This is a genomic window from Neorhizobium sp. T6_25, assembly GCF_002968555.1.
GTDB lineage: Bacteria > Pseudomonadota > Alphaproteobacteria > Rhizobiales > Rhizobiaceae > Neorhizobium.
In genome coordinates, this window is the sequence record NZ_PVBL01000019.1 from 1 (window position 1) to 57,671 (window position 57,671).

Sequence of the window (57,671 nt, forward strand, 5' to 3'; positions counted from 1 at the left end):
CGCGGAACGAAGCGCCATCAACGCGCGACGCCTGCTGCTCTACCTGAGAGCGCCGGCTGCCGCCGTCAAACAACGTTTGAGTAATCGTCAGGCTCGCATCGGAGCCTTTGAAGTTTTCGTAATCGCGTGTCAGCGTGCCAGTACTGCTGTTTGACAGTCTACGGCGGCTTGCGCCTGCCTGCAAATCTATCGAAGGAAGATAAAGACCCCGTGCCTGCCGCAGCTCGAACTCGACCGCTTCACGGTTTTCTACCGCCTGCATGATTTGCGGGTTGGTCTTGAGAGTCTTTGCTACCGCCTCATCGAGCGTCATCGCGTTGGCAGGTGCGCTAAACACAACCCCCAAGGCTACAGTCGCCAAAAGCGTCGCTAAAATTCTTGTGCTCTTAAACAATCGGAAGCCCCTCGCCGATTAAAATCCCATCTCGGCATTCATATACTGCGGCGATTTCGTTGGGAAGTATTATCATTTCTAATTCAGCGGCCCAAGCCTGCTTCCGATATTCATCGTTCTAGGGTTAATTACCAAATGGAAACCATCCATCCATTTGTTTTTTAACAAAAAATTTAGAAAGCCCACTGATTGGACGCAAAAGTAGATAACCCCGTCCGTTTCCACAGGCGTATACATTTACCTCTTGTGTAGCCGCCGGGACACATGGAGAACTGCTTTCCCCGGGGCGAGGATACACGCGCTCCACGCCTGCCAATTGTATAAATCTAGAACAGTCGCTTGCCGTTCAAATTGTTTAGCAAGACATTACTTAAACAAGAAAAGGCGCTTGCGCGCCTTTTCTCTGGCTTCCGACTTGCAACACCCTTCACTTTATACGTGCGAGATGTTGGCCGAGTGCTTGTCGTCGTCGAAGAGGATCTTGACGGATTCCGTGTGGTTCTGAAGCACGGCGACATCCTTCCAGCTGTCGGTCGCGACCTGGACGCTGACGGTCGTGTCGTTGCCGGCAATCGTGGTGCGAACGTTCGCGGCAGCCTCTTCACCGGTTGCCTGATGACCAAGCAGAGTGTCGAGAAGCTTCGAAACATCGACCGCATCACCTTCGTTCGACTTGTAGTCGGTGATGATGTCGGCCATGTCCAGTTCGTGCAGGGCCGAAGGATCGAGCACGAACGTATCCGCGCCGGCACCGCCGGTCATCTGCGTCAGGCCCGGCATGGCGGCGAGGATATCGTCGCCATCCGTTCCGACCAGCACGTGGTCGGGCGCATCGCTGAACAGAGTGTCGAACCCGACCTCCACGAACGAGCCGGTCGAACCGTCTGCGTAGGTGAACGAACCTTCTGCGAACAGAGCCTGGCCGTCGATATAACCTTCCGCGCTCTCGGCATCGAGCGAAATACCGGTGATGCCGTAGTCGTTCAGGCCCTTCAGCTCGCCCTCGTCGCTGACACCGTTGCCGTTGGCATCCTGCCAGACCAGCAGCTTGTCGAAGCCGGTATCGGAAGCATCGATCTTGCCGTCATGGTTGACGTCAAGGGTCGAAAGCGCCGCCACACCGCCGGCATGGGTGCCACCGGCAAAGTTCGGGGTGAAGATTTCCGAACCGTTGTCGATCTTGCCATTGCCGTCGACATCATAGGCAAGGATGCCATCGGTCTTGGTCCAGGCCACCTGATCAAGCTTGCCGTCGGCATTGATGTCGAACTTCACGCCGTCTTCGAGGGATGTGAAGGCGAAGCCGTTGCGGTCGAGATCGAGGATGATGGGGTCCTGACCCGGCGCCTTGATGGAAACCTGGAGCTCGTAATCGGTTGAGCTGTTGAAGGTCGAGAATTGCCAACCGGACTGCAGGCTGAATCTCGCCCTGCCAACTTCAAGGTAATAGGTTCCCGCGTTCAACGTTGCTGACAGGTAGGAATCATTGTCCGAGGCACTTCCGCTGTCGACTGTGGGGCTCTGATCATTTTCCGCGATCGTCGTGTTGTTTGCCGAATTGCGGATGCGTATCCAGGTGTCCGCGCCCGCCTGGTCGATATCGAAGGTGACGATCGTCCCATTTTGGCCGACCGTGAACTTGTAAAAATCCGTCTGACCGTTCTGCCCTTCTGCCTGAATGGTAATCGAAGGACTGTGAGTGGCATCCGTAATGTCGGGATCGTTAGACTTCACGAAGACAGCGGAGGAGCCGGTGCCGTTGAGGATATAGGCACTTCCCGGCGTATTCCCCGCACCACTCGTGCCGATGGTGTAGACATTTGCCGAGGCCGGCAGCGACGGATCGGTTTTGCCATTGATCGTCACCGTCACCAGCTGCGACGTACCATCCGTCGTCGAAACCGTGAAGGTATCGGTGAGGGTCTGGTTGTTGTTGAGGCCGCTGACGGTCGCATTGGTGTTGTCGAGCACATAGGTCCAGTGCCCGGTCGAGTCGATCGCATAGGTACCGTAGCCGTTGGATGTCGCCGTGGTGGCCACAGCCGTCCAGCTGTCGGCGGTCCCGTCGACATCCGTCGCGTTCAGGTCACCCGTAGCGGTCGGCGTGCCCGCGGCACCGCCGGTGACGGCCTCGGTGACGGAGCCCGTGATCGGGCCGGTGATGACCGCGGCGTCGTTGACACCGTTGATGGTGATCGTCGCCGTGGCCGTCGACGATCCCCCGTGACCATCGCTGATCGTGTAGGAGAAGGTGTCGGTGCGGACGTCGCCGGCGTGGAGCGCCTGCAGCGTGGCGGACGAGGAAGCGTTGTAGCTGATCGTACCGTCAACGTTCAAGGTGACGGTAGCACCGGCGGCACTGTTGGTGACCGAAGTCACCGTCAGCGTGTCGCCATCGACGTCCGTATCATTGGCGGTCAGCATCGTGGCCGCGAACGTTTTGGTTACATCTTCGGTTATGCCGCCATTGCCGATGGCGCCACCGACTTCGATCACATAGCCACCAGATCCGCTGCTCGAGCCCGTGCCGTCGTTCCACCAGCCGTCCTTGCGGGCCAGAAGGTAGTCTTCACCGACGCCCCAATTGTCGTTGGGCTCATAAACATAACCAGGGACGGCGGCGAGAGGCCAGGAGTTGAAGCCCGAGGCGGTGCCCTGAACGCCATTGCCGTCGACATTCGTAGTCGTCCAGAAGGTCGTGCCGGCTTCCGGGCCAGTGACCCATTTCCAAACGCCTTCCGTTCCCGCATCAGACGCGCCAAGCCAGTAAAATTTGTTGGCTCCCATCAGCGACTGAATAAAGGCGTTCTCTCCGGCACTGGTAACCGTCGCCAGATAACCACCGGCACTTTCCGCGTTATTCACGGCCGTCGACCAGCTTACCTGCGAATTGACGACCTTGTAATAGTGGCCGTTATCCGCGTTGAGCGACCAGCCCGTGCCACTTGGAGCCGGGGTCGCGCCGCCATCGAACGACAGCGTATCGTTTAAGGCAACCGGCGCATGGTTGTTGGTGATGACGGTTGCCGTTGCACCACTGGTGACCGTTTCATTGAAGTTCTGGCCATCGGTATAGGTGGTGCGGACCGAAATCTGGTGCCCAACATCGGCGGCTGTAAGGGTATAATCCGCCGTGGTTGCGCCGAAAGCAGTGCCGTCACGCAGCCACGTGTGGACGACGTTGCTCGCCGCGCCGTCCGGGTCGGAACCCAGCGTGGCATGCAGAACGTCGCCGACCGTCGGCGGGGTCGCCGGAGTGCTGTCGGAAATTGAGACCGTTGCCTGGCCGTCGTTCACCGGCGTGATGGTGACTCCGATCGAACCGCTTGAAAACCCGGTATGCGTGTGCAGACCATCGGTGAGAGTGGCACTGTCAACAACCGTTGCCGTAACACCCAGATTGAAGTTACCGGCGAAATCATGCGGAGCAGTCATCGTCAGGTCGCTGGTATTGACCCCCGCGGCATCCTCGATGACCCAGACCCCGTTCACCAGCGAACCTTGGTTGAAGGTCGCACCGTTCGGGAAGCCGGACAGTTCGATCTTCGTGACCTTTTCGGAACCGTCGGTGTCGCCGAGGGCGATGTTGAGCCCGATGGCGGCCGCAGCGTCTTCGCTGCCGGATCCGGAGCCGGAGATGGTGGCGGCGTCCGCGATCGGACGGATATTGACGGTGATCGTCGCCTGGCTCGTGAGATTGCCGTCGGAAACGGTGTAGCCGATGACCGAATAACCGCTCTCGTTTACCCCCGCGTGATAGGTAAACGCGCCACCTGACCCCAGCGATGCGGATGCAGTAGGTTGCCCCCCAACCGTTATGTTGCCAACCCTGATGAGGGTATCGCCTTCGGCATCCGTGTCGTTCGTCAACACGTTGGCGCCCGAGAGGGTGGTGTCCTCGTCGACGAAGTAGACGTCATCGACGGCCACCGGCGCATCGTTGACCGGCGTCACCGTCAAGTTGAAGGTGCTGGTGCCGGGTGCCGAGTTGTCCTCGTTGCCGTCTTCTGCCTTGACCGAGAAGGATGCGGCCGGGCCTTCCGAACCGTCGTGGGTGTAGCTGATCAGTCCGCCCTTGAGTTCGGCCGCGGTGAACGAGGTTGCCGGGGCTCCGCCATTGGTGATGACCCCGTGCAGTACGTTGGAGACCTGGAAGACCACGCCGCCATCGACATCGTCGGGATCGGTGTAGCCGAGCTCGGCGAACGTGAGGACATGGCTGCCGCCCTCGGCAACCGTCGCCGTCAGCGTTCCCGCCAATACCGGCGCGTCGTTGATGGCGATCATATGAATGGTCGCAATCTGCGGCGCGCTATCGGAAACCCCATCATTGACCACGACGGTCAGGGTGCGGTCCACAGAGGTATCCGGGTTGTCGCTGTTGTTCTGGTAGACGATGTTCTTGAGGATCGTCTCATAGGTGGCGATCGATGCCGCACCGGTGATCGACAGCACGCCAGTGGTTGAATTGTAACCCACGTTCAAGCCCGCGGCAGCGGCGGTTGCCGTCGCGTTGAGGAAGAGCGTCTCGCTTGCCCCGTCGAGATTGTTGGCAAGCGTCACCGTCAACGACTGCAGCGTCGAAGAGTCGACATCCGCAAGGCTTGCCTGCCAGGCGAACTGCTGCGGCGTCTGTTCCGTGGCATTGGTCGCCGTATCGTTTCCGGCAGCAGCGCCGTTCAGGTCGACAACCGTTGCATCGCCGCTGCCGGTGATGGCGATCGTCAGCGAGGCCGTCGAAGTCAGGCCGTGAGCGTCCTTCATGCCGTAGGTGAAGACTTCGCTGACGTTGGCGTTCTGGGCAAGGGCCTGGGTGTCGGCATCATTGTTGTCGAGCGCGTAGGCATAGCTGCCGTCCGCATGGATGGTGAGCGTGCCGTAGGTGCCGGCAACCATGACGTCGCCATTGTTGCTGGGAACGGCCATCACCGCGCCGCCGTCGAACTGGACCGAGGTAACGATCTTGGTGTCGAAGATATCGGCGTCGCTGTCGTTGGCCAGCACATTGCCGGTTGCCGAGGCGTCGCCGGCCGTGCCGTTGGCGATGCCGCCGGCCTCGATTACGGTGTCGCTGTCAGCGGCGGCAATCGGCGCATCGTTGACGAGATCGAAAGCAGGGATGGTGCCGCCGAGACCGCCGTTCTCACCCATGAAGGTGAACTGCTCGATATTCTTCGCCGTCGCCACGACGTTGCCGCCAAGGCTGAAGCTGAAGGTGCCATCGGGTGCGCGCGTGATGGTGTAATCAGCCCACTTGCCGGCCAGTTTCACCGTATCCACGTCGCCGCCCGTGGTGTCGTCGACGTCGTTGATCTCGACCTTGGTGCCGACCAGACCGGTCAGGTCGATGGTGTCGTTGCGGATGCCACCGTTGATCGCCACTGTCGTCGGCGCGATTGCCGTGCCGCTCAAGTCGCCGACAGAGATGCTGTCGCCGGCGCTTCCCAGAGTGACTTCGATACGCTCGATCTCATCGGCGCGGACAGTTGCACCGTTGGCACCGGTATAGCTGACCAGGATGTCGGTGGCGTTGACGCCCGCGACGATATCGGTACCGCTGGTGGCCTTGGCGATGTTGAAGCTGCGCTGAACCGCATCACCGGCGATCTTGAGCACGTCGTAGTCCGGGTTGCTTGCCCCGGTTTCCGAGCCGCCATTGATGGTGTCGGCGCCGGCGCCGACCTTGTAGAGGACCGTATCGTTACCTTCGCCGCCGAGGATCGTGTCTGCGCCGGCCGAGCCGGTGATGGTGTCGTTGCCGGCACCGCCATCCAGGGTGAGGGCGACCGGCGGCAGCGCAACGGTGTTGAGGCTGCTGGCATTGATGGCGTCATTGCCGCCCTTGCCTTCGATGGTCAGTTCGGACGTGCTGATCCCGGAAATGGAGGGTATGCCGTTGCCGAAGACCTGCAAGAGATTGGAGTTGCCTGAGATCGTGATCGTCTCGGCTGCATCCTGGCCACGTACCGTGATCTTGTCGGCACCCTCGGCCTGATAGAGCACCACCGATTCGATGTTGGTGGCGTTGACGTCGACAATGCCATCACCGTCGACATCCAGGGTGAAGCCAGTCGAGGTGACAGTCAGAATTGCCGATTCCGCCGTAGCGTTTCCGGACGTGAGGAGAACGTCAGGGTCCGCACCGCCATCGATGGCGTCTACGCCTTCGCCGATGGCATAGTTGAAGGTGTCGCCACCAGTCCCGCCATCGATCGTGTCGTTGCCGAGACCGCCGGTGATGTTATCAATGCCGCTGCCGCCGTTGATCTGGTCGTTGCCGGCGCCGCCCCAGACTTCGTCGCTGCCGGCGCCGCCTTCGAGGATGTCGTTACCGCCAAGCCCGGAGATCAGGTCGTTGCCGTCGCCGCCATTGATGATATCGGCGGAATTCGAACCGCCGAGGATGTCGTTGCCGGCACCGCCTTCAATGGTGATCGGTCCGCCATCCGCCGTGGAACCTGCAGCCAGTAGAATGACGTCGTTGCCATCGGTACCGACGATCTTTTCGATGCCGGAAAGATAATCCGGAGCCGTGCTGTAATCTGCCACGAAACCCGATTTGCCGTTCCGCTCGAGGACGATCGTGTCGTTTCCGACACCACCGATAACCTTGTCGGCCGTGCCGGCAAGACCGGCGATATTGACCGCCAGGAGGCTGCCGTCACCCAGCTGAATGTTGCGGGTACCGGAACCGGTCACATCCGCGCCAAGGACGAAGTGGTCGTTGCCGGCACCGCCGTCGAGGACATCGGCTCCGAGGCCGCCGTCCAGATGGTCACTGCCGCCATTGCCGGTGAGTTTGTTGGCTTCGTCGCCACCGATCAACACATCGTTGGCGGCACCACCCAGGGCATCGACGATGCCCGAGACGCTGTCGATACCGATGACCTTGTCGATCACGGTGGCACCGTCGGTGGCAGTGTCGGCAGCCACCGTCTGGCCGCCGATCATGTGGGCGGCATCGTCAAGGTTGACGAAGACGCTGGTGGAGAGATTGGAATAGTTGATCGAGCCGATCGTTCCGGCGGCATCGACGCGAACAGTGACCGTCGAGGTGGCGGCGTCGCCGTCCGCGTCGGTTGCGGTGAAGCTGAGCGCCAGGTCGAGATACTGGCTCGTCGCATTCGGCGCCGTATGATCGAGCGGCTGAATCAGCGAGAAGCTGTAGGCGCCGGTGGCCACATTGAGCGATGCCGTAAAGACGATATCGCCTGGCGCCGGCGGGTTGGCAGAGCCGACGAACCCGGTCAGCACGCCATTGATGACGTCGATCGTCACCGGTCGGCCGCTCGAGCTGAGCCCCGCCACCGGAGCACCGTTTTGATCCGTTGTCGCGACACTTCCTGTGAAGGAAAGCGTGCGCGCGCTGCCCGCATCCGCACCCCAGGCAAGGCCCGTCAGGGCGGCGGTGATGGTTTCCGTGCCGCCTTCCTCAACCGTTCCGGAGGCATTGGGGCCGGCCGTCGGCACGCTATCGGTGACCGTCACGATCAGCTGGCCGTTGAGCGCCACGCTGTCACCGTCACCGTCAGTCACCGTGACCGCGGAGGAAAGGTCAAGCGCCAGCGCGCTATCGCCGCCGATGACGACGATCGGCTGATGACCGTTGTTGACCGTCGTATTCTGTGATGAGCCGTCACCGATAAGATCGAATTTCGTTTGATTGGTGACATTGCCGACATTCACATACCAGGTGGTGTGGGCCGGGATTTCGAGTGAATAATCTGTGCCGCCGTTGTTATTATTCAGTGTCCATGTGACAGCGCTATTCCCGTCATTGCTGACGCGGATGATCGCGTCGCCGTCCGGCATGCGCCCCACGAAGGCAAGATCGTTGCCGCCGACATCGGGCACTGCGGCGTGACTGCCGACAGCGCCGAGAGCGGCAGCCGGGATCGATGCGCCGTCGATGACCACCGTCTGGGTGTGGTCGAGAGGACCGGTCTGCGCAAAGGCGTAATGGCCGGTGGCCGGATCAACGGTGAAGGTGAAGATCGTCACCGCGCCGGCTTTCGCCACAAGCGCGTTGCCGACCACAGAATAGGTAAGGGCGACACCGCCGGAAGTCAGGGAAGTCAGACTGGAGGACAGACCGGTGGTTTCAACCGAGTAGCGACCGATGCCATCGGCGCCCGGCGATACCAGGGCGGAAAGCTCGCCTGCAATCGAACCGCCTGCGGCGCTTTCGGTAATTGCACCGGTGCCGATTACACCGTTGGAGATCGGCGTGTCGTCGTCGGCATTGATCGTCAACGTGCCATCGACACGATCGCCGTCGCCGTCGGTCACGGTGTAGGTCAGGTCGAACGCCACGTCGTTTTCGTTGTTTCCGGCTGGGTGGTCGATCGCCGCATTCTGGGTAACCGAATAAGCCCCGGTCGCCGTGTCGAGCGTGATCGTCATGACAGTGGTCGCACCCTGCTTGACCAGCAGGGCATCGCCGTCACGCACATAGGTGAAACCGGTGGGCGCACCCGTCGTCTTCCAGGCGATCGACCCTCCGTCAGCGCCGAAATCGTGGGAAAGTTCGCCGGTGGTGTTTGCCAGGGCGTGGTCTCCCGTGCCGCCGTTATTTCCCTGGGCACCGACGACATTGTCGTCGTCCACCCATACGGCACTGTTTCCGCCAACACTCGGGCCGTCGTCCTCGAAGGCGATCTTGTCGCCGATCGAAACCGACTTGGTGACAACGTCACCATCGTAGTCGGTAGCGGTCAGAACGGCCGAAATCTTCCCGGAAAGATTGATGCCCTCATCCGAGGAGGCATTGCTCGGATGCTTCAGCGACAGATATTCTGCCACGCTGACGCGGCCGTCGCCGTCGATGGCGATCGCGAAGGCCGCCAAACCATTGGCGCCGCCAACACGGCCGACCACGACTTCTCCCTCCAGGTACAGATAGATGTGTGCGCCGCTGGTGGTCATCAGGCCGGAATCGATGCCGTTTCCACCGTCGATCCGTAAGGTCAGTGCAGTGGAGACATTGTCGTCCGCACCATTCTCGACTGAGATATCGATTACGTCGTCGCGGGCATAGATCGGCCCGCCGAGATCGGCGTCCACGCCACGGTTGCCAACGCCGGCGAACAGGCTGCCAATGCTGCCCGCGCCGCTGTCGTCGTTCTGGAAGCCGGACGTTTCGTCGATCGTCACCGTCTCATCGGTGAAGATCGCGATTTCCGGCACGTCGTCGGTGATGGTGATCGAGAACTTGCCGTCGAGGCCGATTTGGTCGCCGTCGCCGTCGGTCGCCTGGATCACCGCGCCGAAGTCGATGGCGGCGATCGAACCCGATCCGCTCTTGAGGGCGGTGTTCTCGCCATTGCCGGCGACGTGGTCGAGCTGGTCGTATTGCTGGTAGGTAAATGCGCCGGTAGCGTGATCGAGGGTCAGGGAGAAGACCGGCCGGTCGGTGAACAAATCGAAGCCGGCGCCGCCGGCGAAATTCACATAGGCCACCAGGGCATCGCCGACCATCGCATAGGAGAGCGTGCCGCCCTTTGAGGTCAGGGCCAGCGCCTGCATCTTGGCCGCTGCATCGGCGACAAAACCGAAACCGCCGCCGGCTGCCGCGCCGTCAGCGCCGAAGGCGACGACCGAGGCGATCGAGCCGGACACGGTCGCCGCCTTGCCCAGACCGAGCAACGAAGGTGTCGAAGTGGAACCGTCGGCGGTTCCGTCATCCGGATGCGTGCCGGACGAAAGCAAGTTGGAGATGTCGTCTTCGTCGGCAGTGGCCGATACCTTCGCGCCGGATGCCAGCGGCCCGTCGTCGGCAAAGCGGATATGGCTGCCGATCGAGACCGTGTCCCGCACGACGTCGCCGTCGTAATCGGTGGCGGTGACCGCCGCCGAGATCTTGCTGCCGAGATTGACAGTCTCGTTGGACGTCGTCGTATCGCCCTGGCGCAGCGATACATATTGCGCGACGCTGACGTGACCGGTCTGGTCGATGGCGACCGCAAACGCTGCAGTGTCCGGGCTCCCGTTGCCGTCTGAGTCGAAGCGGCCGACAATCAACCCGCCCTCCTGGAACAGGAAGATCGGTTTGTCGCCGGTCGTCGCCAGCCCGGAATCAACCCCGGCGCCGGCGATCTCCAGCGATAGAACCTTGGTCGTCGTCTCGTCGGCGCCGGGCGCCGAGAAGAACGTCGAGACCAGAGCGTCGCCGTTACGTGCAAAAATCGGCGCGTTGTTCATGTCGGCGTCGTGGCCAACATTGGCAACTGCCGCAAACAGCGATTTTACCGCCTGGTTGCCGGTATCGTTTGATTGATTTTGATTATTGACCGTCTCATCGATCGTGGTTGAACGCCCGGTGGCGGTGATCGACGGAACCGGAATATCGTCGGTGATGGTGATCGAGAACTTGCCGCCGAGGCCGACATGGTCGCCGTCGCCGTCGGTCGCCTGGATCACCGCGCCGAAGTCGATGGCGGCGATCGAGCCCGATCCGCTCTTGAGGGCGGTGTTCTCGCCATTGCCGGCGACGTGGTCGAGCTGGTCGTATTGCTGGTAGGTAAATGCGCCGGTGGTATGATCGAGGGTCAGGGAGAAGACCGGGCGGTCGCCCAAACCGAAGCCGGCACCGCCGGCGAAATTCACATAGGCCACCAGGGCATCGCCGACCATCGCATAGGAGAGCGTGCCGCCCTTCGAGGTCAGGGCCAGCGCCTGCATCTTGGCCGCTGCATCGGTGACAAAACCGAAACCGCCGCCGGCTGCTGCGCCGTCAGCGCCGAAGGCAACGACCGAGGCGATCGAGCCCGACACAGTCGCCGCATCGCCCACACCGATCCACGAGAAGTCCGAGGTGGAACCGTCGGCGGCACCGTCGTTTGGATGGGTGCCCGACGAAAGAAAATTGGAGATGTCGTCCTCGTCCGACCTGACCTCGACAGCATTGCCGTTGGCGACCGGAACGTCGTCCTTGACATCGACCGTGAAGGTGCTCTCGGCGACGTCACCGTCGCCGTCACGCACGGTATAGGTGAATTCGAAGGTCAGGATGTCGGTCTCGCTGCCGGTTTCGCCATGGCCGGGATGGTCGAGAACGCCCTGAAGGTCGAAGGTGTAGCCGCCGGCGCCGGTATCGGAGAGGGTCACGGTGAAGACCGGTCCACCCTCCTGGTCGGCCGCCGTCAGAACCGTGCCGTCCGGCGACAGCGTGTAGACGAGCGGCTGGCCACCTGAGGTCAGGTTCCCAAGTGCGATCTCGGTCTCGCCACTCCATACCTGCATGAATGCCGAAACGGCAGCCGTCGAAAGTGCCGGGCTACCGACCTTCAGCGCAGGCATGTCATCGCCGTCTGCGGGCGGCAGGTCAGAGAACTCGCCCGGGGTGAAGACCACGGACCGGTCTCCGGCGTCCTGGGTGCCGTCGTAGCCGCCGTCCTCGCTCGTATTGCCGTCGTCCGCTCCCCAGGAAATGCCAAGCGAACCTTGGGCGGTATTGCCGCCACCTTCGTCGACCTTGCCTTCGCCGCCTTCGCCGGCCGCGCCGATCACCGGCGCGTCGTCAGCGATGGTGATCAAAGCCGTGCCGGACGCTGCGGCATCACCGTCGGCATCGACACCCTGGAACTGGAACGAGATCGTCAACGCATCCGAGTCCGAGCTGTGATCCAGTTCCTGGAAGATCTCGACCGTGTAAGACCCATTTGCAGAGGTCGGATCCAGCGAGATCTCGAATACCTTCGCTGCCGGTTCCGAGCCGTCGACATAAGCCGTCAGCGTCTGGCCACCATTCCCAAGGTCGGTGATCACGTAATAAAGCTCGCTGCCACCCGAGGTCAGAGCCCCGCCAGTGACGGAGAGACCGACATCTGCGGCATCTGTGTAAACGCCCCCGGCATTGGTCGGAACCGCGCCTGCAGCGTTTGCAAAACCGACCGAGCGGCCGAAGGTATCGCCTTCGCCATTGCGTGTATCGGCATCCGCACCCCAGGAAATGCCGAGCGAGATATCGCCGGTTTTTTTGGCAGCGTCACTGCCATCCGTGGCAGGATAAGTCGAAACATCGTCTTCGTTCAGCGAGGCGCTGCCCGCCTCGCGCTGTACCGGCCCGTCGTCACCGATCTCGATCGAGAACGAACCGGTATCGGAATCGCCATCCTTGTCTGTGACCGTGAACGTAAAGTTCAGTCGCAGGGCGTCATCGGCACCGACCTCACCGAGATCCGGATGGTCGAGAGGCTGGGACTGCGTGTAGGTGAAGGCGCCGGTGGTCGGATTGGTGACCGTCAGCGTGAAAACGGTGACCGTGGTCTCGCCGACGGTGATCGTGCCGGTGACCGTCAGGCCGTCAGCCGAGGTCGACACCGTAACGGCCTGACCGCCGGACGTGAGCGGCGCAGCAACACCGCTGCCGGTCCCTTCCGCCATGTCGGAAGTGCTCTGGTAATTCACCGAGGAGACAATGCCGAAATCGTCACCGCCGTCGAAACCGAGCGTGCCCGTGATCGTCTCGTTGCCGATGACGTCATCGGCAAGAACCGCTTCGGAGAAGATGAACGGCGAACCCATGTCGAAGGCGTCCGGCTGATCGTCCGCCGCCGTCCGGTCGTCAAGCCCTCCGCCATCGCCAAATTCCGTATCGCCGAGCAGCGAAGCCAGCTGAATGGGGTCGTTCTGGCTCGCCTGGATCGAGTCGTCGAATTCAGCACCGGAACTGTCCGGGCGTCCGCTGGCGCTGAAGGATCCGTCCGGGCCGGCTGCGACGTTGATGCCGCTGTCTTCCAGGGCGGCGAAGAGCACCTGCTGGGGCACCTCCACCTCGCCGATCAGCATCGTCGGGATCTTGGCCGCGCCGTTGACGATGACGATCTCGGTTCCGTCCGCCTGCACCAGGATCAGGTTTGCGCCGTCGACCCGGATATCGTCGATCGACACACTCGTCGCCAGATGAACGATGTTGTTGACGTCCGGGGTCACTTCCGCCGCCGGAGCTGCTGGAGCAGCGGCCGGCACGTTCGGATCCGTCGGGACGCGGCCCGTCGTCGGGGTGCGGCCATCACCGGCCTGCGCCACCTGGATCTCATGCTCGATCGGAGAAGGCGTAGAAGAGGCTGCGATCTCTTCCTGGATTTCCGACGAGAAATTCTCAGTCAGATTTTCTTCCGAGATGTTCGACAGGCGCGGATCTTCAACGGACATGACTCTAACCCCCAATAAAAACTGTGCCGCAATCAACTCCGCCACCAAATATAAAGCAAGACTTCCTTAACCTTCGCGATATAGCCGGTTATGTGTCGGGAAGGGAATTATTGACAGAAGGTTAACTGGGGCGGCGGAAGACGTATTAAAGCCACACATCTTGCCCCGATCGGCCGCAAAACATGGTTTCCAAAGAGTTATCTGGGACGGTTGTTACGACAAGGGATACGCCTTGACCGAATGACCTTGCGCCTTGGGCGATCGATTCGTCTGTGACGAGGAACCTGATTCGGTTCTCAACCCTGCCCCGGCCATGAGGGCTGCACACTCGACATGGACGCCAAATAGGCCGGCCAAGCTATAACCGGAGATTCAACGGAGCCAGAAAGCTTTGATTTGCTTTTCAAAAGGCCTACAAAGCGGTGGAAGGAATTGCGAATAGCTTTCGGCACAAGGAATTACTGCCGCAACAGAGAAGTGCCACCCATATATACTGTATAAATTTAATAAAATTTTCACGACTTGCCACAGAACGCGGTGATGTTGGCGAGCCGGTCGGGCAGGTGCCGCCCGAGGTCTCCACATGAGAATATTCAGTCGGACAGCCGCATCGCCGATACGGGAGGGCCTACGCCTTTTGTGCATGATGCTGGACAGGATCCCCGGCGTTTATGCTCCCAGGCCGTATTTCCGTCCGCCAAAGTTGTTCTCGCGCTCATTCAAGGTGGAACTGTTATGACAGCGATGCGTACCGTCATCTTGTCCCTGGCATCACTATTGTCCGGCGTGGCGTCTTCGCAGGAAATCCCACCGGGCGATGCCCCACTGAACTCCGCGCAGGTTCTTTTCACCGGACATAGCTTGATCGACAACCCTCTGGCCAACTGGGTCGAGATGATTGCCAAAAGCCGCGGCAAAAATATTGCCTGGGAGCAGCAGATCGTCATCGGATCCCCGCTGAGGTATCGGACACGAGGTGAGTACGACCAGGATTTCAGCTGGGTCGGATATAGGTACGGGAAGAACCGCAACGGCGACCAGATGGATGTCATCGAGGAACTGCTTCGCCCGCGGCGCATCGCCACGGGGCGCCCTTACGACACTGTTGTCGCAGCGGAAAACCACAATTTGCTAAACATGATCGTATGGGAAAACGCGATTGCCTATCTGCGCCATTTTCACGACCGCCTTCTCGACGGCAACCCGAAAGGCCGAACCCTCTATGTCCACACCTGGCTTGGCGTCGACAAGGACAATCCGCAGCCCTGGTTGGAACACGAGACAAACGCTTCCGTCGTATGGCAATGCATAGCGGAGAAAGTGAAGCTGACACTGCAGGCTGAAAAGCGCCCCGCCAATCTTTCCGTCGTGCCTGCTGGAACGGCTCTCGTGGAATTGGTGAAAAGGACACTTGGCGGGAAGGTTGTCGGCCTCACCGGAAGCACCAGGGAAAAACTCGATCGGATATTCCGTGACGAGGTCCATCTGACCGATACAGGCGTCTATTTTGTAGCTGCGGTCCACTACGCCTCAATCTATCGCCAGTCGCCCGAAGGCGCTGCAGCGCCGCCGACCGTGCCCCGGGACCTTGCCAAGGAGCTGCAGAAGATTGCATGGGCGGTCACCCGAGATTTTCTGCAGCAGGAACGCTTGCACCCGCCGAGCATGGCAGAATGCCGGCGCGTCCTCGTCGAAAAAGTCTGCCGAAGCTTCTGGGTGCATGCCGGCGAACCGAACGAGGCGGCTGGCTGCCAGAGCTATTTTGCCGAAACCCGTCCGGCCCCCGGGGGCAACCCCTTCGTCTGGCCGGATCCGAATTGGAAGGCTCTGCCAAAGCCAGCGCCTTAGCTGCTTCGTCCATCCCACGATGCGAATACCTGTCCGAGCGTGAATGATCGAACCCTGATTTGCCGGGACACGAGGGAGCGATCTCACAGTCGCGGCACACCGGACCCCTTTCCGGTATCACTCGACTGTCAGATGGAAGATGAACAGATAGACTATCAATGTTCGGAACCTGCGCGCTGCGCCGTTCTCATGTCTTTCGCCAGGTGCAATGGCGTATGCACGATCGCCAGCCGACAAACATCCAAGTCGAGAGTTCGTCGCTCCGGGAGGCATTGCCGCGGCAACGCCCCTGTCAGCGCTGACGTGGTTTTCTATCGTATCCCTTCACCCAGCTGCGAAGGCTCGACTTCGCAGCCGTGATATCTCGGGTCGGTCCGCCAACCGACCGACGAACGGCTAGTTGGCCGCTCCGTATGGGAAGAGGTCATTGAGTTTGTAGGCGACCTCGGTACGGTTCGTCGCTTTCAGCTTCTTCATGATGTTGCGGATATGGACCTTGACCGTGCTTTCCCGCAGGTTGAGCTCGTAGGCGATGATCTTGTTGGCCTTGCCCTTGCGAAGGGCCTCGACCACCGCTTCCTGGCGGAGCGTGAACATTCCCGAAAGTGGCCGGTGTTCCGCCGCCGCCGTCGCCGCGCTGACCAGGTGCCGCATCGAGAGGACGCTGCTTGCCGGAACGAAAATCCCGCCGGCAACGGCCAGGCCGATCGCTTCCACGCAGACGCCGATGCCGACGCAAGAGGGAATGAAACCTCGAGCCCCATATTCCAACATTTTCACCACCTGGGCGAGGTCGTCGGAGTCGGAGAGCACGATGATTGGCGGCGACTTGAACTCGGCCGTCAATTTCGAGATGTCAGTCGCAAGTGCGGCATCGTCGGCCTTTCGGCCGCCGATATTGAACAGAACGGCCTGGACAGGCGGATAGAGATCTTTTTCTAATTTCCATTCCTCGATGGAGCCGACAGCGCAGACATCCATCTCGAGGCCACGCCCGATGAGGGCTTTGGCAAGGCATTCGCGATCAAGCGCTCTCGCGTCGATGATCACAAGGCATCCGTCGTGGTTTACTCCCTCACTGCCTCGATCATCTCTTTCGGCGAGCTTTGGGATGTCATTCATAATGCGAAAGGATTCTGCCACAGCAGGAGAACGGCTGTAGCCGCTTGGTGTGGAACTCATCTTACCCCCTTACCTGAAGTCTAGGATGGATTGTCCCCCTCAGGATCCGCAACTATAAGTACGCCAACAGACTGTCTTTACACCTTTCAACTTTTTATTAAGGTCAATATACAGCAGATACGTAATTTAGTCTATGCGCAAGTAAGCAGCTAGATAAAAATATTTATCAGGGGTGCAAGCTAAGTTCCGATAGGGAATTGGATATCTGCTTATAGTTAACGTGCACGTCAAAATGCTGCCATAAAGCTCGATCCCGGCCCTGCCCATGTACTTTCAGGCACTTGACCCGTTCCGACGCAAAACGCTGCATTTCGGGACAACGACCACTGCGGCGGGTATGCAAGCGACATCCGGGCATCTCGGCGCCAAATAATCGGCCGGCCGACATATAAAGATAGCAGAAATGGAAGTTTCTGGCAGCTTTTCTTAAAACAGCGGGCCAGCGTGGTGGAGAACGCCCGTTGCAAGAATTCCAACCAGATACCCGGCAGGCCAAGCCAACAATACACCCGCTTCATATAGGAAATTGTTGAGGCCATGACGGTGATTGAAGTAAAGAATCGCCGGCAATACGGGCAGTCCGTAAAGTGCTGCCGCCCATACTGCGCCCTCAAAGCCGAACAAGTAATAACCCAGGGGCAGGCATGTAAAGCTGGAGACCGCGCGAATGAAATTCATGACAGTCTGGTTACGCGGTTCATTGACGGCGAGATAGACCGCGGACAGGGGGCCGAAACGCATGATGAGAAGGCTGAACGATAATATCTGGATAATTGGAGCAGCATCTCGATAGCGATCATCATAGAGCACTTCGATGATTGCCGTGCCGCTCGAATAGATCGCGCCCGCACTTCCGATGAAAACAAGATCCAGCGGCAATCGCATTTTCCAGAACATGGAGCCGAGCTGCTCCGGACGTTCCCTTGCGATCCTGCCTAAGGCCGGCATTGCCACGTTTAAGAACAGCCGGCCACCAGCACCTTCCAGCATCGAGATAAGATTGAAGGCCAGGCTGTAGAAGCCAAGCATGAGGGGGCTTGTCCATCCGGCGAGAAAGATACGATCTCCATTGGCAGCTATCATCGTAAGGATGGACGACAGCATGATCCAGCGGCCGAACCGAACAAGATCCCTTATCGCCGCAGCTTCCCAGTAAAGGCTGTTATGCTGACCCGGCAGCCATATGTGAGTAAGAATAGTGGTCGTCAACGCAGATAAAAGCGTCGCGGCTACGAATGACCAGATTGAGCCGGTGTACCACGCAAGCGAGATCCCGACCGCCAGGCTGACGACCTGAGCCACTATCTCGATTAAGGTGACGCGCCCAAGGTCGAGGTGCCGGAACGCGGTGATCAGTTTTGTGGATTGCAGCCCCATGATCACGGTACAAAAAGACATTCCCATGATGATGGCTGGCAACGAAGTGACCGTGTAGACCGATCCGGCCGGGAACAGGCCGTACTCGGCTGCACGCCCGATCCCGATGGCGATCAGGACGCATGCAAACCAGATCAAGCAGCCGTGGATGATTTGCAGCGTCCACGCGGTGTCGAGATAGGATTGGTCGTCGCCAAATTGGCTCTGTATGGCCGCGGGCCGGAGCCCGAGATCGGACAACATGGCGACCGACACCTGAATCATGGTGGCCACGGCCATGATGCCGAACATTTCCGGCATCAGCAGCCTGGTCAGCACCAGGTTGCTTGCGATGCGTACGACCTGGGAGAGGAGATACCCCATCATCGACCAACCTGCGGCCTGGATAAGGGTCGTGCGAAGACGCCGTTTCGGCGGCTGAACCGCCACCGGTAAAGCGTCGAGAAGCAACCGCTCCCTGGCGTGAGGGGAAGATCCCTGCTTCCAATCCGAGGGAACGATTGCGTCAGTCACAGAATACTCCTCGTTCTTTAAGAAGACTTTCCAGCTTGATGTTGAAGGCACACAAGCAGCGTGCCCCGAGCAGGTCATGGCAATTACGGAAACGGTATTTTCGAGATCCGGCCATCGTTCATCGGCTAAGCAATCTCGGCGACCCGGGCCGGCGCTCTGGTTTGAACTTTGGCCTCCACATCGGCTGCCCCATGGAACGCAGCCGAGACACCGGAGGCTTCAAGAACAGTACGCATGTGCTCGGAGAGCACGCGAACATAGGGATCGAGCACCATGCTGTCGTGGTCTCCCGGCACTTCCGAGACCCGCAATTGCGGTATATGCCCCGCCCACCCGTTGTCAGGCAGCAGTACATCGCGGTTCTGCTTCAGGTGACGGCCGCCACCAAGGCTATAGAAGATATCGGGCTTGGGACGAAACAACGTGACCTTGCCGGAATAAGCCCTGACATCATAGCTGAGCAACGCTCTCCTGAACGCCATCTCAATCCTGACATTGTTGAAATACTCAGGCGATTCACCTTGATGCTCCAGCTCGGACTTAGCGCGCTGTTGCTCCTGATAGGCACGACGGTCCCTCAGATACGCGCCGACAAACCTCATCTTATGCCGGCGCATATCCTGCAATTTCATGCTGATACGGTCGCGCAGGCCCAGCCCCGGCTGCCGCGGCATAGGGGTGTCCAGCATGATTACCTGGGAGACCTGTTCTCCTGCATCTTGGAGCTGGTGGGCCATTTCAAAGGCGGTTATGCCGCCACCCGAATAGCCGGCGAGAAGATAGGGGCCGCTGGGCTGCACCGTGCGGATTTCGGCGATGTAGTCGGCCGCCATCTCTTCGAAAGTCGCGTGCGGCTCGTGGTCGCCGTAAAGTCCGCGGGCCTGTAATCCGTAGACCGGCCTGTCCGCACCCATGGTCATAGCCAGATGGCGAAGGTTCAGGACATTGCCGAACATGCCGGCGCAGATGAACAGCGGGGTTGCTTTTGCATTCTTACCGGGGTTCATCAGTACCAGATGAACCGGTTTTGCCGTCGTCGGCAGGGTCACGGCGAGCTCGGATCCTGCGGCTTCGCCTCCATCCGGTAGCTCCGCAGCGATGCGCTCCGCACACTGTGCGATCGTCGGCGCCTCGAACAGCGTCGATATCGGCAGGTCGAGCGCATATTGTTTCTTGATCATCCGGAACAGGCGAACCGCGATCAGCGAATGCCCGCCCATGTCGAAGAAACTGTCGTGGATACCGACCTTGGCGATGCCGAGGAGCTCCCTCCAATAGCCGGCCAGTGTTTCCTCGATCGGATTGCGCGGCTCGACGAACTCGCTTTCGAGGTCCGGCCTCTCGAAATTGTCGCCGGACGGCGTCGCGGTTTCGGCAGAGGCGGCAATCCATTCCCGCAGAGTTTCGAGATCGATCGAACTGATGATCGGCTGAGGTTCGGATGTGGCGAGCGCACGTTGCAGCGCCGAAAATCCCTCCGCCGGCAGGATACCGTTGCGCACCTGGGTGCCGAGCTTCAACATCGCCGGAGAAAGCACAGCCTGCTTCGCTTTGGCGGCAGCCGGGGGGGCGTCCGCCTGGGATGCGAGACCGAGCGCGAGATCGTTCTCCAGCCTGCGCATGACGAATTTTTCGGCTTCGAAGATGATATTGCCGTGGGGATCGGTGATCGTTACGTCGAAGGCCGCATAACCCTCGCCGAAATCGCTGCTGTCGGCGAGTTCCACGATACTGACGACCTCGGCCGGCAGCGGCATGTGAAGGACCACCCGGCCATAGGTCGCCGGCGCCCAAAGCGAGGTCTCGGCGTCGTAGTCCTTGGCAAGCTGCATGGCAAAGCCGGTCGCGATGTCGAGCAGGCCGGGATGCAGCAGGACGCCTTTCGCAAGATCGTCGGCAAAGATCGGGTCCAGTTTCAATTCCGCGATAGCCTTGCCGCGCCCCATCGCCATCGAGCGCAGGACGGCCCAGCGGGGGCCAAAGCGGATATGCTTCTCCTGCACCGCGCGAAGCGTGCTACCGCCTCCGGCGACCCGTGACCCGTCGCATCGAGAGGCGACAGCGGCGATGTCGACCGTCTCGCGCCTCTGTTGCGCCTGCGGCTTGAGGACGGCTTCGGCGTGCTTGACGAACAGCGCATCCTCGCCATCCGCCGGGCCTGCCAGAACCACGACGCGAAAATGCTCCGCCGCCGGCTCCAACCGCACTCGAACGGCTTTCGTCTCGGCGTCATTGAAGGCAAGCGGCCTCAGGAATACGAGGTCCGCCACTTCCGCTTCGAACGGAAGCCCGTATTCCCGAGACGCCTGTGCAATCAGCTCCAGATAACCTGTACCCGGCATGACCGCCTGGCCGGAAAGCAGCCGATGTTCGTCGAGCATCCATTCCGTCTCGGGGCTGACCAGCGCCTCGAGCCAGGGCAATCCCGTCTCGTCCTCTTTCCAGTGCTGGAAGAACGGACCGGCAGCCGGCCCGGCAACCGGCTTGATCCACCCGCCGCCTTCGGAGGCGCCAAGCGCCCGTGCCGCAAGACCGACTTCGTTCCAGACGCCCCAATGCAGCGCGACGGTGGCACGGTCGGCGCGATGAGAACGGCTCTGCGCGAAGGCGTTGAGATAGGCGTTCGCGGCGACGTAGTCGACCTGCCCTGCCCGCACCACATCGGTGCTGGTGGAGGAAAACATCAGGAAGAAATCGAGCGCCACGTTTTCGAATGCCGCATCCAGCACCGTGGTGCCGAGCACTTTCGGCGTCAGGACCCTGTCGATGCTGTCGCGTGTCTTGGTCTGCATCAGGCCGTCATCGACCGTTCCGGCCGCATGGAAGACACCGTTGATTTCCCCGAACCGGGAGAGCGAGGTCTCCACCGCCCGGCTCATCTGCTCCGGATTGCCGACATCGCCGACCAGATAAAGAACTTCCGACCCCTTGTCCTCAAGCCTTCGGATCGCCGAAATCGCCCGTCGAACGACGCCGTGGCCGTGGGTGCGATCGTAGAATTCCCAGCTTTCCCGCGGCGGCAGAACCGTGCGGCCGACAAGCACGATCCGCGCCCGGAACCGGCCGGCGAGTTCGTCGGCAAGCGCCAAAGCGACGTCGCTCAAGCCGCCGGAGAAGAAGTAGACGCCACCCTCGCGCAGTATCGCCTGTTCGGACGATACGTCTTTCAATGGCAACCGCTGATGAACCTGCGACCAGCGCCGCCCTTTGCGCAAGGCGACGATTTCGGATCCCGGCTTGGCATGCAGGTCTTCCCAGAGCTGCTCGATCAACGCCCCCGGCTCCGCGGCCTCTTTTTTCTCCACCCGCCCGGTCATACGCGCAAAGGAGAACCGCTTGTCGTTCCGTTCGGCCTTGGGCGGCAGATCGATATCGATCACCCTGACCGTGGCACCGGCTATCTCCTTCGGCAGGACCAGGCTGGGGCCTAGAACGGTGGCCTTTTCGGGATAGGGCAGCGGCTCGCCCGAGACCTGCTGCATGCCGTTGGTAATGACGGTGAAATGCATGTCCGCAATACTGGCTGCATCCCCCAGAGCCTGGGCGAGATGCAGCATGCTGTCGAAACCGCATTCCTGGTTCCGATGGAAGAAATTCGAGCCGGGCCGGAAGGTCTCGGCCTGGGTCAGAAGCCACATATGCACGATACGCGACGGCAGGCCGCCATCACCGACAAGACCGGCAATCAGGGCGTCATATCCGGCGCGGCCCAGTTCCGGGCAGAGCATGTAGTCCTCGGCGCTGCGGCGAATGAAAGCGTCGCCCAGGGACACCGTGACCACACGGTGGCCGGCCGTCCTCAGCGCTTCGACCAGCTTCTGGCCGACCCCGGTCTCGTCGAGGAAGAAGAGCCAGGACTGCGCCTCTTTCTCAGCGCCCAGCTCGTAGTCAGCCAGCGTCTGCTTCCAAGAGGGGCGATAACCCCAGCGCTCGATATCGGGTTCTTTCGAAAGGACCGGCTCGGCGCTCTTGCCTCTCTCATTCGCTCCGACACGGTCTATGAAGAAGCGCTTGTGCTGGAACGGATAGGCGGGCAGCCGGACCCGGCGCGGTGAACGGCCCTGCCACAGGCGGTCGATATCCACCTCAAGGCCAGTCGCCCACGCACGCCCCACGGCGGAGAGGAAATGGAGCCGATCGTCGCCGGCCTCGTCGGCATGCGGCAGACTGTTGATCACCTGGTTTGCGGGGATCGACCCCTGCGCCTTCGTCAGTGACGACAGAACGCGCCCGGGACCCACTTCGATAAAGATACGTCCCGGCTCCGCCGAAAGCGCTGCCATGCCATTCGCGAAATAGACGGTCGAACGAAGGTGGCCGACCCAGTACATCGGATCGGTCGCCTCTTCGGCGCTCAGCGGCAGGCCCGTCCGGTTCGACAGGATCGGAATGGCCGGTGCGCGAAGAGTAATACCGCGCAGAAAGGCCTCGAAGGCTTTGAGAATGGGCGTGACCAGCCGCGAATGCGCGGCGATGTTGATCGGCACGCGCGTCGCGTCGATGCCCTGCCCCGCCAGAAACTCCCGGAAGAGGTCGAGGTCCTCGTTGAGGCCCGACACGACGCAAAGCGATGGCGCATTGACCGACGCGATGTCGAGCGATGGCGGCAGGAGCTCGGAAAGCCGGTCGTGATCGAGCGGCACGCTCATCATGCCGCTGGGCCGAATAGTCTCGAACAGCTTGCCCCGCAGATGCACCAGGTTGACGGCGTCCCTGAAGGACATCACGCCGGCAACGCAGGCCGCGGCATTCTCGCCCATGGAGTGGCCTATCAACGCCTTCGGCTTCACGCCCCAATCCATCCACAGACGGGCCAGCCCGATCTCGGCGATCAGAATGGCCGGAAGCTGGAGCGAGGGGCGTAGGAAGGTTTTCGCAGCCGTAGCGGAGCTCTCGCCAAGCCATACCGTGCGGATCTCATTTGCTGCGTCGACAGGCAGATGGGAAAGCCCCTCTTCGACGCTCCGCCGAAATGTCTGATCCTCCTCGTACAGCCGCTTGGCCATGCCGACATATTGAGCACCGCCGCCTGGAAACAGGAATATGGCGCCGGAATTGTTCGGCACGGACTGATGAACGAAACCGCGGCCGCCGGGGTTCGCAAGGACCGCGATGGCGTCCTCCCGACCACGGATCGCGACCACCATGCGATGGTCGAAATGTTTGCGGCCATGGTGCAGCGTATAGCTGACGTCATCGAGCGAAAGGCCGGGCTGTGCTGAGATCGCCGAACTGAGCCGCTCGGCCGCCTGGTCGATCGTCTTGCGCTGGCGGGCCGAAAGGAACAGCAGCATCGGATCGGAATCGGCGCCGGCCTCCGCATTGGCACCGGCCGCGTCGGCAACATAACGGGTCGGCGCCTGCTCGATGATGGCATGCGCGTTGGTGCCGCCGACGCCGAGCGAGTTGACGGCCGCCCGGCGAGGGCCCGGCGCATGCGGCCACTTCACCAGCTTGTTGTTGACCCGGAACGGGCTCTTTTCGAAATTGATCGAGGGATTGGGATGCTCGAAGCCGAGCGTCGGCGGGATCTCGCCCTCGTTGACGGCAAGCGTCGCCTTGATCAGACCGACGACGCCGGCTGCCGTATCGAGATGGCCGATATTCGATTTGACCGATCCGACATGGCAGAAGCCGGTCCGGTCGGTGCTCTGCCTGAAGGCCGCCGTCAGCGCCTCGATCTCGATCGGATCGCCGAGGAACGTGCCGGTGCCGTGGCACTCGACATATTGAATGGTGTCGGCATCGACGCCTGCGAGCCCTTGAGCCTCCAGAACCGCCTCGGCCTGCCCGCTGACGCTCGGCGCGAGATAGCCAGCCTTGCTGCTGCCGTCGTTGTTGACGGCCGTGCCCTTGATCACGGCATGGATCACGTCACCGTCGCGAAGAGCATCCGAAAGCCGGCGAAGCACGACCACCCCTACGCCGCTTCCGAAAACGGTTCCCGCCGCGCGATGATCGAAAGGCCGGCAGTGGCCGTCGGGCGAAAGGATCTCGCCTTCCTGGAACGTGTAGCCGCGCCGATGCGGGAACTCGATCGTCACCCCGCCGGCAAGCGCCATGTCGCATTCGCCGGAGATCAGGCTCTGGCAGGCATAATGCACTCCGACAAGCGACGTGGAGCAGGCGGTCTGCACGTTGACGCTCGGGCCGCGCAGGTCGAACGTGAAAGAGGCTCGCGTCGCCAGAAAATCCTTGTCGTTGCCCGTGTGGCGCAACAGGAACATTCCCACCTGGTCGATCAGGTTGCGATTGCTGCAGACGTTGAAATAGAAATAGCTGCCCATGCCGCAGCCGGCGAAAATACCGACCGGGCCGGGCTGATTGTTCGGCGTCCGGCCGGCGTCCTCCATGGCTTCCCAGGCACATTCCAGGAAATGGCGGTGCTGGGGATCCATGATCGCCGCTTCCTTCGGGTTCAGGCCGAAGAACTCCGCGTCGAACATTTCCATGTCGGGAAGATCGGCGCCGCGGGGAACATAGTTGGGGTGATGGAGCCGCTCGGGGTCCTCGCCTTCAGCGATCAGGTCCTCCGGCGAAAACGTCCGGACCGACTCTACGCCGTCTCGCAGGTTCTGCCAGAATTCTGAAACATTACGCGCACCCGGCACTCTCAAAGCCATGCCGACGATTGCAATATCGCTGGCACAGACCTGGTTTGACCCCTCAAGCATCGACACCGCCCCAATCCACGGAGGCCAACCTGATGACATCACCCCAATGATGCCACGAGCCTCGTTCCGCTTCCCAGTGAAATCCGCGAGCGCAAACCCGCAGCCTCAATGTGCTGCCAGCCAAGACGCAATCGCAATTACTCCTTTGGAAGCCATGATCATCCGTATGGGGGAAAGCCGGGTATCGCCGGCAATTCAGGCTTAGGCGCGATCATCCGCATGGGTGCTCCGGCGCATGTTGAGTTTTATAGCGCTCCCCGTTTCTATCGGAGTGCCTGGAACAGCAACGAGTGGGGACAAGCTTTATGGGCGAATTGAAGTGTGTTTTGATCGGTGGCGGTTTATTACTGGTTCAATGCGCTGAAATTCTGCGGGGGCGCGGACATAGGATCGAGGCCGTAGCGACGTCGAACGGATCGGTCAGAAACTGGGCGCAGGCCCAGGGTATCCCCGTCGTGACGCAGGAAGGCGATTACGCCGCCCAGTTGACCCAATACGACTACGACTGGCTCTTCAGCATCGCCAACCTGAAAATGGTTCCCGACGCGGCCTGGCGACACGCCAATATCGGCGCCGCCAATTTCCATGACGGCCTGCTGCCGGACATGGCCGGGCTCAACACACCCGCCTGGGCTATCCTCGAAGGCCATGACCGCCACGGCATCACCTGGCACGCGATCACCGAAGGGATCGACGAAGGCGATATCTATGCGCAGCAGCATTTCGAGATCAGCGCGGACGAGACCGCCTTGACGCTGAATACGAAATGTTTCGAAGCCGGGATCGCGACTTTCTCCGACATGCTCGGCGATATCGAGCGCGGCACCTTGAAGCCACGCCGGCAGGATTTCGCAACCCGTACCTATTACGGACAGCTCAAGCGTCCTTCGGCCGCCGGTACGCTCGATTTCACCGCCTCGGCAGATGAGCTTTCCCGCCTGGTACGCGGCCTGGATTTCGGCCCCACCTATCTCAACCCCCTGGCAACGCCCAAGGTCCGTTTCGGCGGCGACGTCTTCACCGTCAGGAACCTTCGCGTCCTCGACGGCGAACTGAACGGGGAACCCGGTCTCGTCCTGTCGGTCGGCGCCCATGGTGTGACGGTCGGCACCGCAGACATGCCGGTTCTGCTCGAGGCCGCCCGCAAGGATGGTACCAGGCAGATCACGCTTTCTTCGGTACTGCGTCCGGGCGATCGGCTGCCGCTTATGAGTGAGGTGGACAAGACTGCCCTGTCGGAAGCGGTTTCCGCTCTTGCGCGACATGAAACCTTCTTCCGCCGTGCGCTCGAAGCCGGAGCCGATATCGCGCTTCCCTATATAAAAGCGTCGGAAGCCGGCCAGACACCGGATATCCGTATCGTTCCTCTGGTTTTTTCCGGGCGGCTTTCGCGTCAGGAGCGGGTCGTGTTGACGGCAGCCTTCCTCGCGCGTCTTTCCGGCCAGATCGTATTCGACCTCGCCTATACGAACGACAGGCTGGCAGATCTCGACGCCCGCCATCCCGGTTATTTCGCGAAGTCCATTCCGCTAAGGATCGACTCCACGGGTCAAGCCTCGGTCGACGACCTGCTTGGGCAGGTCGATCAGGCGTTGAGGGTGCTGGACCAACGCCAAGGCTATTGCCGCGATCTTGTCGATCGTTATCCCGGTCTTGCAGCGCCGGAATTGACGATCGGTGTCGCAGACATCTCCAGTCCGGCGCTCGCCGACGAGATTGAGGGCTGCGCCCTGACCTTCCGGCTCGGCGAGACCAAAGCCGACCTACTCTACGATCGGGCGCGGATCGACGAGCGGCAGGCGCAGGATCTGGCGACCGCCTTTGCGATCCTGGCCTCGGCGTTCGAGGACCGCGCGGCGTTGCTGCAGGACCTGCCCCTGATGTCGAATACCGACAGGAACATGGTCCTCTTCGACTGGAACCGGACGGAGCGCGAATACGATACCGCCGCCTGCGTCCATCAGCTTATCGAACGGCAGGTCGACCGGACGCCGGATGCCGAAGCTCTGGCATTCCACGGCCGTTCCCTTTCCTACCGCGAGATGGACGAACGGGCGAACCGCATCGCCCAAGCGCTGGTGGCTCAGGGCGTCGGCCCGGACGTCACCGTCGGCCTATACCTGCCGCGCTCGCTCGATCTGGTCGTCGGCGCGCTCGCGATCATGAAGGCGGGCGGCGCCTATATCCCGCTCGACCCGCATTTCCCGGCCGACCGCCTGGCATTCATGATCAAGGATAGCGGCGCCAAGCTGGTTCTGACCGAGCGACGGCTGTCGAAATCCGAGACGCTGGATGGCAGCAATTTCCTGTGCGTCGAGGATATCCTCAGAAACCAGGCGGCAGCGGATCGCCCGGCAACCGGTGTCGCTTCCGGCAATCTCGCCTATGTGATCTACACGTCCGGCTCCACCGGCCTTCCGAAGGGCGTGATGCTGGAGCATCGCAACGTCGTGAATTTCTTCGCCGGCATGGACGAACGGGTGCCGCGCACGGCCGATCGTCGCAATGTCTGGCTGGCCGTCACCAGCCTCTCCTTCGATATCTCCGTTCTCGAGCTCTTCTGGACGCTCGCCCGCGGCTTCAAGGTCGTCGTCCACTCCTCCGAAATTATCGAAGCCAAGGCGAAGGGTGCGTCTTCCGCCGGAAGAGGTACCAATCTCGATTTCGGCCTCTTCTACTGGGGCAATGACGGCGGATCAGGTCCGGACAAATATCGGCTGCTGATCGAAGGCGCCAAATTTGCCGATGTCAATGGTTTCGATTCCATCTGGACGCCGGAGCGCCATTTCCACGCGTTCGGCGGTCCCTATCCGAACCCGGCGGTCACCGGTGCGGCCGTCGCGGCTGTCACCAGGAACCTCTCGATCCGGGCCGGCAGCTGCGTTCTGCCGCTTCATCATCCGGCGCGCGTCGCCGAGGAATGGGCGGTGATCGACAATCTCAGCAACGGACGCGTCGCGCTTGCCTTCGCCTCCGGCTGGATGCCGGAGGATTTCGTGCTGCGGCCCGAAAACGCACCGCCGAAGAACAAGGCGAGCCTGACCCGCGATATCGAGGTCGTCCGCAAATTGTGGCGTGGCGAAAGCGTCGATTTCGAATTCGGCGCCGGCACGGTTGCGGTCGTAACCCAGCCGCGTCCGGTCCAGAAGGAGCTCCCGGTCTGGCTCACCACCGCCGGCAATCCGGAAAGTTACCGGGAGGCTGCGCGGCTCGGTGCCAATGTGCTGACCCATCTGCTCGGCCAGTCTGTCGACGAGCTTGCGGAAAAGATACGGATCTACCGGCAGACGCTTGCCGAGACCGGTCGCAATCCGGCCGATTATAAAGTCACATTGATGCTCCACACCCTGATCGGCAAAGATCGCGACGAGGTGCGGGATCTGGCGCGCGGCCCCATGAAGGAATACCTGCGCAGCGCAGCCGCCCTCATCAAGCAATATGCCTGGGCGTTTCCGGCCTTCAAGAAGCCGCAGGGCATCGCACAGCCGATGGATATCGACCTCCAGTCGCTGGCGCCCGAGGAGATGGACGCTATCCTGGAATTCGCCTTCCTGCGTTATTTCGAGGACAGCGGCCTGTTCGGCACCGTCGAGGATGCGCTGGAAAGGCTGGATCAGGTCAAGGCGGCCGGCGTCGACGACATTGCATGCCTCATCGATTTCGGCCTGGCCGACAATATCGTCCTGGAAAGGCTTCCCTTGCTGGCCGAAGTCGTCAAGACGAGCAAGAATCCTGTCAGCGACGAGGCCGGCGACGGTTTTGCGGAAGAAATCCGCAAACATCGCGTCACGCATCTGCAATGCACGCCTTCGATGGCCCGCATGTTCATGATGATCGACGAGGACCGCGCCGCCTTGAGCGATGTCCGCCATCTCTTCCTCGGCGGCGAGGCGCTGCAGGGCTCGCTTCTTGCAGCCTTGCGAACCGTCACCGACGCGACGATCGAAAACATGTACGGTCCGACGGAGACGACGATCTGGTCTTCGACATTCACGGCCGGCCCATCGACGGGCGTCGTTCCGATCGGCCATCCGATCGCCAACACCCAGCTCTACGTGCTCGACAACGCCCATAATCCGGTACCGCCCGGCGATGTCGGTGAGCTTTATATCGGCGGCGACGGCGTCGCCCGCGGATATCACAACCGCGAACAGCTCACGCAAGAACGCTTCCTGCCCAACCCGTTCATGGAGGGCCGGATCTATCGGACGGGCGACCTTGCCCGCTTCGACCGGAATGGCGTCCTGCATTTCCTTGGCCGCACCGATCATCAGGTGAAGATACGCGGCCATCGCATCGAACTCGGCGAGATCGAGGCGCGGATCGGAACTTTCCCCGGCGTCCGCGAGGCTGTCGTGATTGCCCGCAAGGACAGTCCCGGCGACGTGCGCCTGGTAGCCTATATCCGCACCGACGGTACGTCCGTCTCCGAACAGGAACTTCGTACCTATATCGCCGAGGCCCTGCCCGATGCGATGATACCGTCGCATTTCGTGACGATGGAAGCCTTCCCCCTGACGCCGAACGCCAAGGTGGATCGCAACAAGCTGCCGGCCCCGACGGAAAAGGTCCAGGCACCGGCAGCCACGTTCATCGAACCGTCCAACACTCTGCAGCGGGATATCAGCGAGGTGTTCGGTCGCGCACTTGGGCTTGAGAAGGTCGGCATATTCGACAATTTCTTCGCCCTCGGCGGGCATTCGTTACTGGCGGTCCAGGTCCATCGGGAAATGAAGGCGAAGCTGGCGCCGGATCTGACGATCACCGACCTCTTCCGTTTCCCGACGGTTGCCCTCCTTGCCGACCATATCTCCGGCAAGGGCAAGGCAGACCTGCAGCTCGGCCGGGCAGCCGAGCGAGCCGCATTGCGGCGCAATGCGATGGAACGGCGCCCCACGCTGGTCCGCGTGGAGACCAAGGTCTAGCCATGCTGCTGGAGGGCATATTCGACCCTTCCGTGTCGGTCGCCGAAGCCGACCTGCTCGGCGACGTTTCGAAACTCTATCCTGAAGAGAGAACGGCGATCGCCAATGCGGTGAAGAGCCGGCAGCAGGAGTTTACCGCCGGCCGCATCTGCGCCAGGCAAGCCATGGACCATCTGGGGCTGCCTGGAATGGCCATACCCGTGGGATCGGATCGGGCGCCGATCTGGCCGGCCGGGATCGCCGGAAGCATCAGCCACTCCACCACCCGCTGCGTCGCCGCCATCGGCCGCCATTCGGACGGCATCAAGGCTCTCGGCCTCGATCTTGAGGAAGCGACGCCGCTTGACGACACCTATGCGCAGGAGATCTGTACTCCGCGCGAGCGACAATGGCTCAACCGGCAGCAATGGGGCATTCGCGGGCGATTGGTGAAAGCGATCTTCAGCGCCAAGGAATGCACCTACAAGTGCCAGTACGGCCTGACGCGCACGATGTTCGGGTTCGAGGCCATCCGCATCGAGCTGAACCTCGGTGACGGGCATTTCGCCGCCTATTTCGAGATCGATGTCCCGCCCTTCAAGACGGGCGACCGGCTGCTGGGTCAGATCAGGCTGCGCGACGGGTATGTCGTCGCCGGCATGACTATCCGTTGAGGCCGCCGGTCATATCTAGGTCAGCAATCCGCAGCCATCTTTCACGTAACCGACTGCATTCGCTCTGCGAATTGCATCGGATAGCCCGTTTTGGGCGGGAAGGATCAGACTTCAATTGATCCACCAGCCATCAAATGGGCGTAGACATGTTCGCGGTGGCTCCACCTGCCCCGAAATAGGATGAGCCCGTGCACACTCGAACGGTGTAGCGTGGTCAGCTTAGAACCCTCGGCCCTCCGGCTATGATTGACCGCTTGAAAGCGTCGTCGGAGGGAAAGCCATGCAACAGGACATACTGATCGCCGCGGCCTTGCTATTGTCCGTCGTCGTCCTGGTTCCGACTGTCTTTTTCGCGATCGAATGTCTTGCCGGAAGTCTCGGCGGGCGGAGCGGGCCGCCACGTCAGAACGGGCGACGGCCGCAAGTCGCGGTTCTTGTCCCGGCGCATAACGAAGAGCTCCAGATCACCGATACCCTGCACAGCATCCAAAGCCAGATGCGCCACGGCGATCGGCTGGTCGTCGTGGCCGACAATTGCAACGACCTCACCGCATCTCTGGCACGTGAAGCGGGCGCGGATGTCATCGTACGGTTCGATCCGGTTCGCCGCGGCAAGGGATACGCCCTCGACGCTGGCGTCAGGTACCTCGGCCTGCTGCCGCCGGACGTAGTCGTCATTGTCGACGCCGACTGCTGGCTGGAGCCGGGCGCACTCGATAACCTCGCCCTCATGGCCGCGGCAACGAACGGACCCGTGCAATCCCGCTACCTGATGTTCGCGCCGCCGGACGCAGGCATCAACCTTGCGGTTTCCGAATTCGCATTTCTTCTGAAGAACCGGATCCGGCTTCTTGGACTGGCGAACCTCGGGCTTCCTGCGCAATTGACCGGCTCGGGCATGGCATTCCCCTGGGCCATCCTACGGGACGCCGCGCTTGCGAACGGCGATCTGGTCGAAGACATGAAGCTTGGGCTGGACCTCGCGCGGATCGGCCACGCTCCGCTTTTCTGCGATGCTGCGGCCGTCAGCAGCAGGTTTCCGTATTCGAAGAAAGGCCTCGAAACTCAAGCCTCCCGATGGAACGCGGGCCGCTTCGCGCTGGCGGCACACCTTTTCTCAGCCTTGCTGGACGTCAACACGTTGCGGAATAGGGCCTATCTGGCGCTCGTCGTCGATGCGCTCATACCGCCGCTGACATTGCTGGCAGCGCTTCATCTGCTCTCGCTGTTTCCGGCAGTCTTCCTCGCAACTTCGGGAATTGCGACCGCGCCACTTGCGATCTCGACCATCAGCATCCTTGCTTTCGACGTTGCGCTATCGGTGGCGTGGTGGCGTCACGGCAGACGCGCGCTTCCCATGCATGCCATGGCGGACATTCCGGGATACATGTTCAGGAAACTGAGGCTTTATCCGCGCCATATCCTCCAAGCCGGCGGGGCGGCCTGGATCAGAACCGATCGAAACAGGAACCACTGATGGGAGAGAACGGGGCATTGCCCCTTTCGGAAGCTCGTGGTCAGGGCGCCGAACCCGAAACGACGCAAGGCTCCGTCCGTTTCGCCTTTGTCGCGGACAGCTTCTGAGCAATGTGCTCACCGACACGCAAGGCGTTAGCGGCAATCGTCAGGCTTGGATTGGCCCCTCCGCTGGTCGGGAAGAACGAAGCATCAACGACATAGAGATTGTTCAGGTCATGCGCACGGTTGTTGGCATCCAATACCGCAGTGGAGGGATCCGGGCCAAAACGGCACGTTCCACAGGCATGACCGTAGTTGAGGTTGACTTCGGACCCAAGCATCATCATCCGGTGCCGCTTGAATGCCTTCCGATATAACTTGCGGAAGGCCTGCATTCTTTGCCGCAGCTCGTTGTGAATTGTATATTCGAAATAGATACTAGCGGGATCTTCCGGATCAGGCTTCACGCGATTTTCGGGATAGGGCAGATCCTCGAGGATAGAGGTGAATATCGTCGCATTGCCGGAGATAAGAGCGCCGATCATCGCCGGAATGCGCATGAAGGGCTTGAGCGGCTTCAGCCAGACCCAGCCGTTCCGGTCGATCAGTGATTTCAGGAAATGAAGCACGTTATTGGCGGTTGCAGTCAGGCCCGTGGACTGGATGGCACCTAGCTTGAGACCCTGATGTTCATAGAAATCGCGAAAGCCGATCGACTTTCCCGGCTCTGAAACACGGGTTCTGCCCCGGGGCCAGACAGCGAAGAAGTCGGACGCGTGGAACATCAGGTTGCGCCCCACCAGATCCGACGTATTTGCAAGGCCGTTCGGCCAGAATTCGTTGGTCGAGTTGAGGAGCAGCAAGGGTGTCGAAAGCGCGCCGGCCGCCAGTACATACAGCTTGGCAACGATTGCCAGCTCGTCTCCATTCTTCCGGCACGACAACTGAGTGACCGCCTCGTCATCGGCCGAGACCTTTTCCACGTTGCATTGATCGATGACCATGGCGTTTCCAGTCGCGAGGGCCGGCTCGATGAACGCCCGCCGCGCATCCTGCTTGCAGGATTTATGGCAGATGAAGCCACCGCATTGGCCGCACCCGTCGATATATCGGCAGGCCGTGTGAACCCGATAGGGGTGCATCCCGTTCGATTGCGCCGAGTCGAAAAAATGCTGATCACATCGCGTCATGGCAGGAGGCTCGATGACCTCAGATCGTGGCTGCAGCGGATCCTGGCTGCCGCGCACATGCAGAAGGCGCTCCGCGTTGCGATAAAAGGGCTCAAGGTTTTCATAGTCTATCGGCCAGGCCTGCCTGCCGGACTTGTCGACGATCTTGAAATCGCTTGGGGAAAACCGCTCGAGCGCCGCCGCATAGATAAGCGTCGAACCGCCGACACCGCAGCCGAGTGCGGGAAAGAACCGGACCGGACGGGCATCCACCGAGCCGGAAATCTCCCGTGGCCACCGGCCATTTCTCAGGCGCTTCGCTTCGTCCAGGCTATCGGGATCGTCACGTTCGTCCTGCGAAAAGTGGGCCAGACCCTTTTCAATGAAAACTACGCGGTGCCCGGCGGTTGCCAGTGCGTATCCCATTGCCGCCCCGCCCATTCCGGCGCCGACGATGGCAACGTCCCAATCGAACTCCATCCACACCCCCAACTCAAAACAAGGACTGTGGCCATCAAGCCTTCAGCCGGCGAGGCTTCTTCGGACGCGGAGCCCAGCATTCAATCACTGCCAATGTCCATTTTCTCAGCGGAAACGGCGCTCCGCCTTACCAACTGAAATATAAAAAATTCACATGCCCAATTTTAAGTCAGATCTAAAGGTTTACCAAAAATCAGAGCATAAATTGGACGTTATACACAAAGGATTGTACTCAATCATCCCAGCAACAAAAGTAGGTAATAGGGAGATCATTCTTAGGAGGTAGGCCGGATACATTGTGCCCACCCTCTCCTCGGCTATACTCGTACCGCTGGTAGGGGTTTTTTAACGATGATCACACCATTTGAGCCGAACATCGGAAATGATTACATATCGTATGAGCACAAGCCTCCGCGCGGAGGGCTGGAATATCATGTTATCGCCTATGTGGCGGCCGCGGCGGACTTCGTCTACCTTCTTGGCGCGACCGGTGTCGGCTTCACGGGCTATCAGTATGCCGTTTTCGGATCTGCGCCCGATCCTTCGCTTTTCATCGGCATCGGCCTCGTTCTATCGACCATCTTCGTGCTCGCCATGCACAGCGCCCAGGCCTACAGCCCGGAGAGCATTCAGCTCCTGAGGCCGCAGATCCGGCTGATCTGCATTCTTATCCCAAGCGCCCTTGCCTTCCTGCTGACCGTCATCTTCTTTCTGAAGATCGGCACGACGTTCTCGCGCGGGGCGATCTTGATGACCGCTGTCATCTCGCTGTTCGGGCTGATCTGCACCCGCCTGTTCTGGCACTGGTATCTGCCATCGGCGGCAGCTGCGGCCTCCTTCAAGATGAAGCGGGTACTGCTGATCTGCCACGAGGAGTTTTCGGCCGAACATTGGCAGCATCAGGCCGCCGCAAGCGGCATGACCCTCGCGCAGATCATACGCCTCTCGGATGAAAATCTGCTGCCCGCGAACGCGCTGCAGAGACTGAGGCAAAGCGAGACCGACGGCATCGATGAAGTATTCATCGTCTGGCGGGACCCGAACGTCTCCAATCTCGAATTCTATCTTGGCGAACTCAGGCGCTCGGCTTTTCCGGTCAATGTCATCTTCGATGGCGTCGTCGGCCGGCTGACCAGCGCTCCTGCCCGCAAGATCGGCAGCATGACTGCCTTTCAGACGCAGCGGCCACCGTTGAACCTCTATGAACGCGGCACCAAGCGGGCATTCGACATCGTCTTTTCGCTGACCGCCATCCTCTCGCTGTTTCCGTTGCTGCTGGTAGTGGCGATCGCCATCAAATGTGATTCCAAAGGTCCCGTGCTGTTCAAGCAGGTCCGCAAGGGGTACGGCGGCCGCTCGTTCCGAATCCTGAAGTTCCGCAGCATGACCGTCATGGAAGATTCAGGCGATATTCGCCAGGCGACCAGGAAAGATCCCCGCGTCACGAAAGTCGGGGCTATCATCCGGGCTACGAGCATCGATGAGCTGCCGCAATTCTGGAACGTCCTTCGCGGCGAGATGTCGATCGTCGGCCCCCGCCCGCATGCGCTGGCCCATGACGAACTCTATGACGCCCAGATCGCCAAATACGCCTTCAGACGGCACGTCAAACCCGGCCTGACCGGCTGGGCGCAGATCAACAATTGCCGCGGCGAGACGCCGAACATCGAGAAGATGGAAGAGCGGATATTCCACGACCTCTGGTACATCAACAACTGGTCGTTCTGGCTGGATATGAAAATCGTCGTCCGCACCGCGATCGAAATCTGCGATTTCGGCAAAGCCTACTGATTACTGTAATATTTGTAAGCAGGCGTCATGCCGAGGGGAGCGCCGGAATGTGTGTCACATCGCGCATGCCGGCGGCCTCGACGAGAACTTCGCAGGGCGGTGCGTGGCTGATGAAATGGATCGGGCTTGCCGTCAGCCCGTAAGCGCCGCTGTTGTGGACGGCAACAAGATCACCCTCTTCGATCCGTGGAAGCATCACCCCGACGGCGAGCCGGTCGATCGACGTGCAAAGGGGCCCGACGAGGTTGACTTTCTCCGGTTCGCCCTGCCCGCCGACCTTGTGCATCGTATAGTTCCGATGCATCACCATCCCGAAATGGCCGGAAGCCGGCAGGTGGTTGTTCATGCCGCCATCGCAGATGCCGATCCGCACGCCGCGCGATTCCTTGACCGAGACGACGCGCGTCAGAAAATATCCGGCCTCGCCGACGAGATACCGCCCGAGCTCCAGCACCAGCCGGGTCTCGGCAAATTGCGGCTGCGCCTTGAGGCTGTCGAGATCCGCTGCGATGCCGGCAACGACCGCGGAAAGGTCGAGCGGCAGGTCGCCGTCGTGATAGGGAATTCCAAGCCCTGATCCGAACACCAGCTTCTCCGGCCGCGGAATGTAGGTTTCGCAAACTTCCCGGAAAATGCCGATGAAGTTGCGATAGTTCTCGCAGATCGCCTCCGGCTTCAGACACTGCGTGCCGGAATAGATATGCAGCCCGACGATCTTGAGATTGGGCAGAGCCGCAATGTCGGGGATGTCCCTTGCGATATCTTCCCAGTCTATGCCGAACGCTGACGGCCGGCCGGCCATCTGGTCGCCGAACCCTTTGGGAACCGTGGTCGGCGCGATGCGCACCAGGACATGCTGCACACGTCCGAGCTCGCCGGCGACCGCGTTCGCAACCACCGCCTCACGCACCGATTCCAGGATCAGTTCGCCAATGCCACCTTCTATTGCCTCACGGATTTCGAACGGCCGTTTTCCAGGACCTGTGAAGCTGATGCGCTCTGCCTCCCATCCAGCCGTTATCGCCGTCCTGAATTCCCCGATCGAGGAGACGTCAAGATATTCCGCCTGGCCCTTCATGAGGGAAAGCAGAGCCGGGTTTGGATTGCTTTTGGCGGCAAAGCTCAATGCGAAGCGTTGCTCGAAAGCTTGCCTCAGGAGCGCTGCCCGGTTCTCGATCGCCGATGCGACGTAGACATAAGAGGGGGTTCCGAATGATGCCGCAGCACTCTGCAGCCAGACATCGAGCGCCGAGAAATGGTTCATCAGGCGCTGGCTTCCGCAAAACGGATGATCCGCTCCGGCGTATCGAAGTTTTCGAGCGTCACGTCTTCGGCGCGAATGGAAAGGCCCGTCGTTTGTTCGACAAATGCCAGGAGGTTCACCATCGAAACGGAATCGAGGAGGCCTGAGGAGAACAGTTCGCTCTCGCTGTCCGCATGGGCGATATTCAGGGATTCCCGCAGATAACCAATCAATTTTCCATGGGTAAGGCTCATTGCAGGTTCTCCCGTGTTTCGGTCAGTTTGATTTGAGCTGCCGGCGGAGGCGCGCTGAAGACAAGTTCCCCGCCTTGCATCCATTCGCGACAAAGGCGCACGACATCCGGCCGCGCCAGCTTGCCGCTCGATGTACGCGGCATGCTTTCTGGCCAGACATGGAACTGCCGCGGCACCATGTAGGACGGCATCGCGCGCCGGCAGTAGCGCAGCAGGGCCTCCTCGTCGAATTCGCCGATCGGAGTTATCGCCACATGTACCGTTTGCCCCAGTTCCTCGTCGTCGACACCGAAGGCGACCGCCTCCGCCACCGCGCCGCTGCGGCAGACGAGATCCTCGATCTCATCCGGACTGACGCGGAAGCCGCTCGTCTTGATCATCGCGTCGTTGCGGCCAATGAACCAAAGGTCGCCGTCGGCATCGATCCGGACGATATCGCCGCTATAGACGACCGGTTCGTCGCCGATCAGGTGCCAGAGTTCCGGACAAGGCCGGATCTTCTGCTCCGTCACCTCCGGCTTGCCCCAATATCCGAGGCTGACGAGTGGGCCGCGATGAACGAGCTCGCCCTGTTCGCCAGGATGGGCGATGCCTTCGCCATGCTTGATGACATAAATTTCGGCGCCGGGAATCGCCTGACCGATGGCTCCCATCTTGCGGGTAAACTTCTGCGGCGAGAGATAGGTCGAGCGGAAAGCCTCGGTCAGCCCGTACATCAGATAGACATCCGCATCCGGGAAGACCCGCGGTATCTGCTCCAGGATGTTGAGCGAAATCTTGCCGCCGGAATTGGTGATCCGCCGGAGCGCTGGAAATTCCACGGGATTGTCCTTCAGCAGCCGCACGATCTGGCTCCAGAGAGGAGGCACAGCGGCCACCCCGGTCACCCGATGCCGCTGCATCGCCAGGACGATTTCGGTGGCCATTGGCACCGCCTGGTGCACGACGGTACCGCCCATCAGCATCATTGTCGTCAGCTGGTTCAGGCCATAGTCGAAGCTGTAGGGCAGGACGCTGAGCAGCCGGTCGTCTTCCCTCAGGCCCAGATAGCGCGACACGGAGCGGGCGCCGGCAACGATGTTGCGATGGGTCAGCATCACGCCCTTCGGCATCCCCGTCGAACCGGACGTGTAGATGATCATCGCAAGTTCTGTATCGAGGCGTGCAATCTCGTCGCCAGAAAGATCTTCCGGAAGATGATCCCAGACATCGAATATGGTGTCGGCCGGCAATTTGCCTTTGACCAGGACATTGTCGACCGTGTCAGGTAGCTTGCGCGCGCCAAGAGCTTCGGCGACCCTTGCCTCGACGATCAGCAGGCGTCCGCCACAGTCGTTGGCGACATATTCGAGCTGCTCGACCGTCCATTGCGTGTTGACGTTGACGATCACCCCGCCCACCTTGGCTATTGCGAACATGGCGGTAACCTCGGCGATGCTCTTGCGCAGATGCACGATCACCCGGTCGCCCGGCCGGATATTGCGGCTCTGCAGATAACCCGCCAGCCGGTCCACTTCGGCCGCAACCGCGGCATAGCTCGCCGCGCGATGACCGTCGATGAGCGCGGGCTTGCCCGGCCTTGAGACGAGGTTGTCAGCCAGAAGCTGATAGAAGTTGGTGGTCAACGCGTTCATGGCAAACTCCTCCAGCGGATGAGTGGATCAGGGACTGGCATCGGTCTTGGTCTGTTCGCTCGAAAACGGGCCGAGGCGGGGATAAATCTTGGCCGGGGAACCGACGACGATCGAATCCGATGGCACGTCGGTAGAGATCGCTGTATTGGCTCCTATCCGTACCCGGTCGCCGATGCGAATATCGCCGAGAATGGTGGAGTTCACCCCGATAAAGACGTCGTCGCCGATCCTGGGTGCACCGGCGCTCATGTTCGTGCCGATCGTGACATTATGCATGATGCCGCACCGTTTTCCGATCACGGCGTCAGGATGGATCGAAATCGATCCCTCCACGTGGATGATGTGAAAACCCTCGCCGAGCGTCACCTCTGCCGGTATCCACACCCGCGTAAGCGTCGAAACCACCATGTTGATCGCGCCGTAGATCTTCTGGAAAAACCGTTTGGCCAGGTGGCTCCGGCGGCTCCCCGCCCACCCGCCGAAGCGATAGACCAGCAGCGAGATAAAGCCGGCATTGAGGATCCTCCTGCCGTGGCGATCGTAGTCCTTGCGCACCAGTTCGCGAAACGAGGCGAGAGGCGCATGCGGGGATGCCGCACCCTTATGGTCGCCCATCGCCGCGGATTGAGGATAGAGAAAACGAAGCCGTGAAGTCATGCGAGCACCATCTCCAATGTGCGGTCGATATCACTCCACTCGACCCGAAAATTCTCGCAGGTTCCCTCCCCGACGACGAAGGCATAGCCTTGCCCCTGACGATCGGTCATGACCTTGAGAACCGAAACCACCCGATCTGCCGGCTGGATGACGAACAGGGCCGAATCCGGCGGCATGATCATCAGCCCGTGAACCAGATGGCTGCCTTCCACGCCTGCGACGATGCGGGCTCCGGCGCAGGCGTGGATGATGTCGTCGACCGACGAGGCCAACGGATCGATGATCCGGAAACCGTATTTCTTCGCGAACTGTTCGGCGATATCGGACTCGTTCGACAGCATACGGCTTTCGCCCTTGCTCCCCCGCAGGATGAAGACGCCCGGATGAACGGGAAAAGGTGGTGCCGATGCCAGAAGCTTTTCGCGGACCTGATCGGCCCGTTTCTTCTTGCCCTCGTTCTGCCCCTTGTCCCTGAAGAGGATGACCTCCTCGAAATGGACGTCGCTGACATAGATCGGCTTGAGATCGAGTTTAGCGGCATATTGCGGCTCGTGCCCCCGCGTGATCGGCCGCGTCGTTATCGGAGTTTCGTATTCGTCCGCCAGCGGATAGGTCAGGCAATCATCCGAAAGCCAGTTCCCGAACCAGCGATTGCCGACCCAGCTCTCGAACAGTGCACCGCTGGTGGAGTGCTTGGGAGGCACATAGACAGGCAGCCGGCGGCTGCGGGGCCTGAGGCTCCTCGAGGACTTCGGCGCGTAGAGAACGCCATCGATGAGGTCGACATTCTTGATGCGGTAACCGACCGTGGCCTCCTGGGTGGTTTCATAGTTTCCACGAAAGCCCTTCACGATCTCTGTGACCGGCCCGAACTGAGTGCCCTTTATACGGTCGAGATGATGCGGCAAAAACTTTGCGGGGCGGATGAAGCGCCGGGTCTGCGGGGCAATCGTCCAGCGATCGACGGCAACCGCTTCGATATCCGGGAAAGGCATCCCGGCAATCTTTCTCAGAGAATGCACAATCGGCAAAAAAGATATCAACCAACTATCCTCGCAAGGCGCAATCAGCATCGGACAAGAGGAGTTTTTCGTTGTGCGAACTCCGCATCCCGACCAGGATATTCGCATAGCTGCCAATGGTTTCGCCGCTAGTCTTTGGGCTATCGGGTTACTCATTTCGGCGTATCGGGCAACGTAGGCTCCCCAGCCCTCCCGAAGCGCCGCTATCGGCTCTGAACCGAGGGCAATCCACCTTAGCCGTTTCACTCCAGGCCTTTCCTGAAGCGCCAGGTAAAACGGACAATATTCCGGATGCGTAGCAACTCTGTAATGAGATAGCTGCCCTCACGAGGGTAGGCGCGTGCCACATAGTTCGCGTAGTGGGACGCGAAGGCAAGCGAGACCGGCGCCTTGCAATCACGCGCTTCATTCATCTTGATTGCCCGATAACGCTGCATGAAGTCGACAGCAAACAGCCTCAGCGCGTCGGCTTGCCGGGCATCCAGCAAGGCGGGCGGCCGTTGCTGACGGATATCCACTCCGTAGATCGCCGAAAAGCTTACGACTGCCATGTAGTAGGAGCCAAGTTCCGTCAGATGAACCTCATCGGAGAAGATTGCCTTCAAGCGGTCCGCCGAATTCCAATCCTCGAATCCGCCAAAGGCTGGATCGGACGCCAGGCGCGCGACGAGCTCGGCAAGCGCAAGCGATGTTGGAATGAAGCGAATATGGTTTTTTCGGCCAGCAGCCCCGATCTTATCGTTTACCCGGTTTACGACGCATCGCCAGACGGGCAAAGCCAGCCTCTCATATTCGATCCACGGATGGGGATCCGCTAGAGACGAAAGGCTTATCCAGGGGGTGTAGAAATATGTGATCCCAGCTGGGTTTGCCGTGGTGAACGCATGGTGGTAGCCATGGAGGTAACGAACGGTTTCGCTCCACATCAACGCATCCAGAACACGATGTTGTTCGGTGATGATGAGAACGTTGTAAGGCTCGTCGCTCAATCGAACGAGCCCGCCGGCGGTTCGCTGCTGGATTGAAGAACCGGTCACATTCTCCAACCTCCAGGACACGGCAATCCCCTCCTGCCGGGCGATCCCCGCCAAATGATCAGGATAGGGTTGATCAGTCAGGCTGTGCCCGGACAGCAGGATATGATCTCGGTTGCCGGCCGAAAAGGCTTGGGGTGGAGCGTCGAGACCACGCTCGGCGCTAACTGGATCAGGCTTGAACATGGCCGCGCCGAGTGCGAGCGCACCGACCGTGGATGTCGCAAAAGCGGCTGTCAAAATCCTCGAAAAACACATTTGAAACGGTCTCCGACGTTTGTTAAGCACCACGGCCGTTGACCGCGCAGGCATGGTCGCACCGCCCGGCTGAACCACCTTTGCCACCAGGAGATATTGGTTAAGGTCGGCCGGTCGTTTCGCAAGCGGCTCCGTGCGCGACGCGCTTATCTTAAAGTCGATTAGTACTTTCAGGCTCATCCGTTAGATGGAGGATTTGGGACCGGAAGCTTACCTCTTTGTGCTCTGTTTGCAGGTGTCGAAGGCCGCCCTAATATAGACCGTCTTGTCCCAGTTGGACGGGAAGGGGTTACCGATCATTGGGGGTCTGTATGCGTGGGATAACGAGTCTCGCGGGGCTGTTGCTCTGCCTGACATTTGGGGACGTTTCAGCTCAGACGACCTATCGCCTGCAGCCGGGAGATACGCTGCAGGTATGGATTGCCCAGGAGCCTGAGCTTACCCGCGAAGTCGTCATTGCTCCGGATGGGTGGCTGTCGTTCCCGCTCGCGGGCCATATTCAGAGCGCGGGGCTTTCCCTTTCGGAACTGGAAGCGCAACTTCTCGGGCGGCTGAAGACCTATTTCAAGGACAGCCCCAATCTCACGATCATGCTGCGTCCCAATTCCCAGAACCCGCAGCTGATCTATGTCCTCGGCGAAGTCGACAATCCCGGCGAATATGCGTATCGGGCCAACATGACCGTCCTTCATGGCATCAGTGTCGCCGGCGGCGTGTATCGCACGCCCCTGCTGGCCGCCGATCAGGACCGGTCGGTTGTGGTAAAACGCGAAGTCGAGCACTCCCAAAAACGCCTGCAAGAACTGCGGGCACGCATCACCCGCCTGGAGGCGGAAATGCGCGGAGAAAAATCCATCGGCACGGCCGAAACCCTCGCCGCCGATCCGGCCCTTGCCCAGGAACAATCGCTCCTGAATGCCCGGATGGAAACGCTCGCCATGGAGGAAAAAGCCCAGGCCCAGGCCAACCAGCTCTCGGAGCGAAACAGCCTCGCGATGCAGGAGCAGGCCGATACCCTGACGAAACGGATAGACCTGGCAAGGCGTCGCCTCCAGAGCATCAACGGGCTCGTCGCCAAGGGCGTGACCGAAGGCTCCCAGCAGATGGTCCAGGAAGGCACGGTCGCTGAACTCGAGGGACAGGTCAGCCGATTGACCTCTGAAATCGCAGTCGCCGAGCGGGCGAAAATGGCGGAGCTCGCCCGCTATGACAGCGCACGCCAGGCGCAACGGACCCAATTGCTGGTCGAACTCAATGCAGCCCAGCGCGAACAGGAGGAGGCCGCGGCGCGGCTTGCCGACAGCACGCGGATCATGACGATCTATGGCGAGAACGCCGCCTCGAACCAGCAAAGAGAGCGCCGGATGCTCGGTTATCAGATCGTGCGGACCGTCAACGGTGAAACAAGGGAGTTCGCCGCAACCGAGATGACCCCCATCCTGCCCGGCGACCTGCTGCGCGTGGCCTACAGCGATCCCGCGAACAACCGGGATGCGGGGGCGGTACAGCCAGTGGCCCATGTCGGAAGCCGTACGTCCGGGTTAACGACGAGAGCGGCTCGATAAGGGAGACTTCGTGATGACCAACGTATTTCGTACGCGAAGCAATGAGGCGACAGCATGATCAATGAACTAGGACGCAATATTCTCTATTTTATCGAGATCGCGCTCGCCAAACCTTTCTATGCCATCGTGCCCGCTCTGGTTACTCTTATGGTCGGGGCGTACTTTATTTACGCCATGCCTCGGAGCTATTATTCCGATGCGCTGCTGCTGATGGAATTCCAGCAGATACCGACAACGCTGGTATCGCCGACCGTATCGAACGACCGCCTGCTGTTCATCGAGCAACGGGTCCTCTCACGCAACAGCCTGCTGGCGTTGGCCGACAAGCATGGTCTCTATCCAAATCTGCGGGAGGGCCTGGCCAAGAACAATTTCGCGGGCGTGATACGCAACAACATCACTCTCCTGACATCGGTGACAGACGGAGCCGACCGCACCGCAAGCAATGCCTCCGTCAGGATCGGTTTTAAATATGACGATCCTGAGGTTTCCGCGAATATGGTGGCGGACCTCGTGTCGCAGGTCATCGAAGAAAACCGGCGCATCCGCACGGCGCGTGCCTCGGAAGCGACCAAGTTCCTGACGCAGGAAGTCAATAACGTCACGCAACGTCTCCGCGAGAGGGAAGGCGCCTGGACCAGATATCTCGAAGAAAACAAAGAGTCCCATCCCACCAGGATTCCAACCCTGCTAATCGAGCTTCAGGCCAAGGAAGTGGAACTCGCGACGCTCGATCGCGCGGCCATTGCGCTGAATGAGGAGATCGGGATTTATGAGGCGCAGCTGCGCATGGGCGTCGGACAGACGACAGAGACCACGCGTTTTCACGTACAGCTCCTCGATCTTGAGCGTGATTTCGCAGTGAAGTCCGTCATTTATTCGGACACCCATCCACAAATCCGTGCCATGAAGCAGCGCCTCGAGGAGATGCGGGCTCAGGTTGCACCCGCCGCACCGCGCGATGGATCGGCGACCATGCCGACGCCGGAACAGATCAAGACGCTTTCGCCCGAGCTCATGCTGATTGCTGAACGTATCGCAATGGCAAAGCCACGCCAGCAGCAGAACCTCGCGCAAAGGACTTCTCTCGTGGACCGCATCCTCCGGCTGCGGGAGATCATCTCTCATGCTCCCGAAGTTGGAGCGCAGATCGAAGCGAACGAAGCCGAGAAAGTCTCGCTGCAGCGAAACATGGACGACATGCAAGCCAAACTCGATGCCGCGCGTCTCGGCGAGCGCCTGGAGGAAGGCGATGCCGCCCAGCAGATCGAGGTGATCGAGCAGCCGGAAGTTGCCAAAATTGCTTCAGGACCGCGGCGGCTTTATTTGGCCGGCGCGGTTTGCGCCGCAGCGGCGATGGCCGCGGCTGCAGGAATTTACGCCGGACATCTGTTTGACCGAACCGTCCGCGGCACGTTTGATCTCAACAACACTCTGGCGGGAGAAACGTTGGTGGTCATTCCACGATGGAAGCCCAAGCGGCGTCTAGCCAGGGCATTCCGGAATTCCGCATTCACCAACCCAAGTCCGATGGCGGGAGGATAACATCATTCGAATCCCGCGGCACCGCCTTTAGTTGAAAATCGTATTGATGGGACAGGGCACGAATTTCATGGAAATCATCAAGAATATCTCAGCTCGAGGAAGAATGGCGGAAAGACTGGACGGCACCGGTCTCGCCGAGCTGAATGCCGGCTACCTCAACGGCTCGGTCAATGGAATCCATCCCCATGAGGAATGTCCGCCGTGGCCTGACCTCTCGCCAGTCTCTCCCACCTTTCTGTATGCAAATCGCATCATCGCTTTCGACAGCGACAGTTCGATGGCACACGCCTACGACGTCCTGCGAAATCAGCTGCTGAACGAACACAAGGACCAAGACACGCGAGTGATCTCGGTGACCGCCCCGACGCGCGGCTGCGGCACCACCGTAACCGCCATCAATCTGGCGCTGAGCTTTGCCCGCGTACCCGGATCCAATGTTTTGCTGATCGACGCGAACTCCAGGGACCCCGCAGTCGGCAATATACTCGGACTGCCGCCTCGTCCACCATTCGAAGACCCGATCCGCGGGTGGCTGACGACGGTGGATATTCGAGGCCTTCATTGCCATCTGCTGCGCGCCGCCTGGGGACCGGGCAAAATTCCACTGCCGGCTGACCTCGCCCGCATGAGGGCGCAGGTAGAATTCACGCGACAGATGCTGAAGCCGACGATCGTTCTCTTCGATCTGCCGCCGATGTTGAGTTCGGACGAGGTGATCCCGTTCGTCGACATGTCGGACACGGCCGTGATCGTACTCGCAGTCGGTAAGTCAAGGCTTCCAGAACTGGAAATCTGCCGGAGCTATCTCGGCTCCGAAAAAAGCATGCAGGTGGTCCTGAACAAGACGAAGAGGCATGGCCTTTGATGGATGTCGAACATAGCCGGCAAGACGACGCCTCCCGGCTGAAATTGGTCGTCGTCATCGTCAACTACCGGACCGCCGATCTGACCATCGATTGCCTTGCCTCCTTGAGCGTTCCGGGCACGGTTCCGGAAGGGACGCAAATCGTTGCCGTCGAGGGAGGGTCCGACGATCGTTCGGCCGAACTCATTGCGGCCGCCATAGAGGAGAACGGCTGGACGAATGCCGTATGTCTCCCGCTCGAGACCAATGGCGGCTTTGCCTACGGCAACAACCGAGGCATCGAGCATGCCACGGCGAACTTCGGCCGGCCGGACTATGTCCTGCTCCTCAATCCCGATACCATCGCCCGCCCCGGCAGCATTACCCGTCTGGTGGAATTCATGGACAGCAAGCCTGATGCCGGCATTGCCGGCAGCCGTCTGGAACATCCGGACGGGCGGGGCCAGGCCTGCGCTTTCCGCTTTCCGTCGATTGCCAATGAATTCGAAAGCGAGGCCAGGCTCGGCCCGGTCACCCGCCTGCTCGGACGCTGGCGTATCGTCCCCGACATGCCGAAGGAGCCAAGCCGGATCGACTGGGTTTCCGGGGCCAGCCTGATGATCAGGACAGAGGTCCTCGACCAGATCGGCGTGCTCGACGAGGGGTATTTCCTCTACTACGAGGAAGTCGACTTCTGTATCCGCGCAGCGCGGGCCGGATGGTCCTGCTGGCACGTGCCGCAAAGCCGCGTTATCCACCTGGTCGGTCAATCGACGGGCGTGACGCGACACGTCAAGCCGTCCAGGCGGCCAGCCTACTGGTTCGAGTCCCGGCGGCGCTACCATCTCAAGCATCATGGAGCCGCATTCTCGGTCCTTTCGGACCTAGCCTGGCTTTGCGGACACATCGCCTGGCGCATCCGCCTTCTCGCAGAAGGCAAGCCCTCAAGCGGACCGCCACATCTGCTGCAGGATTTCATTCGTCATTCAGGGCCGTTTCGCAGGGTCTGACCGCCTTCACAAATACCGACCGGTTTAAACAACTGCCGGTCGGGCCATCAGTATTTCCAACGCCGCCGCCGATCTGTTGATGTCATGCCGTTCGAGCGTCCGCCGCCGCCCCGCCTCGCCTTTGCGAAACAACTCGACATCGCTTGCGAACAGCGCCTGCCGCATTGCGCCGGTCAGCGCCTCCAGATCGCCGGCGGGAACCAGCCAGCCGTTGTCCGGTTGAACAAGCTCTGGGATACCGGCAATATAGGTCGAGATCACCGGGCGCTTCAGAGCCATGCTCTCCATCAGCACGACCGGGAGGCCTTCCGCGAAACTCGGCAGGACCAGAGCCTTGGCCCGGAGGATTTCGCTGCGCACATCGTCCTGCGAGATCGTGCCGGTCAGCACGACCGTATCGCCGAGGCCGAGCCGTTCGATTTCGTTTCCGATTTCTGCCCGAAGAGGGCCGTCGCCGACAAGGACGAGTTGGAAGCACATTCCTTCGGCCCGCAGATTTGCCGCCGCCTGCAGCAGAAGGAGATGGCCTTTCTGTTCGGACAGCCGAGCGATGCAGACAAGACGTTGGCTGGTGCCCTGCACGTCCACATCGTCGCGCAGATAGCGCTGGTCGATGCCGCAATGAACGACTTCGATCTTCCGCCAATCTCCAAGGTCGGCCCAGCGCAGCAGCTGGCTGCGCCCATAGGAACTGACGGCGACGACAAATGACGAAGCCCTGATCTTGTCGCCGAGCCCCAGCGTTTCGGGCCGATCGAATTCCTCCGGCCCGTGAACTGTAAAACTGAACTTCATGCCGCCGATCTGATGCGCCAGTGTCGCGACCGTCGCGGGGTTAGTGCCGAAGTGCACATGCAGGTGCTCGATTTCGTCCCTGCGGCACCAATCGGCCAGGATCATCGCTTCGAAGAAATATACGAGGTGGTGCAGGTAACGCCCGCCGGACGTCCTCGCGAACCGGAACGCACTTCCCAGTGCTTTCAACGAATTCCCAGGGCGGGAAAGCAGTTGGCGGGCGACGCTCGCCATGGCCCGCATCATCGGGGTGCGCAGGATATGCCTGGTACGTCGAGCTTCCCCGATGTCGTCGGGATCCTTCAGCGCGCCACGAAAGGGACGCACCGCATATCGTTCGACCCGATGCCCCCTCGCCTCCAGCGCTACAATTTCGCGCCGTATGAACGTGTGGCTCGGCGCCGGATACTGGTTGGTGAAATACGCAATCCGCATTCCACAAACATCCCTTCATCTTTGCCGATCGTCGGCAATTCCCCTTGGAACCGGTATAGCAAAAAGGGCTTCGGAGGCTCAGTGGGACAAAGAGCTTAGGGCCGCGGCATCGGCTTCCACCAAAGAGGTAAATTTACAGCCGCGATCGCAAATTCTACAAATGGAATATGGGCTTACCAGGTTGGCAGGCCGAGATCGCGACTGGCGACGACCACCAAACCAACGGCCGGGGAACAAGCACACATGGACGCAGATATCCTAATGCACCGCGGCTATACCGGGATCGGCGCGGATGTCGGCATCGTGGTGATCGGACGCAACGAAGGACAGCGTCTCATCGACTGTCTCAGTTCGCTCAAAACCCATCGCGACCGCGCGGTCTACGTGGATTCGGCCTCGTCCGACGGAAGCGCCGAGGCAGCGGCCGGCCTCTGCGCGGAGGTAGTGCCGCTGGACATGGCAATTCCCTTCACCGCGGCGCGCGCGCGCAACGCGGGTTTCGAAGCCGTCATGCGGCGCTGGCCCGAAACCGCTTTCGTGCAGTTCCTGGATGGGGACTGCGAACTCGACACCGGATGGATAGCGACAGCCACGACCTTTCTGGTCATGCGCAAGGATGTCGCGCTGGTCTTCGGACGACGGCGCGAACGGTATCCGGAACGCACCATCTTCAACGCCATGTGCGACCACGAATGGGACGGGGCGCCGGGCGAAGTTCAGGCATGCGGCGGCGATATCCTCATCAGAGCCTCCGTCCTCAAGGATCTCGGAGGTTACTCCGCCGGGCTGATCGCGGGGGAAGAGCCGGAACTTTGCGTCCGCCTGCGCGAGAGAGGCTGGAAGATCTGGCGCCTCCCTTCCGAAATGACACGCCACGATGCGGATATAAGCCGCCTGAGCCAATGGTGGCGGAGAAGCGTGCGCTGCGGGCATGCCTATGCGCAGGTGTCTCATCTCCATCGGAGATCGCCATCCCGGATATGGACGAGAAATCTCCGGCGCGCAGTTTTCTGGGGCGGCTTGCTGCCGCTGGTAGCAACCGCGGGCGCGGCTTTTCATCCCGCCGCCCTGGCGCTTCTGCTGCTCTATCCGCTTCAGCTGCTGCGCCTGGCTCGGCGCACGCGACCGGCGCTCGGGAATCCTCTGCTTTTCGCAACTTTCGACGTCCTGGGTAAATTCCCGGAAATGCAGGGCATCGCGCAGTTCTACCTAAACCGGCTGATCAATCGTCGACAGCGGATCATCGAGTATAAATAGTTCAAATCAATATGTGTCGAAGGTTCACAGCTTGCGTCCCTTCAGTGCATGCCCAACACTCGCATCTTCTTTCTACCATCCTCCGGAGAACTTTGGCTGGCCAACGGGTTCAAGCCAAGGACCTTCAGACGTCTCGTGACCTGCAGCGGAAGATTTTCCCGGTTGCCGGCGAAGTTCGGAGCAAGAATTGCGGCGCACATGGCGGAAAAAGTCCAATATATATAGGGTATGACAGAGACGCTGCTGGTTGTAATAATCACCAGGAGCATCGCGACCAGGATGCCCAAAACTGCTTTGTAGTTCAACGAATCCGAGTTATCCCCGAACGATTTACGAGCCAGCGCCGACGAAATAAAGACGAAATACAATACAAACAAAACAAGACCGACCAATCCGTAATATAGCGCGACCTGCAAATAAGTATTTACTATATCAATGATGCCTTGCCCCTGTATCATGGTCTGCATCTCTGGTTCCTTCAGGAATGAATCCGAACCAAACAGCGGATAACGTTGGATGACTATCAAGGAATTTTCGAAAAGGCTGGATCTGTAAGTTTCGCTACCCTTGTCTGCCGATCCGACAAACGGAAGCAAGTTTACGAAGCGGTCAAGAAATGGGGGATGCAGGAACAGCAAGGCAACCACCCCGGGCAAACCCGCAAGGGCAAGTCTGAAAGACCTCTTCGGGCTGGTTATGGTCAAGAACAAGATGCAGAATGCAAAGCCCAGCCACGGGCCTCGTGACACGCTCGAAAGCAGCCCGAGCACCAGTATGCCTAGCGCCGCATAACGCCAGGTACCCAGCGGGACTGGGCTTCGGAGAGCCAGGAGACAACCGGCCCCTGTCATGCAGACGAAGCCGAACGCGATCGCTTCGATAGACGTGGTTGAAGCACGCAAGAGCCCGTCTCGAAATAGATAGGCGGTTATGAGAAACACATCCCATTCCTGCACGACGACATAATAGACCCGCCAGCTTTTCGATATCTCCAGAACCCCGATGGCGCTCAGGGGCAACACGCCGACTACAAAGGCGAGGAGCGCTTTGTTCATATCAAGACTGGAGCGGATCACGCGGCTGAAGACAAAATAAGGAAGGCAGATATCGAGAAAATTGCCGGCCAGGACCCGAAGAATCGAATTGAAATCTCCCAATCTTACGGAAAGCAGCGAGGTATACGCCACGAAGACAACCACAAGAACATCCAAGCCCCGAAATTCCCGAGTGCCTCGGTCCCTCAATAACCTGACCGCAACCGGCAGGAGAATTGTAATTGCCAGCCAACGAGGAGGATCGAGCTCAATGATCTTGTTGAAGATACCGGGTATGCCGCTGGGGATAGGCACGCAGGGTGCAACAAACATCAGGACTATATAGAAAAACGCCGGCTGCCTGGAGTATCGGTGAACATAGAAGCTCACGAAAGCCAGTGCGACAGCAAAGTCAAAAAACCCCCTGGATAGAAAGGTGATGACGGTCGCCAGCAGCCAGCAATTTCGCCAAAGACGGAACTCGGCCAAGCCGATTATCGGCACCGCTATCTTCCCGCCGACATAAAGAGCAGGAGCGGTGACTATCAATACATAGACAAGAGAGCGCAGGAATTCTGGCATCTAACGTCTCTTGCCTTGCCGCAATGTTCTGAGGAACGCCTGCATATTGTATATTTTCCCCGCCACCTGCCGCTATTGAGCAAGGTATCCCGCTAGGCTGAAATGCTACTCATTCGGTTGCAGGTCACCACACGGTAAAAGGGATTTCCAGCTACTAACTTTGGAGGCGGCATACGACTAATGCGCACCTTGCTTGCGGGCGCCTTGTATTATCTCGTCATTGGCAGTGGACGGCCACGTTCCGCGACAAGCACTGCAATAGATATCCGGGCAATACGGAGGACATCTGCCGTGAACCGCCGAACGCTTCTTCAAATGCTGGCAGGTCTTGCAGCCACCGAACCTTTCAACGGCTTCTCGTCTGGGCAAGCCTCGGCCAGAGAGGATTATCCAAGCCGTTTGGGCGTGAATCTAAGCCCGATGAATTATTGGGCGACCGAGCAGGTTTTCTCCGACCTGGGCTATAACGCCTCGCGCTGGCGTGTGCAGATCAAAGGCGCGCCCTTCACATGGGACACGCCGTTGCCGCCGATGACGCCGGATGGCTACCCGTTGAACGTCCCGGCGAACTCTACGATGGAGAGTTTCCTGATTTTCTCTCGTGAACGGAGAAATCTACCTGTAAATCTCTCGGTTTATTATGACGGCAAGGGAAAACTCGGATATCGCGAAGGCGCCGAACTGGAGGCGCGTTTGCCTGGACGCGATGACGTGCGTAATCTTCGCAAGGACGCGGCCTTCACCACAATCATGATGGAAACCGATCCCTCCGACCCGGTCCGCAACATCCGTGTCTACGAACGAGGCAAAAGGCCGACACAACGATTTCGCGAGCCCTTCCTCAAGCGGTTGAAGCACATGTCTACGCTGCGCTTCATGGACTGGATGGCTACCAATAACTCGACGGTCCGCAGCTGGGATGATCGGCCGCGTGTGGGCTACTTCGGTAAATCCGATGCCGGAACGCCGCTCGAGTACATGATCGAACTGAGTAACGAGCTACAAATCGACCCTTGGTTCAACATGCCTCACCAAGCCGATGACGATTACATCCGCCGGTTTGCACAGCAGGTGAAAGACGGCCTGGACGGAAACCTGGTGGTGAATGTGGAGTATTCCAACGAAGTCTGGAATTCCGGCTTCGGCCAGGCAGAGTATGCGAAGGAAAAGGGGCTCGCGCTGGGGCTGTCGAGCAACGAGTTCGAAGCCCAACTCCGCTATTACGCCCAGCGGACAACGGAAATTCTTGCCATCTGGAAAGACGTATTTCGCGGACAGGCGCAAAGGATCGTTGGGATTTATGCCGCTCAATCCGTAAATGATTGGACCAGTGAAACGATACTATCGTGGAAGGGCGTGCGGGCGCATGCGGACGTCCTTGCCATCGCGCCCTATTTCGGCGGCGGTCTCGGGTCGCCTGAGCGAACCGAACAGGTTTCCAGATGGCCTTTGGCCCAGTTGTTCACGGAACTTGAGCGCGAGGTATTAAACGACAATCGGAAGATGATCGAGACGCAGGCTTCCGTTGCAAGGAAATATGGCGTCAAGCTTTACGCCTATGAAGGCGGACAACATCTCGTCGGACATAGTGGTGCGGAAAACAACGAGAGGATGACGAACCTCTTCATAGCGGCAAATCGTGACAGACGAATGGGTGAACTCTATCTTCTCCATCTGAATATCTGGCAGCGATCCGGTGGAGATGCTTATGCCCTATATTCTTCGATGACGGATGCGAGCAAATGGGGCAGTTGGGGGCTGTTGGAAAATGAGAGCGACAGCAATCCCAAGTGGCTGGCAATAGAGAAAATCCTCATGCGAAGGGAGCTCCAATCAGAATCGGGCTCCGTAAGGATTGCGCAATAGCAGTCTCCTGCCGGCCGTCTCGTGATGCGGCGCATATGAGCGATCCACGCCTCGGCTGAGGCAACGGATTTCTCGACGTCCTTCGCCAATCTTCGGCATCCGCCTAGCCATGCGAATTGCCTCCCTGATCTAGATCTTCCTGTTTCATCATCGCGAAGCCGGCCAGGTCGCTTCCGACGTGGATGCGCGGCACGACATCATTGCGGCAGATGCCGAACGGCGAGAGGAGTGACGTTCGGCGGAGGCAAATCTGGGTCCTTGCGCTGGCCGAACCGCTTCGACAACTCCATGCTGGGCCGCTCTATCAGCAACCAGAACATAGCGGCAAAGGCAACGCAGCAGAGCAGCGACACGACCCACCAAATGAGGACCTCCAGCGGCGAGACGGCTCCGACCATCGCGGCTACCCGAAACACCGCGCCGATAGCCAGGTTATGGGTCAGGTAGAGCGAGTAGGAGATCAGCCCCAGGAACTGCAGCCATCGCCAGTTCAGCCCGGTACTGATCCGCCCGGACATAGCCGAACCGAAAAGAACGAATGCGGCGGCCGAGCAGACCACGCCAAAGGCATTTCCCGCGGAGACGCCGGCTAGAAAGATTATCCCGGCATAGGCTCCGAAAAACGGCACCAGTTTCGGCGCCCGCCATGCCCAATAGGCCATCACGCCGAGAAGAAAGCCATACCAAAGCGGCAGGAAGAGCCCCGGCCACACGTCCGGGCCGAAGCCAAGCGGCCAGAAAAGGCTGACGACGCACGCTGCGACGACCAAAGCCGTCCTGGAACCGCGCATGCTCATCAGCAGCGCGTAGACGAGGTAGAACTGGATTTCGAGACAGAGCGTCCAGTACACAGTACTGATCGCGGGAAACTCCAGCAGGTCCTGTAGATAGAAGAGGTGAGAAACGATCTGGGCAGCGGTGAGGTCGGGCATCTGCTTTCCGGAGACCAGATATGACGACAGCGCAGCAAAGGCGATGGTCACCGCGATGGAAGCCCAATATGCCGGATCCAGTCGAAGTGATCGCCTCAGGGTGAAACGCCCGAATTCCGGAAGGGACATCGGTTTGTCGTAGAGCGAATGGGCGATGACGAAACCGCTGAGTACGAAGAATACCGCAACGCCCAGCCCGCCGTTCAACAACGCCGTCTCAACCCAGGCAGGGAAGATTTCCAGGAGGCGTTTTACGTGGCCCGCCGAAACGGCATGATAAACGACAACTCCCATCGCTGCCACGCCGCGCAGTGCGTCGACCACCGTAAAACGCCCGCCCAGCCTGTTCATCTCGCGCCCCCTTGCTGCGACAGAACCTAACAGCAACTTCCGGGGGCTGGTAGATAAGCACCCATTCCCAATTAGGGGGCTGGAACAGCGCCTCTTGGCGGCTGCGGCCGCGTCAACTCGGCCATAAGGCTAAGCATCTGTCTGGCCGAGGATGGTGTGGTTCGCAGAGCCGGTGGGAGCGGTGGCGTCGGAGACTACGATCCTGGAAAGAAGATCAACAGACGCAATCGCCAGATCTTTGTCGACGCGATCGGCCTTATGGCTCACGGGCCGGAATATCACGCTTTCCTGGCACGGCACCGACGGCATTCCGATGAAAGCATGGATCAAACACTGACCGGCTGCCTAGGGGGCAACCGGTCAGTCTACTACGCCGAAACCCGAGGCGTTCTGCTCAAGTCCGCACTATAAAATAACACAATCATAGATCGGCGATATTGCAATCAGGCCACACCTCAAGTGTAATTTTCAGACACCTAATTTAGCCAACCAAATGACAAATGAACTGACGTCCGGTTTGTGTACATCCCGCAAAACTGCGTGTGAAAAGATAGAAAACAACCTGTGATTATTAAATCTTGTTCTACCTGCAACGTTTGAGAGAACCTAATCCTTTTGATTGAGTTGATGTCTCTTGCAGATAAAGGAATAATACTTCTGCCAAACAGACTGCTGAAGGCTCGAACGGGAAAAACGGTCGGGCCTTCTCCTTTTGGTGAACCTGACATTTGTCAACGCTCGTGGTGTTATGTTGTTCGAGGCGTCCTGTCAGCCTCGAGTATTTCCCGTCTTGCGGACGCCCTCGCTGTTTCATCGGCGAGGGTTTCTTTTAGGGAGCAAGCGAGGAAAGCCAGCCCGCCGCCCATCTCCGGAGCGCAGGCTGGAAGCCTGTAAAGGCGAATGGCTTCGCGGGGACGCGTTGAAGACAGCGGCGAGCCTACGCCTTAAGAGGTAGCCCCCTGGCGTAGGCTCGAGCAGATGGGGCTTATCAGCGCTCGGTGAACGCCCTCGACATGCTGTCCACAATCGGCTTGACCAGATAGCTGAAGAACGTTCTGACCGCAGTCTGGATCATGATTTCCGCCGGCATGCCGGGTTGCGGAGTAAACCCCTTGATGCGGGCGATCTCGTCGGACGAGATATTGATGCGCGCGACATAGACGTCGTGGTTTGTGAGGCCCGCCCGGCTATCCTCCATTGCATCCGCCGAGACATAGAACACCTCGCCCTCCAGGACCGGGGTCGTGCGCTGGTTCAATGCGATGAGGCGGACCGTGGCTTTCTGGCCGACTTTGACGCTGTCGATCTCGTTGCGAGGCACCTTTGCCTCGATGATCAACGGTACGCCGGCAGGCAGAATCTCCATGATCCCCTTGCCGCTTTCGATAACGCCACCGGTCGTATGGTAGTATGTCCGCACGACGGTGCCTGACACCGGAGCAAGGATCGTCGCGCGGCGCAGAACGTCGTCGGCTTCGCGGGATTGTTCACGCGAAGTATCACGCTCGCCCTGGATCGATTGCAGGCGGTCGAGCGCTTCCTCCCGATATGTCTCCTCGGCCCGCATGATCTCCTGCTGCCCCTTCAGGAGCTGGGCCCCGGTTTCCGATACCTCCGCCTCCAGCCGGCCGATCTGCCCTTCGGCATCGGCGATCGCCCGCTGAAGCGCTCTGACCTCGGTTGCCCGCAGCAATCCCTTGGTCAACAGAACCCGCTTGATATCGTATTCCTCCTTGAGCATCGCAAGCTGGCGAGACATGGCCTCGCGGTGCCGGGTGTAACCTTCGCTGCGGAACTCCAATGCTTTCATGTTCTGCTTCAGCAGTGAAAGCTCGGTCGCCAGCTTCATGCGCTGGGCCTTGAAGTTGAGCTGTTGGGTGAGGATGATCGCGGAAACATCCGGATCATCCCTGAAATCGTTCAGGTATGACGAAATCGTCATGGAGTCTGCGGCCTCGGACTGAGCGGTAAGCCGGGCGGCCGTTGCTTCCAGCCTGACACGTCTGAGGAAAAATTCCCGTTTCTTGGCCTGCGATGCAGTCTCCTCAAGCCTGACCACCGGCTGGTTCTCGACAACCTGGTCGCCCTCGCTGACCAGCAGCTCCCGGATGATGCCGCCCTCGAAATGCTGCACGATCTTGTTGCGGCCGGTTGCGACGAAACTGCCCTGGGCGATGACGGCCGCCGCAAGCGGAGCCGTCGCAGCCCAGGTGCCGAAACCGCCAAACGCTATGGCCGTCAGCGCCAGACCGGTCACGGTCTGTTTCCAGACTGACCGGGGAACTTCCGAGTACCATTCGAGATCGTGTACCTTGGCAACAGCAGACATGCGTAACCCCTATTGCAACAGATGGCCGAATGAACCGGTATTGATATCGATGCCGCGGGCCTCGATGGCCTTCAGCACATCCGCCCGCATCCCGAACAGCGCGACGGTGCCGTTTACCAGCAGAAGAACCTTGTCGACGTTGCTGAGGAGGGCCGGACGTTGCGTGATCGTCGCGACGGTGATCTTGTGTTCCTTGGCATGCTGAAGTGCATGGAGCAGCGCCGCATCACCCGCATTGTCGAGATTGGAATTCGGCTCGTCCAACACCACCATCCTCGGATCGCCGAAGAATGCCCGGGCGAGCGCGATACGCTGCTTCTGGCCGCCCGAAAGGGGAGAGCCGTCCGCCGCGACCACGGTTTCGTATCCGTGGGGCAGGCTGGCGATCATCTCATGAACATCGGCCAGCATCGCGGCTCGGTAAATCTGCTCGTCGTCCGCATCCTGCCGCATGCGGGCGATATTGGCTTTGATCGTGCCCGGGAAGAGCTGCACGTCCTGCGGCAGGTAGCCTATGTTTTCGCCGAACTGCCGTTGGTCCCAGTTCCTCAGGTCCATCAGATCCAGACGAACGCTGCCCGAGGTCGGCAGGATCGATCCGACAAGCATTTTTCCAAGAGTGGTCTTGCCGGCGCCGGAATTGCCGATGATCGCGAGCGAATCTCCGGGCTGCAGGGCAAATGAAACGCCGTTCAGCACGACACGCTTGGTTCCCTGCGGCACGTAAAGGAGGCGTTCGACATCCAGGCGCCCCTCAGGCTTCGGCAGGTTCAGGCGGTCGAAATTCAAGGGCGAGGACTTCAGGAGCGCCGTTATTCGCCCGTAGGCCGCACGGGACTGGCTGTATTGGCTCCATCCTTCGATGGCGCCTTCGATCGGCGCCAGCGCGCGACCCGCAATGATGGACGCCGCAATCACCATGCCTCCGGTGATCTGCCCTTCGATCGACAGGTAGGCGCCCCAGCCGAGCATCGCGATCTGCGTCAGAAGACGGCAGGCCTTGGATATGGCCGCGATGGTGATATTCCGGTCCTGGGCAATCACCTGCGACTTCAGCGAAGAGGCGGTATCCTTACCCCAGATCTGTACCGTCTCGGGGATCATGGCGAGCGCATTAATAATCTGCGAATTACGCGACATCGATTCCAGATGAAGATTGGCCTTTATCTGCGCCGTATTGGCTTCGGCAAACGGCTCGGCCGTCATGCGCTGGTTGATCTGGGTGAAAACAAGCAGCATGAGGGCTGTCAGGACTACGATCAGGCCCAGATGCGGATGGATGAGGAAGACCGCCACCACGAAGAGAGGGGCTATCGGCGCGTCGAGGAATGAGAGCAAGGTCCTGGAAACGAGGAACGAACGGACCTGTTGAAGATCGCCGAGCACCTGATATTCGCGGCCATTG

General features: G+C 60.0%; 28 protein-coding genes and 1 pseudogene (1 of these 29 running past the window's edge). 11 read left to right on the forward strand and 18 right to left on the reverse strand.

Annotated elements, in window-relative coordinates; genetic code table 11:
- Positions 1–394: TolC family protein (locus tag C5L10_RS22315; protein WP_172717118.1), on the reverse strand; the 394-nt coding region annotated here is incomplete at its 3' end.
- A gap of 432 nt (positions 395–826) precedes the next feature.
- Positions 827–13,549 (reverse strand): DUF5801 repeats-in-toxin domain-containing protein, encoded by a 12,723-nt coding sequence (locus C5L10_RS22320; protein ID WP_105431449.1) that lies wholly within the window; start codon positions 13,547–13,549, stop codon positions 827–829.
- 639 nt (positions 13,550–14,188) lie between these two features.
- Between C5L10_RS22320 and C5L10_RS22325 the strand changes: the two genes are divergently transcribed.
- The gene (locus C5L10_RS22325; RefSeq protein WP_245448111.1) at positions 14,189–15,397 is read left to right on the forward strand and encodes a hypothetical protein; all 1,209 of its coding nucleotides are present in this window, start codon (positions 14,189–14,191) and stop codon (positions 15,395–15,397) included.
- Between the two features lie 396 nt (positions 15,398–15,793).
- Here C5L10_RS22325 and C5L10_RS22330 read toward each other — a convergent pair whose 3' ends face one another.
- The 3 genes from C5L10_RS22330 to C5L10_RS22340 all read right to left on the reverse strand — a co-directional run bounded on the left by C5L10_RS22330 (position 15,794) and on the right by C5L10_RS22340 (position 25,143).
- On the reverse strand, positions 15,794–16,579 hold the full coding sequence (locus C5L10_RS22330) for a response regulator transcription factor (RefSeq protein WP_105431451.1): 786 nt from the start codon (positions 16,577–16,579) through the stop codon (positions 15,794–15,796).
- 426 nt (positions 16,580–17,005) lie between these two features.
- Positions 17,006–18,469, reverse strand: coding sequence for an oligosaccharide flippase family protein (locus C5L10_RS22335; protein WP_245282757.1), 1,464 nt, complete (start codon positions 18,467–18,469; stop codon positions 17,006–17,008).
- Positions 18,470–18,594: 125 nt separating this feature from the next.
- Positions 18,595–25,143, reverse strand: a complete 6,549-nt coding sequence (locus C5L10_RS22340) for a type I polyketide synthase (protein WP_245448115.1) — start codon at positions 25,141–25,143, stop codon at positions 18,595–18,597.
- Positions 25,144–25,598: 455 nt separating this feature from the next.
- On the opposite strand from C5L10_RS22340, the gene C5L10_RS22345 reads away from it, so the two are divergent.
- The 3 genes from C5L10_RS22345 (at position 25,599) to C5L10_RS22355 (ending at position 32,198) form a co-directional block, all read left to right on the forward strand.
- Complete coding sequence (locus tag C5L10_RS22345; RefSeq protein ID WP_105431452.1) at positions 25,599–30,068, forward strand: MupA/Atu3671 family FMN-dependent luciferase-like monooxygenase; 4,470 nt, start codon at positions 25,599–25,601, stop codon at positions 30,066–30,068.
- A gap of 2 nt (positions 30,069–30,070) precedes the next feature.
- A complete protein-coding gene (locus C5L10_RS22350; RefSeq protein WP_105431453.1) occupies positions 30,071–30,721 on the forward strand; it encodes a 4'-phosphopantetheinyl transferase in 651 nt (216 codons plus the stop codon).
- A gap of 280 nt (positions 30,722–31,001) precedes the next feature.
- The gene (locus tag C5L10_RS22355) at positions 31,002–32,198 is read left to right on the forward strand and encodes a glycosyltransferase family 2 protein (RefSeq protein ID WP_105431454.1); all 1,197 of its coding nucleotides are present in this window, start codon (positions 31,002–31,004) and stop codon (positions 32,196–32,198) included.
- A 40-nt stretch (positions 32,199–32,238) separates the two neighbouring features.
- On the opposite strand, the gene C5L10_RS22360 is transcribed toward C5L10_RS22355, so the two are convergent.
- Entirely contained in the window at positions 32,239–33,828 is a 1,590-nt protein-coding gene (locus C5L10_RS22360) for a GMC oxidoreductase (protein ID WP_046666361.1), read from the reverse strand.
- 351 nt (positions 33,829–34,179) lie between these two features.
- Between C5L10_RS22360 and C5L10_RS22365 the strand changes: the two genes are divergently transcribed.
- Complete coding sequence (locus tag C5L10_RS22365) at positions 34,180–35,619, forward strand: exopolysaccharide biosynthesis polyprenyl glycosylphosphotransferase (protein WP_105431455.1); 1,440 nt, start codon at positions 34,180–34,182, stop codon at positions 35,617–35,619.
- Between the two features lie 25 nt (positions 35,620–35,644).
- On the opposite strand, the gene C5L10_RS22370 is transcribed toward C5L10_RS22365, so the two are convergent.
- The 6 genes from C5L10_RS22370 to C5L10_RS22395 all read right to left on the reverse strand — a co-directional run bounded on the left by C5L10_RS22370 (position 35,645) and on the right by C5L10_RS22395 (position 41,901).
- On the reverse strand, positions 35,645–36,883 hold the full coding sequence (locus tag C5L10_RS22370; RefSeq protein WP_105431456.1) for a type III PLP-dependent enzyme: 1,239 nt from the start codon (positions 36,881–36,883) through the stop codon (positions 35,645–35,647).
- Positions 36,883–37,116, reverse strand: a complete 234-nt coding sequence (locus C5L10_RS22375) for a phosphopantetheine-binding protein (RefSeq protein WP_046666358.1) — start codon at positions 37,114–37,116, stop codon at positions 36,883–36,885. Before C5L10_RS22375 ends, C5L10_RS22370 begins: the two co-directional genes overlap by 1 nt.
- A complete protein-coding gene (locus C5L10_RS22380) occupies positions 37,113–38,750 on the reverse strand; it encodes an AMP-binding protein (protein WP_105431457.1) in 1,638 nt (545 codons plus the stop codon). The genes C5L10_RS22375 and C5L10_RS22380 overlap by 4 nt, the downstream gene beginning before the upstream one ends.
- Before the next feature lie 27 nt (positions 38,751–38,777).
- Complete coding sequence (locus tag C5L10_RS22385) at positions 38,778–39,407, reverse strand: serine acetyltransferase (protein WP_105431458.1); 630 nt, start codon at positions 39,405–39,407, stop codon at positions 38,778–38,780.
- The gene (locus tag C5L10_RS22390) at positions 39,404–40,402 is read right to left on the reverse strand and encodes a glycosyltransferase family 61 protein (RefSeq protein WP_105431459.1); all 999 of its coding nucleotides are present in this window, start codon (positions 40,400–40,402) and stop codon (positions 39,404–39,406) included. The genes C5L10_RS22385 and C5L10_RS22390 overlap by 4 nt, the downstream gene beginning before the upstream one ends.
- 269 nt (positions 40,403–40,671) lie before the next feature.
- On the reverse strand, positions 40,672–41,901 hold the full coding sequence (locus C5L10_RS22395; protein WP_105431460.1) for a hypothetical protein: 1,230 nt from the start codon (positions 41,899–41,901) through the stop codon (positions 40,672–40,674).
- Positions 41,902–42,032: 131 nt separating this feature from the next.
- Here C5L10_RS22395 and C5L10_RS22400 point away from each other — a divergent pair, with 131 nt between their 5' ends.
- The 4 genes from C5L10_RS22400 to C5L10_RS22415 all read left to right on the forward strand — a co-directional run bounded on the left by C5L10_RS22400 (position 42,033) and on the right by C5L10_RS22415 (position 46,685).
- Positions 42,033–43,286 (forward strand): polysaccharide biosynthesis/export family protein, encoded by a 1,254-nt coding sequence (locus tag C5L10_RS22400; protein WP_105431461.1) that lies wholly within the window; start codon positions 42,033–42,035, stop codon positions 43,284–43,286.
- Positions 43,287–43,340: 54 nt separating this feature from the next.
- On the forward strand, positions 43,341–44,831 hold the full coding sequence (locus tag C5L10_RS22405; RefSeq protein ID WP_105431462.1) for a hypothetical protein: 1,491 nt from the start codon (positions 43,341–43,343) through the stop codon (positions 44,829–44,831).
- Between the two features lie 103 nt (positions 44,832–44,934).
- On the forward strand, positions 44,935–45,696 hold the full coding sequence (locus C5L10_RS22410) for a CpsD/CapB family tyrosine-protein kinase (protein ID WP_172717119.1): 762 nt from the start codon (positions 44,935–44,937) through the stop codon (positions 45,694–45,696).
- On the forward strand, positions 45,696–46,685 hold the full coding sequence (locus C5L10_RS22415) for a glycosyltransferase family 2 protein (protein ID WP_105431464.1): 990 nt from the start codon (positions 45,696–45,698) through the stop codon (positions 46,683–46,685). Before C5L10_RS22410 ends, C5L10_RS22415 begins: the two co-directional genes overlap by 1 nt.
- Before the next feature lie 24 nt (positions 46,686–46,709).
- Here the strand turns inward: C5L10_RS22415 and C5L10_RS22420 are convergent, their stop codons facing one another.
- The gene (locus tag C5L10_RS22420) at positions 46,710–47,915 is read right to left on the reverse strand and encodes a glycosyltransferase (RefSeq protein ID WP_105431465.1); all 1,206 of its coding nucleotides are present in this window, start codon (positions 47,913–47,915) and stop codon (positions 46,710–46,712) included.
- 243 nt (positions 47,916–48,158) lie between these two features.
- Here C5L10_RS22420 and C5L10_RS22425 point away from each other — a divergent pair, with 243 nt between their 5' ends.
- Positions 48,159–49,172 (forward strand): glycosyltransferase family 2 protein, encoded by a 1,014-nt coding sequence (locus C5L10_RS22425; RefSeq protein ID WP_205837083.1) that lies wholly within the window; start codon positions 48,159–48,161, stop codon positions 49,170–49,172.
- Positions 49,173–49,213: 41 nt separating this feature from the next.
- Here C5L10_RS22425 and C5L10_RS22430 read toward each other — a convergent pair whose 3' ends face one another.
- The gene (locus C5L10_RS22430) at positions 49,214–50,788 is read right to left on the reverse strand and encodes an O-antigen ligase (protein WP_105431466.1); all 1,575 of its coding nucleotides are present in this window, start codon (positions 50,786–50,788) and stop codon (positions 49,214–49,216) included.
- Between the two features lie 291 nt (positions 50,789–51,079).
- On the opposite strand from C5L10_RS22430, the gene C5L10_RS22435 reads away from it, so the two are divergent.
- Positions 51,080–52,654, forward strand: a complete 1,575-nt coding sequence (locus C5L10_RS22435; RefSeq protein WP_245448117.1) for a hypothetical protein — start codon at positions 51,080–51,082, stop codon at positions 52,652–52,654.
- A gap of 8 nt (positions 52,655–52,662) precedes the next feature.
- On the opposite strand, the pseudogene C5L10_RS22440 reads toward C5L10_RS22435, so the two are convergent.
- From C5L10_RS22440 to C5L10_RS22460, 4 genes and pseudogenes are all read right to left on the reverse strand, one after another.
- A pseudogene (locus C5L10_RS22440) lies at positions 52,663–52,776 on the reverse strand (IS5/IS1182 family transposase); the annotation flags it as partial.
- Positions 52,777–52,851: 75 nt separating this feature from the next.
- Positions 52,852–53,937 (reverse strand): acyltransferase, encoded by a 1,086-nt coding sequence (locus tag C5L10_RS22445; RefSeq protein WP_105431468.1) that lies wholly within the window; start codon positions 53,935–53,937, stop codon positions 52,852–52,854.
- 988 nt (positions 53,938–54,925) lie between these two features.
- Positions 54,926–56,266, reverse strand: coding sequence for an HlyD family type I secretion periplasmic adaptor subunit (locus C5L10_RS22455; protein WP_105431470.1), 1,341 nt, complete (start codon positions 56,264–56,266; stop codon positions 54,926–54,928).
- A 9-nt stretch (positions 56,267–56,275) separates the two neighbouring features.
- Positions 56,276–57,671: the 3' portion of a type I secretion system permease/ATPase gene (locus C5L10_RS22460; protein ID WP_105431471.1), read on the reverse strand. The gene runs 746 nt beyond the window's last position; only the last 1,396 of its 2,142 coding nucleotides appear in the window; its start codon lies beyond the right edge, outside the window — the gene reads right to left on this strand; the stop codon is at positions 56,276–56,278.

What these genes read in the sequence shown, in the direction of transcription:
- C5L10_RS22380 (WP_105431457.1), bottom strand. Translation starts at nt 38,750, where the DNA reads ATGAACGCGTTGACCACCAACTTCTATCAGCTTCTGGCTGACAACCTC.
- C5L10_RS22410 (WP_172717119.1), top strand. Translation starts at nt 44,935, where the DNA reads ATGGCGGAAAGACTGGACGGCACCGGTCTCGCCGAGCTGAATGCCGGC.
- C5L10_RS22390 (WP_105431459.1), bottom strand. Translation starts at nt 40,402, where the DNA reads ATGCCTTTCCCGGATATCGAAGCGGTTGCCGTCGATCGCTGGACGATT.
- C5L10_RS22455 (WP_105431470.1), bottom strand. Translation starts at nt 56,266, where the DNA reads ATGTCTGCTGTTGCCAAGGTACACGATCTCGAATGGTACTCGGAAGTT.
- C5L10_RS22340 (WP_245448115.1), bottom strand. Translation starts at nt 25,143, where the DNA reads ATGCTTGAGGGGTCAAACCAGGTCTGTGCCAGCGATATTGCAATCGTC.
- C5L10_RS22350 (WP_105431453.1), top strand. Translation starts at nt 30,071, where the DNA reads ATGCTGCTGGAGGGCATATTCGACCCTTCCGTGTCGGTCGCCGAAGCC.
- C5L10_RS22415 (WP_105431464.1), top strand. Translation starts at nt 45,696, where the DNA reads ATGGATGTCGAACATAGCCGGCAAGACGACGCCTCCCGGCTGAAATTG.
- C5L10_RS22420 (WP_105431465.1), bottom strand. Translation starts at nt 47,915, where the DNA reads ATGCGGATTGCGTATTTCACCAACCAGTATCCGGCGCCGAGCCACACG.
- C5L10_RS22425 (WP_205837083.1), top strand. Translation starts at nt 48,159, where the DNA reads ATGGACGCAGATATCCTAATGCACCGCGGCTATACCGGGATCGGCGCG.
- C5L10_RS22355 (WP_105431454.1), top strand. Translation starts at nt 31,002, where the DNA reads ATGCAACAGGACATACTGATCGCCGCGGCCTTGCTATTGTCCGTCGTC.
- C5L10_RS22375 (WP_046666358.1), bottom strand. Translation starts at nt 37,116, where the DNA reads ATGAGCCTTACCCATGGAAAATTGATTGGTTATCTGCGGGAATCCCTG.
- C5L10_RS22445 (WP_105431468.1), bottom strand. Translation starts at nt 53,937, where the DNA reads ATGAACAGGCTGGGCGGGCGTTTTACGGTGGTCGACGCACTGCGCGGC.
- C5L10_RS22365 (WP_105431455.1), top strand. Translation starts at nt 34,180, where the DNA reads ATGATCACACCATTTGAGCCGAACATCGGAAATGATTACATATCGTAT.
- C5L10_RS22395 (WP_105431460.1), bottom strand. Translation starts at nt 41,901, where the DNA reads ATGAGCCTGAAAGTACTAATCGACTTTAAGATAAGCGCGTCGCGCACG.
- C5L10_RS22330 (WP_105431451.1), bottom strand. Translation starts at nt 16,579, where the DNA reads ATGAGTTCCACACCAAGCGGCTACAGCCGTTCTCCTGCTGTGGCAGAA.
- C5L10_RS22370 (WP_105431456.1), bottom strand. Translation starts at nt 36,883, where the DNA reads ATGAACCATTTCTCGGCGCTCGATGTCTGGCTGCAGAGTGCTGCGGCA.
- C5L10_RS22320 (WP_105431449.1), bottom strand. Translation starts at nt 13,549, where the DNA reads ATGTCCGTTGAAGATCCGCGCCTGTCGAACATCTCGGAAGAAAATCTG.
- C5L10_RS22400 (WP_105431461.1), top strand. Translation starts at nt 42,033, where the DNA reads ATGCGTGGGATAACGAGTCTCGCGGGGCTGTTGCTCTGCCTGACATTT.
- C5L10_RS22405 (WP_105431462.1), top strand. Translation starts at nt 43,341, where the DNA reads ATGATCAATGAACTAGGACGCAATATTCTCTATTTTATCGAGATCGCG.
- C5L10_RS22360 (WP_046666361.1), bottom strand. Translation starts at nt 33,828, where the DNA reads ATGGAGTTCGATTGGGACGTTGCCATCGTCGGCGCCGGAATGGGCGGG.
- C5L10_RS22385 (WP_105431458.1), bottom strand. Translation starts at nt 39,407, where the DNA reads ATGACTTCACGGCTTCGTTTTCTCTATCCTCAATCCGCGGCGATGGGC.
- C5L10_RS22430 (WP_105431466.1), bottom strand. Translation starts at nt 50,788, where the DNA reads ATGCCAGAATTCCTGCGCTCTCTTGTCTATGTATTGATAGTCACCGCT.